Origin of the sequence: Blastococcus sp. KM273128 (assembly GCF_021698975.1) — a bacterium.
GTDB lineage: Bacteria > Actinomycetota > Actinomycetes > Mycobacteriales > Geodermatophilaceae > Blastococcus.
Genome location: NZ_SSXA01000007.1, coordinates 1 through 56675, shown reverse-complemented (window position 1 = coordinate 56675; position 56675 = coordinate 1). Strand labels below are relative to the sequence as shown.

The window sequence follows — 56675 nt, the reverse complement described above, 5'->3', positions numbered from 1 at the left end:
CCCGTGGCCCACCGGCCCGGGCGCGGGCTGCGCCGCCGCCGGCGGCCGGCGGCGCACCGCTGTGACTCGTGGTGCGAGGCGCAGAAATTTCTTCCGTGGTTTTCCCCGTCCACACCCGGTGGGCGGAGTCCGTGCAGGTCAGCCGGGGTGGCCACGGGAGCGGGCGGTGGCTGTCCCCCGACCCGTCCACATGTCGACACGGCTCCGTCCACCGACTTGTCCACAAGTTGTGCAGATCGGCGTGCACACCGGTGGTGGACGCGGCCTGCGGAGGTTCCTAACGTCCACTCCGCCACCGAGCGGACGACGTCCTTGTCGGACCCCTCCGGTAGGCAGGAGCCGAACAGGTGTTCGGCACGGCGCCGTCCGCCGAGCTCGCGTACTTCCCCTGCGCGCGGTGGTGATGCGGGCGCGCCCGCAAGGAGATGGAGGTACCCCCGTGGCGGTGGCCGACGAGTTCAGCCGTCCGTCCGTGACGGCGCCGGAGTACGACCGGCAGCCGCCCCAGGACGTCGCGGCGGAGCAGTCGGTGCTCGGCGGCATGCTGCTGAGCAAGGACGCGATCGCCGACGTCGTGGAGGTCTTGCACGGCAACGACTTCTACCGGCCGGCGCACCAGGTGATCTTCGACTGCATCCTGGACCTCTACGGGCGGGGTGAGCCGGCGGACGCGATCACCGTCGCCGCGGAGCTCAACCGCACCGACCAGCTGTCCAAGATGGGCGGTGCGGTCTACCTGCACACGCTCATCCAGTCCACGCCGACGGCGGCGAACGCCGGCTACTACGCCGCGATCGTGGCCGAGCAGGCGGTGCTGCGGCGGCTGGTGGAGGCCGGCACCCGCGTGGTGCAGCTGGGCTACGGCGCGGCCGGCGGGAAGGGCGACGTCGACGACATCGTCGACCGCGCCCAGCAGGAGATCTACGACGTCACCGAGAAGCGCATGAGCGAGGACTACTCGCGCCTCGAGGACGTGCTCCAGCCGACGATGGACGAGCTCGACGCGATCGCCTCGCGCGGTGGCACCGCTCGCGGCGTCCCGACGGGCATCCGCGACCTCGACGAGCTCACCAACGGCCTGCAGGCCGGGCAGATGGTCGTCATCGCGGCCAGGCCCGGTGTGGGCAAGGCCCTCGCCCTCGACACCCCGATCGGGACGCCGTCCGGCTGGACCACGATGGGCGAGATCCGGGTCGGTGACCGGGTGCTGGGCTCGGACGGCCGGCCGACCACGGTGGTGGCCGCCACCGATGTCCTGACCGACCGTCCCTGCTTCGAGGTCCACTTCTCCGACGGGTCGGTGATCGTGGCCGATGCCCAGCACCAGTGGCTCACGGAGACCCGGGCCAGCCGCCGGTCCGCCCAGCAGGCCCGCACCGGGTACAACGGCTACCGCAACCAGCGCACGTTCGCCGAGGTCCGGACGACCGAGGAGATCGCGCGCACCGTCCGGTGCGCGACCAAGGACGCCCGCCTCAACCACTCGGTGCGCAACTGCCTGCCCCTGGACCTGCCGCCGGCCGACCTGCCCCTCCCGCCGTACGCCCTCGGCGTGTGGCTGGGCGACGGCACCTCCGCGGCAGCGCAGTTCACCAGCGCCGACCCCGAGATCGCCGTCTACATCGAGGCCGAGGGGCTCGTGGCCCAGCCGACCGGGGCGGATCGTCGGTACTCGTTGCGGCTGCCGGCGCAGGTCTCCGCGGAGATGCGGAACTGCCCGATGTGCGGCGAGCTCTTCCTGCCGCGGACGTCGCAGGTGCAGACATGCGGCAAGACGTGCGGTGGCGCGCTGCGCGCCAGCGGCGGCGTCGGTCGCACCGCCACCTGCCCCGACTGCGGTGGCCCCTCGGCCGGTCTGGCGCAGTGCCAGGCATGCCGAAACGACCACGGCACCGTCAAGGCGCTCCTGCGTGGGCTGGGGGTGCTCGACGACAAGCACATCCCTCTCGCGTACCTCCGGGGGTCGGTGGCCCAGCGGCGGGCGCTGCTGGCCGGCCTGCTCGACACCGACGGCACGGTCACGCCGGGTGGAGCCGTGCAGTTCGCCGTGACCAACCGCCGGCTCGCGGAGGACACCCGTGAGCTGATCGCGAGCCTCGGCCACCGGGTGAAGTTGAGCACCAAGCGGGTGCGCGGGCGCACCGAGGCGTCCTCGACCTGCTACACGCTCACCTTCAGCACCGACGACGAGGTCTTCAAGCTGGAGCGAAAGAAGTTGCTCCACAAGGAGCGCGGCGCCCGGACCTTCACCGCTCGCGGCGCCCGGTTCATCACCGACGTCCGGCCGATCGCCAGCGTGCCCGTGCGCTGCATCCAGGTGGACGCGCCGGATTCCCTCTTCCTGGCCGGGCGGAGCTTCATCCCCACCCACAACTCGACGCTGGGCCTGGACATCGCCCGGTCGGCCACGGTGAAGCACCAGCTGCCGGCGGTGATCTTCTCGCTCGAGATGAGCAAGCACGAGATCACCATGCGTCTGCTGTCGGCGGAGGCGAAGGTGCCGCTGCACCACATGCGCGCCGGCACGCTCTCCGACGAGGATTGGGCGAAGCTGGCCCGCCGGATGGGCGAGGTGGCCGACGCCCCGCTCTACATCGACGACTCGCCGAACATGACCATGATGGAGATCCGGGCCAAGGCGCGGCGGCTCAAGCAGCGCAACGACCTCAAGCTCGTGGTCATCGACTACCTCCAGCTGATGACCTCCGGCAAGCGCGTCGAGAGCCGCCAGCAGGAGGTCTCGGAGTTCTCGCGTGCGCTGAAGCTGCTGGCCAAGGAGCTCGAGGTCCCGGTCATCGCGATGTCGCAGCTGAACCGAGGGTCGGAGCAGCGGCAGGACAAGAAGCCGATGCTGTCCGACCTCCGCGAGTCCGGCTCGATCGAGCAGGACGCCGACATGGTGATGATGATCCACCGCGAGGACATGTACGAGAAGGAGTCCCCGCGGGCCGGCGAGGCCGACATCATGCTGGTCAAGCACCGCAACGGCCCGACGGCCAACGTCACCGTCGCCTTCCAGGGCCACTACAGCCGCTTCGTGGACATGGCCAACTGAGCGCACCGCACCGGGAGGGGCCCGGGACCGGATGGTCCCGGGCCCCTCGGCGTGGTCGAACCGCGCCACCCGGTGGGCTGCGAGCACCGTGGACGGACCGGTCCGTGCAGCGCTGCGCCACGACCTGCGGTGATGCAGCAGGCAACCATTGTGGCGCGAGTCACGGGTGGGTTAGGAAAAGGGCCCCTCAGGCATAGGAGACCCCTTGTCCTCACATCCCTGGCGCCGGACGACCGCGTCGGTCATCAGCGCCCTGGCCGCGGCGGTCACCGTCACGGCCACCGCCTCCCCCGCGCTCGCGTCCACGGACCCGGTTCAGCCGGTGTCGGTCTTCCCCAGCAACGACCTGACCGTCCCCGACCGGCAGCAGCTCACCGGCCTGCGGGTCGCCCTGCCGACGGAGGGCTGCGACAACACCGTCGTCTGCGGCCTGATCGAGCGGCTCAACGAGCTCGACGGCTTCGACCTCGACCCGCGCATCGCCGTCCGCTTCGACGCCCCGGTGGACCCCGCCGCGGTCGCCGAGCGGATCACCGTGCGCCAGGAGCGCGGCGGGTGGCGCACCGGCGTCGACCGCGTCGTCTGGGACGCGGCCACCAACACGCTGTACGCCCACCCCGCGGAGCAGCTCGCCCCGGGCACCACGTACCGCATCGACGTGCAGCCCGGCCCCGCCAACTCGGCCACCGGCGAGACGTTCACGACGCTGAGCGCCACCGACGGCCTGCTCGACATCAACCGGCAGATCCAGTCCAACCGCGCGCTCCGCGAGGTCGGCATCGGGCGCCCCGGGCTGGAGATCGACGCCGTCGTCCCGGTGGCCGGCACCACCGTCACGTTCGTCCCCGACCGCCCCGCGCCGGCCGTGCCGGGTGGGACGCCGGCCGGGCCGAGCGTGCAGCCCACCGCCCTGCTGCCCGCCGGCAGCACGCTCGTCTTCGGCTCCTACGAGGCGCCGTCCTGGCTACGCGAGGACGTCACCATCGCGCAGACGCCGACCCGGGACCAGGGCCCGGCGCCGGTCGAGGCCGAGCGGCTGCCGTTCGTCGCCGTCCTCCCGGCCGGCCCGGCACCGGCCGGCGGCTGGCCCACCGCCGCGTTCGGGCACGGCTTCACCGGCTCGACGAGGAGCGTCTTCCTGGCCGCGATCACCAACGCCAAGAGCGGGATCGCGACGATCGGCACCAACGTGGTCGGGCACGGGTACGGCCCGGAGAGCACCTGGCAGATCACGACCGCCGACGGCGGGACCCGGACCATCCCGACCTACGGGCGCGGCGTCGACCAGGACGGGGACGGGCTCTTCGGCAGCACCGAGGGCTCCTCGGCCACCGGCGCGGCCGCGGCGGTGAATTCCCGTGACGCGCTCCGGCAGACGGCGGCCGACATCATGACGCTCGTCCGCTCGGTGGGCGGCACGGACGTGGACGGCGACCGGCGCCCCGACCTCTCCGGTGCCCGCGTGACGTACTTCGGGCAGAGCTTCGGCGGCATCTACGGCACCATGCTCGCCGGCGCCGACCGGACGATCGCCCGGTCGGTGCTCAACGTGCCCGGCGGGCCGATCAACGACATCGCCCGCCTGTCGCCGGCCTTCCGGCCGCTGACCTTCCAGGCGCTCCAGGCGGCCGGGCTGGCGCCCAACAGCCCCGACGCCAGCCGCTGGTTCTTCGAGGAGCAGCTCCCGCTGCGCGGCGAGGCGCCGGTGACCGCCACCGTCCCCGGTGCGCTCGCCATCCAGGAGTACCTGGCGAACGCCACCTGGCTGACCCGGCCGGGCAGCCCGGAGACCTTCTCCCCGCTGATCCGGGAGGACCGCGTCCTGGTCCAGGTGGCCTACGGCGACCAGACGGTGCCGAACCCGACGTCGTACACGCTGGTCGACGCCGGGGACCTCTGGTCGCGGACGAGCCTCTTCCGCAACGACCTGGCCTCCACGGCGGCGCTCAACCCGCACGGCTTCCTGCTCGACGTCGCCCGCTTCCCGGTGGCCGCGATGCAGGCGCAGGGGCAGGTCGCCGCGTTCCTGGGCCGGGGCGAGGTCGTGGACCCGGACGCGGACGGGCCGGTCTGGGAGGTGCCGATCAGCGATCCGGGCCTGCTGCGGTCGCTGAACTTCGCGCCCTGACCACCCGACGAACGCCAGAGGCCCGGAACCGTGACGGTTCCGGGCCTCTGCCGTTCACGGCCCCGCCCGGAGGCTCACCCTGAGCGTGCGAAGGGTGAGAGGGGCGGGGTCCTTTTTCAGGCGGCGGCCTGCTGCTGCAGCGCGCGGCGGACCTTGGGCCCACCGGTCGTCATCTTGTACAGCTTCGCCAGCTGCGCCGGGGCGTTCTTCGGCGTCGTCTCGGCGAGCCAGCCGTTGGGCAGCGACAGCCGGATGACCTTGTGCCACGCGCTCGCGACCTGCTTGTACAGGGGGGCCGTGTGGTAGGTCAGGCCGTACCGGTCGAAGATGTCCTTCACCTTCGGCGCGATCTCGGCGTACCGGTTGCTCGGGATGTCGGGGAAGAGGTGGTGCTCCACCTGGTGGCTCAGGTTGCCGGTCATGATGTGCATGGCCTTGCTGCCCGAGATGTTCGCCGAGCCCAGCATCTGCCGCAGGTACCACTCGCCGCGGGTCTCCCCGTCGATCGAGGTCTTCTCGAAGGTCTCGACGCCCTCGGGGAAATGCCCGCACATGATCACCGAGTGCGACCACAGGTTGCGGACCACGTTGGCGGTGAAGTTGGCGACCAGCGTCGGCAGGAACGACGGACCCGACAGCAGCGGGTGGACGACGTAGTCCTTGGTCATCTGCCTGCGGATCTTCTTCAGCACGTTCTTGGCGTCGGCCCGGAACTTCGGGTTCTGCCGGCGCTTCTTGGTCGCCAGGTTCTTGCCGAGCTCGAGGTCGTAGGCGGCGATGCCGTACTCGAAGAAGCAGGCGTTGATGAAGTTCCAGAGCGGCTGCGCCAGGTACAGCGGGACCCACTTCTGGTCCTCGTCGACGCGCATGATGCCGTAGCCGAGGTCGTTGTCCTTGCCGACGACGTTCGTGTACGTGTGGTGCAGCTCGTTGTGCGAGTGCTTCCACTGCTCCGCCGGGCTGGCCATGTCCCACTCCCACGTCGTGGAGTGGATCTTCGGGTCGCGCATCCAGTCCCACTGGCCGTGCAGGATGTTGTGCCCGATCTCCATGTTCTCGAGGATCTTGGCGACCGACAGCCCCGCGGTGCCGAGCACCCAGGCCGGCGGGAACTTCGAGAACAGCAGGACAGCGCGGCTGCCCAGCTCGAGCTTGCGCTGGACGTCGATGACCGTGCGGATGTACTTGGCGTCGTCCTCGCCGAGGCTGTCGCGCACCTCCTGGCGGATCGTGTCGAGCTCCTTGCCGATGAGCTCGATGTCCTCGGGGGTGAGGTGGTCGATCGGGTTCTCGGGCTTCTTCTGCAGGACGGTCACGTCAGCACTCCTCGGTCGGGGGACGGGGTCAGTGGTCGATGGCGCAGGCGCCGGCGGCGGCGCTGACGCAGGTCTGGATGAGGACGCCGTCGCCGACGTCCTCGGCGGTGGTGATCTCGCCGTTGCGCAGGTCGCGGACGGCGCCTTCGCGCAGGGGCAGCACGCAGCCGTAGCAGATGCCCATCCGGCACCCGCTGGGCATGAGCACGCCCGCCTCCTCGGCGGCGTCGAGGATCGGCGTGGCGCCGTCGGCCTCGAGGGTCGTGCCGTTCTTCGTGAACGAGACCTTGCCGCCCTCGCCGGTGACGAGGATGCGCGGCCGGAAGCGCTCGGTGTACAGCCGGTCGGCGATCCCCACCGACGCCCAGTGCTCCTCGAGCGCCTCGAGCATGCCCACCGGGCCGCACGCCCAGGTGGAGCGCTCGTGCAGGTCGGGCACGAGCTCGGCGATGGACCGGGCGTCGAGCATCCCGGCGCTGTCGGTGTGCTGCTCGACCAGCCGGATGCGGCCCTCGGCGGCCATCTGCCGCAGCTCCTCGCCGAAGACGACGTCGTCGGCGGTGGGCGCTGAGTGCACCAGGACGGTGTCGGCGAGCTGGTCCACGGAGTTGCGCAGGATGCCCATGACCGGCGTGATGCCGGAGCCGGCGGTGACGAACAGCGTCTTCGCGGGCGCCTGATCGGGCAGGCAGAACTCACCCGTGGCCTGGTCGAGCTGGACGATCGTGCCCGGCTGCACGCGGTGCACCAGGTGGTTGCTGACCTTCCCGTCGGGGATCGCCTTGACGGTGATGGTGAAGCACCCGTCGGCGCGGTCGAGCACCGAGGTGATCGAGTAGGCGCGCCACTGGCGGACGCCCTCGATGTCGATGCCGATGCGCACGTACTGCCCGGGGACGTGCGGCAGCCAGTCCCGCCCGGGGCGGATCACGATCGAGGCGGCGTCCCGGGTCTCCCGGTGCACTGCCTCGATGCGGCCGCGCAACGCCGCCCCGGACCGCAGCGGGTCGAACAGGTCGAGGTAGTCGACGGGGAGCAGCGGGGTGGTCACCAGCTCGGCGACCTTGAGCACCCGGTCGCGCAGCGCCCTGCGCGCCGGCGGCCGGGCCGCGGCGGGGCGCGGGGCGGTTGCGGTCATGGTGTTCAGCTTTCCCAGCCGGTTGACCAAATACCTGTGCCCCGGACGTGAATTGGCCGGTAGCTTCTGTTCCCGAAGAACAAAGGAGGCGGGATGACGGCGAACCCGGTGCTGTTCCCGGAGGCCGTGGCGGAGGCGATGCGCGCCGACCTGCCGGCGGTGGCCGAGCGGGCCGTCGACGAGATCATCGTCGGCGTCCCGAGCTACGCCGACGCCTTCCAGGGCCCGATGGGCCGGAAGATCTCCACCGCGGTGGAGCTGGCGCTGCGGGGCTTCCTCCAGGTGGCGGTGGACGGCGGCGGCGTGGACGCCGGCACCCCGGGTGGGCCGGTCGTCGAGGCCGCCTACGCGCTGGGTCGCGGGGAGGCGCGCAGCGGCCGCTCGATGGACGCGCTGCTGGCCGCCTACCGGGTGGGGGCGCGGGTCTCGTGGCGGGACATGAGCGCCACCGCCGTCCGCGCCGGCATGGACCCGATGGCGCTGGCCCGGTTCGCCGAGCTCGTGTTCGCCTACATCGACCGGCTCTCCGCCGCGAGCGTCGCCGGGCACGCCGACGAGCTCGCCTCCAGCAGCCGGGCGCGCCTGCGCCTCCGCGAGCGGCTGGCGCGCGGCCTGCTCACCGGGAGCCCGCACGCCGAGCTCTCCGAGATGGCGCAGCGGGCCGAGTGGGCCCCGCCGCGCACGCTGACCGCCGTGGTGCTCCCCGAGGGGCGGGTGCGCGGGGCGCTGGTCTCGCTGGACCCCCGCACCCTGGTCGCGACCGAGGACCTGCCGGGTCTGGACGCCCCGGGGGAGCTGGCGGCGCTGCTGGTGCCGGACGCCGAGGGCGCCGCCCGGGGTGCGCTGCTGCGCGGGCTGGCGGGCCGGGGTGCCGTGGTCGGCCCCGCCCGGCCCTGGTGGGGCGCGCAGGCCTCGTACGGCCGGGCGCTGCGGGCACTGCGGCTGGACCCCGGCGCGGAGCCCGACGCGCCGCTGGACACCGACGCGCGGTTGGCGGAGCTGGTGCTGCGGGCCGACGAGGAGGCGCTGGCCGACCTGCGGGCCCGGGCGCTGGCCCCGCTGTCGGCGGTGGGGGAGACGGCGCGCGAGAAGCTCACCGAGACGCTGCGCAGCTGGCTGCTCCACCACGGCCGGCGCGACCAGGTGGCCGCGGCGCTCTTCGTGCACCCGCAGACGGTGCGGTACCGGATGACCCAGCTGCGCGAGCTCTACGGACGTGGGCTCGAGGACCCGCAGACGGTGCTGGAGCTGACGATCGCGCTCGGGGTGCCGCCGTCGTCCACGGACCCGGGTGACCACGCCGGTGGCAGGTGACGCCGGTTTCACGGGAAACACCCCGGTCCCGGCGACGGGTGCGGGCCGACCGCGGGGCGGGTCCGCCGGCCGCACGGCAGGCGGCGAGGGAGCTGCCGCACCGCGAGGTCCGAGTTTCCGGGAGGGTGGCGCGGTGACCGTCGACCTCGCCGCCGCCGCCGACTTCCTCGCCACCGCCGGGCGGGTGCTGGACCGCCGTCGTTTCGAGCTGCTCTTCGCGGGCGGGTCGCCCGTGCCGGTGCTCGCGGCCGTCGACGGGTACCGCAACACCGACGGCGGCTACGGGTGGGGCCTGGAGCCCGACCTGCGCTCGGCGACCAGCCAGCCGGGTGGTGCCTTGCACGCGCTGGAGGCCTTCGCCGACGTCGCGCCCGCCACCACGCCGCGAACCCTCGAGCTCTGCGACTGGCTGGCGGCGGTGAGCCTGCCGGACGGCGGGCTGCCGTTCGCCCTGCCGGTGCCCGATCCGGCTGCCTGCGCACCGTTCTGGACGGGGGCGGACCCGACCCGGTCCTCGCTGCAGATCACCGCGGTCGTCGCCGCGACGGCCCACCAGGTCGCCGCGGCGGACCCGGCCGTGGCCGGGCACCCCTGGCTGGAGGGGGCGACCGCTTACTGCCTGGACGCCGTCGGCCGGCTCGACGGGAACACGCACGCCATGGAGCTGGCGTTCGCGGTGCGGTTCCTCGACGCCGCCGTCGGGGCGCACCCGGAGGCCGTGGAGCTGCTCGACCGGCTGCGGTCGCACGTGCCGGCGGACGGGCTGCTGCACGTGGCCGGGGGTGCGCCCGACGAGCACATGCGCCCGCTGGACTTCGCCCCGCTGCCCGGGGGCCCGGCCCGGTCGCTGTTCGCCCCTGGGGTCGTGGAGGCCGAGCTGGACCGGCTGGCGGCGGGCCAGCAGGACGACGGCGGGTGGGCGGTCGACTTCGAGAGCTGGTCCCCCGCCGCCGCCCTCGAGTGGCGCGGCCACCGGACGGTGCAGGCGCTCCTCCTGCTGCGGGCCGACGGCCGCATCTGAGCACCGCCGGCGGCCGGCGCGCCCGGACCGGTGGTCAGACGGGGCGGAGCACCGCGACCAGGAAGTCGGAGTCGGGCGCGAACGGCCGCAGGTCCCAGGTCGACAGCAGCAGGTCGGGGGCCCAGCCGGCCGCCCGCGCGTCGTCCAGGAACTCGTCGAAGGCGTAGCCGCGGCCGGCGCCGAAGCCGAGGACCGCTCGGCCGTCCGCCGCGATGTGGGCGCGCAGCCGGCGGAGCACCGCACCACGGGTCGACGGCGCGAGGAACGCCATCACGTTGCCGGCGCTGACGATCGCGTCGAAGGGCTCGTCGATGCCCTGCGCCGGCAGGTCCAGCTCGGCCAGGTCGCCGACCAGCCACCGCGGCCCGGGGTGGTCCTCCTCGGCCGCGGCGATCAGCACCGGGTCGACGTCGACCCCCACCACCCGGTGGCCGACCTCGTGCAGGTGCGCGCCCACCCGGCCCGGCCCGCAGCCGGCGTCCAGCACCCGGGAGCCGCGCGGCAGCATCGCGTCGACCAGCCGCGCCTCCCCGACCAGGTCCATCCCCTGCTCGGCCAGCGTGCGGAACCGCTGCACGTAGGCCGCCGAGTGGGAGGGGTCCTCCTGCGTCATGCGGGTCCAGGCGCTCGGTTCGGGGCGATCGGGCATGCAGTCGTTCTACAGGGCGGCCGCCCCGGCGCGCTCAGCGGCCGGAGCGCAGCTCGTCCAGCAGCACGCCGGGGTTGAGCACCCCGGCCGGGTCGAGCGCGGACTTGGCCGCCCGCAGCGCCAGGCCGAACGGCTCCGGGCGCTGCCGGTCGTACCCGGGGCGGTGGTCGCGGCCGACGGCGTGGTGGTGGGTGATCGTCGCGCCCAGCCGGCCCAGCACCTCCGAGGCCGCCGTCTTCACCTCGTCCCACATCGCCACCTCGTCCCCGGGCCGCCCGGCGGCGAGGACGGTGAAGTAGGGCGCGGCGCCGTCGGGGTAGACGTGGGTGAGCCGGCAGTTGAGCAGGCCGGGCGCGCCGGTGACCTGCTCGACGGCGGCCCCCACCTCGGCGCGCACCGTCGCGTAGAGCTCCTCGACGCGGTCCCAGGTGCACGCCGTCTCGAAGGTCTCCACGAGCGCGCTCATCCGGGCCAGCCCGTCGCGGACGTACGGCATGCGCAGGAAGTTGCTCCGCCAGGCATCCGCGGCCGTGTCGCCTCCCGCTGCCGGGTCGGCCACCCGGCCCCCGTGCGCCCGCGCCAGGTCGGTCAGCTCGCTCAGGCGCCCCTCCACGGGGTGCGCGGCGGACTCCACGCCGAGCACCAGCACCCACTCCCCCGACGCCGCGCCCGCCAGCGCGGCCTCGCCCGGGTCGAGCAGCCGGCAGTTCGCCGGGTGCAGCCCGGCCTGCGCGATCGCCCGGACGGCGCTGAACGCAGCCGTGGCGCCGGGGAACGTCGCCGACGCCGAGGCCTTCCACCGGGGCCGGTCCTGCAGCCGCATCCACGCCTCGGTGATGACGCCGAGGATGCCCTCCGAGCCGAGGAAGAGCCGGTCGGGTGAGGGGCCCGCGCCCGACCCGGGCAGCCGCCACGACTCGCTGACCCCCACCGGCGTCACGACCCGCAGCGACTCCACCAGGTCGTGGACGTGGGTGTGCAGGGTGGCGTAGTGCCCGCCGGCGCGGGTGGCCAGCCAGCCGCCGAGCGTGGAGAACTCGAAGCTCTGCGGGAAGTGCCGCAGCGTCAGGCCGTGCGGGCGCAGCTGGGCCTCGAGCACCGGGCCCAGAGCCCCGCCCTGGATGCGCGCGGCCCGGCTCACCGGGTCGACCTCCAGGACGCGGTCCAGCCCGGTGAGCTCCACCGCCAGCCATGGCCGCTCGCCGCGGTACTCCACCCCGCCGACCACCGAGCTGCCGCCGCCCACGGGCACCACGACGACGTCCGAGGCGGCGGCCCAGTCCAGCAGGTCGACGACCTCGGCCTCGGCGCCGGGCCGGGCGACGGCGTCCGGTGCGCCCGCGAGGTCCCCGGACAGCGCCCGGACGACGTCGCGGTAGGCCTTGCCGTACGCCCGGGCAGCGCGTGCCGCCGGGTCGGTGGTCACCGGCAGGGTCGACGGCGGGGTGATCCGCGACGGCGGCAGCGCGAGGTCGCCGACGTCGGGGACCGGGCGCGGGCGGGCGGGCAGCCCCGGGAGCAGCCCGGCGAGCGCGGCGCACTCGTCGTCGGGCAGCGCCTGGTCCGTCGTCCCCCAGCCCCACCAGGACCGGGCGGCTGTCATCGGCCCTCCTGCAGGGGCCCGCCGCGAGCTTGCGAGTGGTGGGGGGCAGGAGGGTCCTTCAACCAGTCGGGCGGGTCGGCCGGCTGCAGCGCCGGGTCGTCGGCGGCCAGCGTGCGCACCGGGCCGGGCGGCGTCAACGGGCCCTCGAAGCGCACGGTCACCCGGCCGAGCCCCCGGCCCCACACCCAGCCCGCCCCGTGCTCCTCGTGCCGCACGTCCTGCCCCGGCCACCAGCGCTTCTCCACCGGCAGCGGCGGCTCCTCGGCCGCCTCCCGCTCGGGCGCCTCGGCCTCGTCCGGCTCCTCCTCGTCTGCGGCGAAGAGGTCGCCCTGCGCGTAGAGCGACAGCCCCGAGACCCCGACCCCGAGCAGCCGCAGCCCGCCGCTCGTGCCGGCCTCGGTGAGCAGCCGGCGGGCCGTGGTCGCGATGACCCGGGCGTCGTCGGTGGGCTGCGGCAGCGTCTGCGAGCGGGTGATCGTCGTGAAGTCGTAGCGCCGCAGCTTCAGCGTGACCGTGCGGCCCGAGTACGCGGCGGCCCGCAGCCGGCTCCCCACCCGGGCCGCCATCGAGTCGATCTCCCGGTTCAGCACGGCGAGGTCGGTGAGGTCCCGCTCGAACGTCTCCTCGTGCGACACCGACTTCACCTCGCGGTCGGGGACGACGGCGCGGTCGTCCTCGGCGCGGGCCAGGGCGTGCAGCCCGGCGCCGTGCGCGCGGCCGGCCAGCGCCACCAAGTCGGGCAGCGACTTGGCAGCGAGGTCACCGACGGTGCGCACCCCGACCTGGTGCAGCCGCTCCGCGGTCGCCGGCCCCACCCCGCCGAGCCGGGTGACCGGCAAGGGGTGCAGGACGTCGAGCTCACCGCCCGGCGGGACGACGACGAGGCCGTCCGGCTTCTGCAGGTCGGAGGCGATCTTCGCCATGAGCTTCGAGCTGCCGATGCCGACCGACCCGGTGACCCCGCCGGTGGCGTCCGCGATGCGCTCCTTGAGACCCGCGGCCAGTTCCGTCACACCGGAAACCGAGAGGTCGGCAGCGGGGCCGGCGGCGAGGTCGACGTACGCCTCGTCGATCGAGACCGGCTCGACGAGCGGGGAGAGCTCGCGCAGCAGGTCCATGACGACGTCGGAGGTGCGGCGGTAGGCGGCGAAGCGGCCGCCGAGGAACGCCGTCCCCGGCGGGCAGCGCCGGCGGGCCTCCGCGGTGGACATCGCCGACCGCGCGCCGTAGGCCCGCGCCTCGTAGGACGCCGTCGCGACGACGCCGCGGCCGCCCACGCCGCCGACGACGACCGGCCGGCCGCGCAGCGAGGGCTTGTCGCGCTGCTCGACCGCGGCGAAGAAGGCGTCGAGGTCCAGGTGCAGGATGCTCGCCTCCCGCCTCATGGCACCGATGATCGCCCGGCCGGCGGAGCCGTCGGCAGCCGCCCCCGGTCAGACCGGGACGGTCCAGCGCTCACGGGCGTGGGCGGCGCGCCAGAACTCCAGCTCGTACCGGGTGGCGACGGCGAACGCGGTGAGCATGGCGGCCTCCTGGTCGGGGGCCGAGTGCGCCGCGGCGTCGGTCAGCCGCCGGGCGGTGGCCGTGGCCTCCTGGAAGGGAGCGGCGTCGTAGGTGGCGACCCACCGGCGGTAGGGGTGCTCGGCCGCCGCCCGGGCCAGCGGGGCCAGGCGGGCGCCGACGTCGGCGTACACCCAGTAGCAGGGCAGGACGGCCGCGGCGGCGACCGGGTAGGGCGCGGTCGCCGCCGTCGCCACCAGGTAGGAGGTGTAGGCGAGGCAGGTCGGCGACGCCGTCGGGGCGCCGCCCAGCAGGTCGGTGCCCAGCAGGTCGGTGGCCAGCAGGTCCTCGTGCAGCTGCGTCTCCACCGCCCCGCAGGTCTGCGCCGAGCCCGCCCAGAAGGCCGCCGCCCCGGTATCGGGGGCGCGGGCCGCCAGCAGCGCGAGCGCCCGCGCGTAGCTGCCCAGGTAGAGCGCGTCCTGCTCCAGGTAGTGGCGGAAGACCGCCGGGGCGAGGCTGCCGTCGGCCAGCTCGGCGAGGAAGGGCAGCTCGTCGATCGCCCGGCGGAGGTCCGCCGTCGCCGCCCAGGCGCGGTCGCTGAAGCCGGTCACGCCGGCCAGATCCCGGCGAAGTGGTGCACCGGGCCGTGGCCGGCGCCGATCCGCAGCGCGCCCCCCGCGGCGAGCGCCCGCTGCAGGTAGTCGCGGGCGGGTTCGACCAGGGCCGGCCAGTCGGGGGTGCCGCCGGCGCGGGCGGCGAGCGCGGCCAGCGCCGAGGAGAGCGTGCACCCGGTGCCGTGGGTGGCCGTCGTGTCGATCCTGGGGCGCCGGCTCTCCGTGGTGCCGGCGGCGGTGGCGAGGACGTCGACGCTCTCGGGGCCGCCGAGGTGGCCGCCCTTGAGCAGCACCGCGCGCGGCCCCAGGGCCAGCAGCGCCCGCGCCTGCTCGTGCAGCCCCTCGACGTCGGTCGCGGGTTCCGTGCCCAGCAAGGCCGCGGCCTCCGGCACGTTGGGGGTGATGAGATCGGCCAGCGGCAGCAGCTCGGTGCGGACCGCCGCGACGGCGTCGTCGTCGATGAGCCGGTGGCCGCTCGTCGCCACCATCACCGGGTCGCAGACCACCGGGCCGGGGCGCCGCTCGGCCAGCACCGCGGCGACCGCGCGCACCACGTCGGCGCTGCCGAGCATCCCGAGCTTGGTGGCGTGCACCTCGACGTCGTCGAGCAGCGTGTGCAGCTGCTGGGCCACGAACTCCGCCGGGACAGGGTGCACGGCGGTGACGCCGCGGGTGCTCTGCGCGGTGAGGGCGGTGAGCACCGCCGTCCCGTACGTGGCCAGGGCGCTGAACGTCTTCAGGTCGGCCTGGATCCCGGCGCCGCCGCTGGGGTCGCTGCCGGCCACGGTGAGCGCGGTCGGCGTCATCGCGCGCCCACCGGGGCCAGCTCGGCGCGCAGCGCCGCCGCCGCGGCCCGCGGGTCTGCCGCCGCGCAGATCGCCGAGACCACGCAGATGCCCTGCACGCCCGTGGCCGCGGCCGCGGCCGCCCGGGTGGCGTCGATGCCGCCGATCGCCACGGCGGTCAGCCCCGCGGCCCGCGCGGTGGCGGCCAGCTCCCGGACGGCGGCCAGGCCCAGACCCGGACCGGCCTCGGGCTTGGTCGGTGTCGCCCACACCGGGCTCAGGCCGACGAGGTCGAGCGTGCCCTCCGGCAGGTGGAGCGCGGCGGCGAGGTCCGCGCCGCTGCCCACGGAGAGGCCGACCAGCCGGTCGGGCCCGAGCGCCGCCCGCACCTCGGTCACCGGCAGGTCCTCCTGGCCGACGTGCACGCCCGAGGCGCCGGCGAGCAGGGCGACGTCGAGGGCGTCGTTCACCACCACCGCGACGTCCGGCCGGTCGGCGAGGGCGGCCTGCACCGAGCGGGTCAGCGCGAGGAGCTCCCGGCGGGAGGCCTCCTTGTCGCGCACCTGGACGGCGGTGACGCCACCGGCGACCGCGGCGCGGACGACGTCGGCCACCGGTCGCGGTCGGCACAGCTGCGTGTCGGTGACCAGGTACAGGGTCGGGTCGAACGCCGGGCGCATCAGGCGCTCCGCACGTCCGCGCGGGCGAGTTCGTCGGGGCCGACGGCGTCCAGCGCGTCCAGCCACGCCGCCGCGAACGTGCCGGGCCCGGCCGCGCCCGCCGCGGCCCGCTCGGCGGCGAGGGCGACGTGCGCGTGCGCGGCGACCGCACCGGTGAAGGGGTCGCTGGTCGCGGCGACGTACGCGGCGACCAGCGCGCCGAGCGCGCACCCGGCGCCGGTGGTGCGGGTCAGCAGCGCCGAGCCCCCGCCGACACGGAGGGTGCGCGCGCCGTCGGTGATCAGGTCCACCTCGCCGCTGACGGCGACCACGCCGCCGGTGCGCCCGGCGAGCGCCGCGGCGGCGGAGGCGGCGTCGTCGGAGCCCGCGGTGCTGTCCACGCCGCGCCCGCCGGAGCCCGCCCCGGCCAGCGCCATGACCTCCGAGGGGTTGCCCCGGACGACGGCGGGGGCGAGCGCCGCCAGCTCCCCGGCGAGCGTCGTCCGGAAGGCGAGGCCACCGACGGCGACCGGGTCGAGCACCCACGGGGTGCCCGCCGCCCGGGCCGACCCGGCGGCCAGCCGCATCGCCTCCGCGGTGCGGGCGTTGACCGTGCCGACGTTGACCAGGACGGCGGAGGCGACGGCGGCGAAGTCGCCCGCCTCCTCGGGGGCGTCGACCATCGCCGGGGCGGCGCCGACCGCGAGCAGGGCGTTGGCGGTCAGCGTCTGCACGACCGTGTTGGTCAGGCAGTGGACCAGCGGCGTGGTCTCGCGCAGCGCCGTGCGGGCAGCGCGCAGGTCGACGACTTCCACGGCATCGGACATGCCGGTGACATCCCTTCGCCAGTGCGAACTGGAGCAGGTTCGGCGGGTGTGATCTCAGTCCCGGGCGGGACACCCCGTGCCACGTACGGCTCCGAACCTAGCGCAGCCCGCGACCGCTGTCCCGCAGGTGGGTGCCTGCGGTGACCGGGCGATGACTTCCGCGGCCGGCGGCTGTCTCATCCCGTGCGGCCGGGTGGAGGGAGACGGGATGACCGGGAACGGGCACGGCGGCGGTGGTGGCGACGTCGGGCGGTGGGTGGCGGCGACGTACGGCGGCCTGGCCGACCTGCCGGACGCCGAGCAGGACGCGTGGGACCGGCCGACGCTGTGCGCCGGGTGGCTGACCCGGCACGTCGTGGCGCACGTGACCATGCCGGTGCGGCTGACGCCGGAGCGGTTCGGCGCCGAGCTGGCGGCCGCGGGTGGGGACTTCGGCCGGCTCTCCGACGCGGTGGCGGACCGGGACGCCTCCCTCCCGGCCGCCGAGCTGCTGGGCGGGCTGCGCTCCCCGGCGCTGCACCGCTGGGAGCCGCCGGGTGGTGGCGCGACGGGCGCGCTGACCCACGCCGTCGTCCACTCCCTCGACGTGACCGTGGCCCTCGACCGGCCGCCGGTCGCGCCGGCCGACGCGGTGCTCGCCGTCCTGGACCACCTCGTCGCGGCGGGCGGCGCGGTCTTCGGCGTCGACCTGTCCGGTGCGCGGCTCGAGGCCACCGACACCGCTCGGACCTGGGGCGAGGGCGCGGTCGTCCGGGCGGACGCCGGCCGGCTCGTCGCGCTGCTGGCCGGGCGCACGCTGCCGGACGACCGCACGCTCCCCCGGTGCTGACCCGGCCCGGCACCCGGCCGGGAATCAGCCCTCGGTGAGCGCGGCCGCGGGTAGCCAGTCGGCGTCGAGCAGCTCGGCGATCTCCTGCAGCGACGAGGTGTCCGCCCCGGCCGTCGAGCCGCTGACCGCCAGCCGCTCGACCATGACCCGCGCGACCTGCTCCTCCACCGTGTCGGCCGCGAACGCCACCCGCCACGGCGAACTGCGCCCGTCCCGGTGGGTGCGCCCGGTGACCTGCCGGGCCTGGATGCCGGAGAAGCGCGGCTGGTGGAACAGCCCCACCCGCGGGGTCTCCGACGCCGTGGACCCGCCGGGCAGCAGCTCGCCGGCGTGCAGGCTGATCGAGGCGGTGACGGTGAAGACGCAGACAGCGGCCTCGCCGCGCTGGAACCGCAGCCGCTCGGCCTCGACGTCGAACCGGTCGCGGCCGTAGATCGAGGCCACCGGGATGCCGGCGTCGAGCAGCGCCTCGCGGATCGGGTCGGCCGCCGTCTCCACGAACTCGACCGACACCGCCACCTGGCGCTCGGCCTCCACCTGGGCTCGCACCCAGTCGACCGTCGCCTGGACCCGGATCAGCCCGGCCTTCTGGCGGAACCGCAGCAGCGCCGCCCGGCCGCGGGCGGTCTGCCGGCCGCGCCGGGCCAGCTGCATCTCCGCCCGGAACTCCGACCACTCGGCCTCGTACTGCGCCCGCTCGGCCGGGGTGAGCAGCACCGGCGTCCCGGTCACCGACACCGGCCCCCAGGGCGCCGCGCGGTGCAGCGTGGCGGGCGGGTCGGCGTCGGCGAGCCAGGACTGCAGGCGGGCCAGGTCCGCGCGGCGCTCGTCGGCGTCCTCGGTCCACTGCCAGCCGTAGCGGCCACGTTCCACGTGGAACGTGTGCCGCTCGAGCGCCTTCGGGAGGTCGGCCCACTCCTTGATGGGCTCCCCGTGCCGGGCGGCGAACTCCGGCGCCAGGTAGGGCAGCTCCAGCGGCGTGTGCGCCGGGGTCGCGGTCGCGGCGAGCACGTACGGGGTGTCCTTGACCCGCGCGGCACCGGAGACGGCCTTCCAGTGCTTCCACCGCTGCGTCGTCGTGTGCCGCACCATGTGCGCCTCGTCGGCCACGACGACGTCGAAGTGCAGCTTCGCCACCTTGCCCAGCCGGTCCCACGTGGTGACGCACCAACGCAGGCCGCCGTCGCCGAAGCCGGCGATCGAGCGGGCCCAGTGCGGGATGGTGATCGCGGCCGGCCGGTCGGCGATGACCAGCACGGTGCGCACCGGCCGCTGCGCGGCGATCTCGTGCACCGCGAGGATCGCCGTCCCGGTCTTGCCGACTCCCGGGTCGTCGCCGAGCAGGAACACCCGGCCGCCTGCGGCGGCGTGCGCGGCGACGACCGCGGCGCCCTCCTCCTGCTGGGGGCGCGGCACCAGGGCAGGGGTCGCCGGCAGCGGGCGCGGCGCCTCGTTGAGCTCGTCCTCGAGGAAGCGCTCCAGGCTGTAGGCGGGCGGGTCGTAGGGCGCGAGCTCCGGCGGCAGCACCGCGCCCACCCACACGTGCGCCTGCAGCCCGGCGTGCCAGACGGCGCCCGGGGCGGGGGCGCGGAACGGCACGGCGAGCACCCACACCCGCTCGCCCGGGCGGGCGGTGGGCAGCTCGGGTGCGGCCTTCCTCGGGGCGGGCTTCCGCGCGGTCGCCTTCCGCGGGCTCGCCGTGCGCGTCGCCGCCGCCGTCGTCCGTCGGGTGCGCGCGCTCGCGCTCCGGCGCCGTCCTGGCATGTGCATCCCCCTGTCGACCTCCCGGCACGGTAGAGGCCGGGGGCGACGGTCCCGGGCAGGAGGCGGGCGCGCCGCTTCTCGGATCGCCACGAGATCGACATGCCACGGGGCGGCCCCGGTGCGGTAGACCGGTCGGCGACAGCAACCGGCGCGCTCGGCCCCCGCCGTCCGCCGGCCCCCGGATGCGACGCGCGGGCACCGCTGCCCGCGCCGGAGGACCTCATGACCCGAGCCCTGCGCCTCCTGCTCGTCACGCTCGTCGCGGTGGCGGCGGTCGTCCTGCAACCCGCCGGCGCGTCCGCCGCGGAGCGCACGGTGACCTACACGGTGTCCACGCGGGGCGCGGTCTCCGGCGATCTCGGGCACTTCACCGACGTCGCACGCGACGCGCTCACCGATCCCCGCGGGTGGAGTCTCGGCGGCACCGTGGCGTTCCAGCAGGTCGCCTCGGGCAGCGACTTCGACCTCGTCCTGGCCGCGCCGTCGGTGATCGCCGCGGCGTCACCGGGGTGCAGCGCCCAGTGGAGCTGCCGGGTGGGGCGCTCGGTCTACATCAACGACGAGCGCTGGCGGTTGGGCACGGCGTCGTGGCCGCACGGGATCGACACCTACCAGCGCTACGTCATCAACCACGAGGTCGGGCACTGGGTCGGCATCGGGCACACCGACTGCCCCTCCGCCGGCCGGACCGCGTGGGTGATGCAGCAGCAGTCGATCTCGCTGCAGGGGTGCCACGCCAACGTGTGGCCGGTCATCGCCGAGCGGGAGCAGGCCGGGCGGCTCCTGGGCGTCTCCGTCGCCTGGTCGGCGGTCGAGCAGCGGTACCGCGCCCTGGGTCAGGAGGGCGGGATCCTCGGCGCACCGGTGGACTGGGAGCGGCGCTCGCCCGACGGTGTCGGGGCATACCAGAACTTCGCCCGGCCGGCGACGATCTACGCCAGCCCGGCGACGGGGGCCCACGAGATCTACGGGGCCATCCGTGGGCACTACGGGGCGCTGGGCTACGAGCTGGGACTGCTGGGCTACCCGACGACCGGGGAGCGCGGTTCCCCGGACGGGGTGGGCCGCTACCAGAACTTCGCGCGCCCGGGGACGATCTACTTCACGCCGGCGACGGGGGCGCACGAGATCTACGGGGCCATCCACGGGCACTACGCGGCGCTGTCCTACGAACTCGGCCCGCTGGGCTACCCGATCACCGGTGAGCGCGGTTCCCCGGACGGGGTGGGCCGCTACCAGAACTTCTCCCGGAGCGACGGGGCGTCCATCTACTTCACGCCGAGGACGGGCGCGCACGAGGTCTACGGGCCCATCTGGTCGCGCTGGGGCGGGACCGGCTGGGAGCTCGGCCCGCTCGGCTACCCGGTGAGCGGGGTGTACGACGCCGCGGGCGGCAGCCGGACGGACTTCGAGGGCGGGTACATCACGCTGGACGCGGCCACCGGCGAGACGGAGGTCGTCCTGGAGTGACCGCGGGGCCGCGCGGCACCGCCGGCTCTGGTGGAATCGCCCGGTGACGGAGAACGCCGAGGAAGCCCTGCACGCCCGGACGCTGGGTGAGGTCGGCCCGCGCGTGGTCTTCGTGCACGGCCTGTTCGGCCGGGGGAAGAACTGGACGACGATCGCCAAGGGCCTGGCCGACGACCACCGGGTGACGCTGCTGGACCTGCCCAACCACGGCCACTCCCCGTGGACCGACCGGGTCGACTACGTGGACATGGCCGAGCTGGTCGCCGCGGAGCTCGAGTCCTATGGCGAGCCGGCCACGCTGGTCGGCCACTCCATGGGCGGCAAGGTCGCGATGCAGCTGGCGCTGCGCCGGCCGGAGCTGCTGCGCGCGCTCGTCGTCGTCGACATCGCCCCGGTCGAGTACCCGCTGAAGGGCGGCCGCACCGAGGACCCCGACGAGGAGGCCTCCCCGTTCGCCGCGTTCATCGCCGCGATGCGGGCGATCGACCTCGAGGCGCTGGAGTCCCGGTCCGACGCCGACGCCGCCCTGCGCACCGCCGTCCCCAGCCGGATGGTCCGCAGCTTCCTGCTGCAGAGCCTCAGCCGGCAGGAGGAGGGCGACGGCTGGCACTGGCGGCTGAACCTGGAGCTCCTGGAGCGGGACCTCGGGGAGCTGCGCGGCTTCCCCGAGCCCCCGGCGGGCGCGGCGTTCGACGGGCCGGTGCTGTGGATCGCGGGCGCCAACTCGCACTACGTGCTGCCCGAGGACCGGCCGCGCATGGACGCGCTCTTCCCCGCCACGCGGCTGGTGAAGGTGAAGAACGCCGGGCACTGGGTGCACTCGGAGCAGCCCGAGGTCTTCCTGGAGACGCTGCGCCGGTTCCTCGACGGAGTCGAGAAGAGGTCGCAGGGCCTGGACGCGGTGGAGGGGTGACCGTCACCCGGTCGCTGCTCCTCTTCGCCCTGGCGGCGCTGGCCGAGATCGGGGGCGCCTGGCTGGTCTGGCAGGGGGTGCGCGAGCACCGCGGCTGGGCGTGGATAGGGGCCGGGGTGGTCGCGCTGGGGCTGTACGGCTTCGTGGCCACGCTGCAGCCCGATGCGAACTTCGGCCGGATCCTCGCCGCGTACGGCGGCGTCTTCGTCGCGGGGTCCCTGGCGTGGGGCATGGCCGTCGACGGGTTCCGGCCCGACCGGTACGACGTCGCCGGCGCGCTGATCTGCCTCGTCGGCGTCGCGGTGATCATGTACGCCCCGCGCGGCGCGTAGCGGACGGCGGCGGTGCCGCTGGCGGGTCAGGGACCGGCGCGGCTGAGGATCTCGGTCCCGTCGGGGCGGTGGGTATGCCAGCGGCCGGTGCCGGGGTCGCGGCGGATGGTGAACCCGCCTTCGTGGACGGACGTGTGGTGCCGTTCGCAGAGCAGTGCGCCGTTGTCGCAGCTGGTCGGCCCGCCGTGGGCCCAGTGCACGACGTGGTGCACGTCGCACCACTCCGGCGGTGCATCGCAGCCGGTGAAGACGCAGTGGGCGTCGCGGATCTCGATGGCCCGGCGGATCGCCGCCGAGGAGGTCCGCTGGGCGCGGCCGACGTCCAGGGGCAGCCCGTCCGGCCCGGTGATGACGCGGGCGACGCCGGCGTCGCAGGCCAGCCGGCGGGCGGTCTCGGGGTTGATCGGCCCGGCCCAGCCCAGCGAGCCGCCGGCCACGCCAGGGGCGCCGCGGGCGGCGCACAGGGCGAACCAGTCGATCGTCACGCGCACGTGCGGGCGTTCCGCGCGCACGGCCGGCAGCGCCCCGCCGTCCAGGGCGCCGCGGGCCAGCGCCACCAGGGCGTCGGCCTGCCGCTCGGCATGGCAGCGGAGATCGCCGGCGGGGCGGTCGCCGTTCATGAGCGCGGCCAGCGCGGTGTGCACGTACTCCCCGCCGACGGCGTCCAGTTCGCCGCGCAGGTGCACCCGCCCGTCCAGGCCGGGGGCCATGGTGAACCGGCGGCGCACGTCGGCGGCGTCGTCCAGGGTGCCGTCGGGGTCCACCCCGGCGACCCACTCCTTGACCCCGCGGGCGGTGTCGTGCGGGCCGGTGGCCCGTGCCAGGTCGGCCAGGATGGCGTCGGTCTCGGCCAGGTCGATGCCCAGCTCGGCGGCCTTCGCGATCCGGCGCGGGGTCATGGCCTTGGTGATCACCCGGGCGTGGGTGGCGCTGATCGTCCCGGCGGCGAACGCCGCCGCCGTCTCCGGCAGTTGTTCGAGCCGCCGGCCGGTGGACACCGTCGCGGACGCCAGCTCCGGTGCCATCCGGCACGAGCCGCGCAGCCACGCCTGCATGGACACCGCGCCGTCGCGGCGGTAGGCCTCCCGCCGGTCCGAGGCCCGCACCGCCGTGGTCAGCGCCGCGGTGATCCGGTTGACCGTGGTGCTCAGCTCGCCGACCAGGTCGAGCAAGGTGCCGTCGGACAGCTCGCCCAGGTCGATCGACGCCAACTCGTCGAGGGCCGACCGCAGCTCGGACACGTGCGCGCTCCCTCCTGCGAGGACCTCGACCGACACCCGGACAGTAGGGGTGGGGTATGACAGAAATCGCAGGTCAGAACGTTGATGGCGACGCGCCCGTCACGGCGCCGATCGAGACGTGTGACGGCGCCGGCGGGTGCAGGGTCCCGTAGCTCTGCCGGCTCCCCCGTCGGGGTGGCCGGTGCCGCGCGGCGCGTCCGTCCGATCCCCGACGACCGTCACGATGGTGCGAACGCCGGGGACGTGCTCCCGGCGCCCCAGCCCAGGAGCGAGCAGATGACGTACCCCGATCCGCACCACCCCGGCGCCGACGACCCGTACCGGCCGGCACCGGCGGCCTGGGGTCAGCAGCCGGCGCCCTACGGCGCTCCGGCTCAGCCCGGCGGCTCCCAGGGCCCGCCCCAGCCCGTGCCCTACGGGCAGCCCTACCCCGGTCCCTACGGCCAGCCGTACGGCGGCTACCCGTACGCACCGCCGCAGCGCACCAACGGCATGGCCATCGCCTCGCTGGTGCTGGGCATCCTCTGGCTGTACTGGATCGGCAGCATCCTGGCGCTGGTCTTCGGCTACACCGCCCAGCGGCAGATCCGGGAGAGAGGCGAGTCCGGCGGCGGCATGGCGACGGCGGGGATCGTGCTCGGCTGGATCGGGGTCGGGTTCTTCGCCCTGTTCCTCCTCTTCGGGGTCGCCTCCTTCACCGGCTACTGAGCACGGCGGACGAGGCCGAGCCAGGCACGAAGGCACCGTCGAGACGCCCCACCGACTGTTGAGCCGCACCAGGGCACGGCTCGACGGTCGGTGGCGCGGCTCGACCCGCGTGGCAACGGGACGCGCCCCGCTGGGACCGCATCGACCGCTCTGGAGCCCTGAGCCGGCCGCTGCCATCCTGGCCGGGTGCGGCAGGAGTCGGTGGTGCACCGCCCGCACCCGGCGCTGCGCCCGCACGTCGCGGCCGCGCTGGGCTACCGGCACGAGGGCTTCCCGCCCGGCGAGCACCTGGGCCTCCCCTCCCCCTGGCTGACCGTCGTCCTCACCCTCGACGAGCCGCTGGAGATGGCCGCGCACCCGGACCCGGCGCAGTCCCCCGGCCGCTTCGACGCCCTGGTCGGCGGGCTGCACACCCGCCCGGCGCGGATCGTCCACCCCGGCCGGCAGGCCGGCATCCAGCTCTCCCTCACGCCGCTGGGTGCCCGGGCGCTGCTCGGCCTGCCCGCCGGAGTACTGGCCTCGGTGGACGTCGCGCTGGCCGACCTGCTCGGCCCGCCGGCCGAGGAGCTTCTCGCGCGGCTCCGCGCCGCCGACGGCTGGCCGGCCCGGTTCGCCGCGCTCGACCGGGCGCTGCTGCGCCGGCTGCGCGGCACCGACGGCGTCCCGGCGGAGGTGGCCGAGGCCTGGCGGCTGACGACGGCGGGCGGCGGCCGGCTCCGCGTCGCCGAGGTGGCCGCCCGGGTCGGCTGGTCCACCCGGTACCTGGAGCGGCGGTTCCGCGCCGAGACCGGGCTGAACCCGAAGGAGGCGGCGCGCGTGGTGCGGTTCGACCGGGCCCGCCGCGCCCTGGCCGGCCGCGTCGCGCGCGGTCTGCCGCCCGACCTCGCCGCGCTCGCCGTCGCCGCGGGGTTCAGCGACCAGGCGCACCTGACCCGGGAGTGGACGGCGTTCGCCGGCCTGGCGCCGACCCGCTGGCTGGCCGCGGAGTTCGGATACGTGCAAGACACCTCCGCCCTGGACGCGGCACTGTCGGGGGCATGACGAACCCGACGACCACCGCCCAGGCACCCGCCGCGGGTCAGGCCCCGCCGCCGCAGGTGTGGCCCGCCTTCCGCGCCCGCGACGCCCGCGGGCTCATCCGCTTCCTCGTCGACGCCTTCGGCTTCGAGGAGACCGTCACCTACGGCGAGGGCGACCGCGTCGACCACGCCCAGATCGACTGGCCCGAGGGCGGCGGCGTCATGCTCGGCTCGGTGCGCGACGACGGCGGGCAGTGGCCGGTGCAGGCCACCGGCTGCTACGTCGTCACCGCCGACCCGGACGCCGTGCACGCCCGCGCCGTCGCCGCCGGTGCCGAGATCGTCCGGCCGCCCTACGAGACCGACCACGGCTCCCGGGACTTCGCCGCCCGCGACCCCGAGGGCAACCTCTGGCAGTTCGGCACCTACCGGGGCGAGCCCCGCCGGGGCGGCTGAGCTCGCGCGGGACCGGCGCGGACGCCAAGATCAACGGCATGAGCGACGCCCGCGCCGGACAGCCCGCCCAGCCCGCCGACCTGATCGACGTGGCATCGCTGGTCAGCGCGTACTACACCGTCGAACCGGATCCGGCCGAGCCCGCCCAGCAGGTGGTGTTCGGCACCTCCGGCCACCGCGGGTCGTCGTTCGACGCGGCGTTCAACGAGGCGCACATCCTCGCGACCACGCAGGCGATCTGCGAGTACCGGGCCGAGCAGGGCTTCGACGGGCCGCTCTTCCTCGGCCGGGACACCCACGCGCTCTCCGAGCCCGCCTGGGCGACGGCGCTGGAGGTGCTGGCCGCCAATGACGTGACCGTGCTGGTCGACGCCGCAGGCCGCTACACCCCCACGCCGGCGATCAGCCACGCGATCCTGCGGGCCAACCAGGGCAAGCAGCAGGGCCTGGCCGACGGCATCGTCGTCACCCCCTCGCACAACCCGCCGCGCGACGGCGGGTTCAAGTACAACCCGCCCAGCGGCGGGCCGGCCGACACCGACGCCACGGGGTGGATCGCCGGTCGCGCCAACGACCTGCTGCGCGCCGGGCTCAGCGGCGTCCGCCGGGTGCCGGTGGAGCAGGCGCGCGCCGCCGCGGAGACCTACGACTTCCTGGGCACCTACGTCGACGACCTGCCCCAGGTCGTCGACCTGGACGCCATCCGCGACGCGGGCGTCCGGATCGGTGCCGACCCGCTGGGCGGCGCCAGCGTCGACTACTGGGCCGCGATCGCCGAGCGGCACCGCCTCGACCTCACCGTGGTCAACCCGCTGGTCGACCCCACCTGGCGGTTCATGACGCTGGACTGGGACGGCAAGATCCGGATGGACTGCTCGTCCCCGCACGCGATGGCGTCCCTGGTCCAGCGCCGGCACGAGTTCCAGATCGCCACGGGCAACGACGCCGACGCGGACCGGCACGGCATCGTCACCCCCGACGGCGGGCTGATGAACCCCAACCACTTCCTCGCCGTCGCGATCGCCTACCTGCTCAGCCACCGCCCCGGCTGGGCGAAGGAGGTCGCCGTCGGCAAGACCCTGGTGTCCAGCTCGCTGATCGACCGCGTGGTCGCCGACCTGGACCGGACGCTGGTCGAGGTGCCCGTCGGCTTCAAGTGGTTCGTCCCGGGCCTGCTCGACGGCTCGGTGGCCTTCGGCGGCGAGGAGTCCGCCGGTGCCTCGTTCCTGCGCCGCGACGGCGGCGTCTGGACGACGGACAAGGACGGCATCCTGCTCGCGCTGCTGGCCGCGGAGGTCCAGGCCGTCACCGGACGGTCCCCCTCCACGCTGCACAAGCAGCTCACCGACCACTTCGGCGAGTCCGCGTACGCCCGCATCGACGCCCCGGCGTCCCGCGCGGAGAAGGCGGCGCTGGGCAAGCTCTCCCCCGAGGACGTCGCCGCCACCGAGCTGGCCGGCGAGCCGATCACCGCCAAGCTGACCCGCGCACCCGGCAACGACGCCCCGATCGGCGGCCTCAAGGTGACCACCGAGAACGCCTGGTTCGCCGCCCGCCCCTCGGGCACCGAGGACGTCTACAAGATCTACGCCGAGTCCTTCCGCGGGCCCGAGCACCTCGCGCAGGTGCAGGAGGAGGCCCGCGCCGTCGTCGCCACCGCGCTCGGCGGCTGACGCCGTCGCTCGCGGCTGACGCCGTCGCTCGCGGCTGACGCCGTGGCCGTCAGCGGCTGAGCAGGCCGCCGACCACGGTCATGGCGAGCAGCAGCACCGGGAGGCCGGCCAGGAGGGCCACCTGCTTCCGGGTGAAAGGCACCATGTCGGCGCCGGTGCGGGGGTCGAGGACCGGGTCGGCGTCGTCCCCCCGCCGCGCCGCGAGCACGAAGCGCGCGGTGCAGGCGGCCAGGACGAGGGCACCGGCCGCGGCGACCGCCCAGGCGGGCAGGCCGAACAGCGAGCGGTCGCCGGCGGCGAGCGACCACAGCCCCTCGGCCGTGGCGAACCCGCCGAGGCCGGTGAGCACGGCCACGAGCAGGTCCCGGACGCCGAGCGACCCGCGGACCCACGCCCACGTGCCCACGGGGCGGATGCCCAGGGCGTCGGCCACCTGGTCGGCGTACTCCCGCGGCGGGCCGAACGCCTCCCGCGGGTGCTCGCCGGTCTCGGCGACGTGGCTCTCCACCTCGGCGAGCACCTCGCCGATCCGCGTGCCCGGCACGTCACGCAGGCGCAGGCGCAGCAGCAGGTCGTCGCACCAGGCCTGCTCGGTGCTGTTCAGGACCTTCCCCATGGCGGGCTCCTCAGGCGGGGACGGACGGGGACGCGAGCAGGCCGGCGGCCCGCTCCGTGAACACGCGCCACTGGGCGGCGCGCTCGTGCAGGGCCTGCCCACCGGCGGCGGTCAGGGTGAAGAACTTGCGGCCGGGGCCGGCCTCGCCCGCCGCCCAGGACGACGAGACCAGCCCCTCGGCCTCCAGCCGGGTGAGGATCGGGTACAGCGTGCCGCCCTTGACCGACCCGAGGCCTGCCTCGGCGAGCCGTGCGGCGATCGCGTAGCCGTACGTCGGCCCGTCGGCGACGACACGCAGCACGCACAGCGAGAGCACACCGCGCATCCACTCGCCGGGCCAGCGCTCCTCCGTCACGCGCTGGACAGTACGGCTGACTAGTCAGTTACGCAAGCTAGTCGGCTCAGCTGACGTCCTCGTCGACCCAGTCCAGCGACTTGGTGACCGCCTTCTGCCAGTTGCGGTAGTTGCGCTCCCGCTCCTCGGCCGCCATCTGCGGCTCCCAGCGCTTGTCCTCGGCCCACTTGGCGGTCAGCTCGTCGAGGTCGGACCAGAAGCCCACCGCGAGGCCGGCCGCGTAGGCGGCGCCCAGCGCCGTCGTCTCGGCGATCTTCGGGCGGATCACCGGGACGTCGAGCAGGTCGGCCTGGAACTGCATGAGCAGCTCGTTGCCGACCATCCCGCCGTCCACCCGGAGCTCGGTCAGGTCGACGCCGGAGTCGGCGTTCATGGCGTCCAGCACCTCGCGGGTCTGGTAGGCCGTCGCCTCCAGCACCGCCCGGGCGAGGTGGCCCTTGTTCACGTACCGGGTCAGGCCGACGACGGCGCCGCGGGCGTCGGACCGCCAGTGCGGGGCGAACAGCCCGGAGAACGCCGGGACGAAGTAGGAGCCGCCGTTGTCCTCCACCGAGCGCGCCAGGTCCTCGATCTCCGGGGCGCTCCCGATCATCCCGAGGTTGTCGCGCACCCACTGCACCAGCGAACCGGTGACGGCGATGGAGCCCTCCAGCGCGTACACCGGCTTGGCGTCGCCGAGCTGGTAGCACAGCGTCGTGAGCAGGCCGTTCTGCGAGGGGACGGCCTCCTCGCCGGTGTTCAGCAGCATGAAGTTGCCGGTGCCGTAGGTGTTCTTGGCCATCCCGCGCTCGAAGCAGACCTGCCCGAACGTCGCCGCCTGCTGGTCCCCCAGCGACCCCGCGATCGGCACCCCGGCGAGGAAGCCGGCCTTCCGGCCCCGCCCGTACTCCTCGGAGTTGGACCGGATCTCCGGCAGCATCGACACCGGGATGCCCATCTCCTCGGCGATGGACTCGTCCCAGGCGAGCGTCCGGTAGTCCATGAGCATCGTGCGCGAGGCGTTGGAGACGTCGGTGAGGTGCTGGCCGCCGTCGGCACCGCCGGTCATGTTCCACATCAGCCAGGAGTCGATGGTGCCCATGAGCAGCTCACCGCGCTCGGCCCGCTCGCGGGCGCCCTCGACGTTGTCGAGGATCCAGCGGACCTTGGGCCCGGCGAAGTAGGTGGCCAGCGGCAGCCCGACCCGGTCCTTGTACCGGTCGGCCCCGCCGCCCAGCGCACCGAGGTCCTCGATGATCTTCGTGGTGCGGGTGTCCTGCCAGACGATGGCGTTGTAGACCGGCTCCCCCGTCGCCCGGTCCCAGACGACGGCGGTCTCCCGCTGGTTGGTGATGCCGACGGCGACGATGTCGGCGGGCCCGGCGTCGCTGCGGGCGATGGCCTGGCCGACCACCTCGCGGGTGTTGCGCCAGATCTCCAGGGCGTCGTGCTCCACCCACCCGGCCCTCGGGAAGATCTGCTCGTGCTCCTTCTGCCCGACCGACACCACGGCGCCGTCGTGGTCGAAGAGCATGCAGCGGGTGCTCGTGGTGCCCTGGTCGATGGCTGCGACGTACTGCGGCATGGCTGTTCCTCTCGGTGGGGCGGTCAGAACGGGACGTGCGACAGGCCGCCCGCGAGGACGGCGCCGACGATCGGGCCCACGATCGGGACCCACGCGTACCCCCAGTTGCTGCCGCCCTTGCCCCGGATGGGCAGGACGGCGTGGGCGAGGCGCGGCCCGAGGTCGCGGGCGGGGTTGATGGCGTAGCCGGTGGGCCCCCCGAGGGAGGCGCCGATGCCGACCACCAGCAGGGCGACGGCCAGCGGGCCGAGCTGGGTGGGCGTGTCGCCGAACCGCAGGATGATGTAGACGAGGACGAACGTGCCGATGACCTCGCTGATCACGTTGTCCTTGATCGTGCCGGTCGCCGGCCCGGTGGCGAAGGTGCCCAGCTGGGTCCCGGCGGCCTCCGGGTCGTTGTAGTGCCCGTAGTAGGCCAGGTAGGCGAGCACCGCGCCGACGAAGGCCCCGACCAGCTGGCCGGCGAAGTAGACCAGCGTGCTGGCCACGGTGACGGGGACGCCCTCGGTGTAGGTGTCGGTGCCGCTCACCAGCAGGCCGACCGTGACGGCCGGGTTGATGTGCGCCCCGGACGACGCGCCCGCGAAGACGCCGGCGAAGACGGCCAGCCCCCAGCCGAAGATGATGACGATCCAGCCCCCGCCGTTGCCGAAGGTCTTGGGCAGCGCGACGTTGGCGACCACCCCGACACCCAGCAGGAGCAGGATGCCGGTGCCGAGCACTTCGCTGCCGAAGACCGTCCAGAGGCTCGTGGTGTCCACGTGTGGGTGCTCCTCCCGGTGGGCCCGCGACGCCGCGGACGGTGGATGTCCACGGGCCCGGGGCGATCCCCAGCGGACCCGTCCCGCGGACCGTAGGAGCCCGGCTGTGACCTGGACAACAGCGCGGGTTCGACATCATCGGACAGCTCGGTCAGGGCGCCCCCCACGCGATGCTGAGCTGCACCGCCCGCTCCCACCGCGGGTACTCCGCGGCCAGCGCCCGGGCCGCCTCGGCCGAGGGCGTCCACTGCGCCGCCCGGTGCCAGTTGCGGCGCAGCGCCTCGACGTCGGACCAGACACCGACCGCCAGCCCGGCGGCGTACGCGGCCCCGAGCGACACCGTCTCCCCCACCATCGGGCGGACCACCGGGGTGTCGAGCACGTCGGCGATGAACTGCATCAGCAGGTTGTTGGTGGTCATCCCGCCGTCCACCCGGAGCGCGGGGAGCGACAGCCCGGAGTCGGCGGCCATCGCCCGGACGACGTCGCGGGTCTGCCAGCCGGTGGCCTCCAGCACCGCCCGGGCCAGGTGGCCCTTGCCGACGTAGGAGGTCAGCCCGGCCACCAGCCCGCGCGCCTCGCCCCGCCAGTGCGGGGCCAGCAGGCCGGAGAACGCGGGCACGACGTAGCAGCCGCCGTTGTCCTCCACCGTGCGGGCGAGGGTCTCGACCTCAGGGGCGGTGGCGATCAGCCCGAGCCCGTCGCGCAGCCACTGCACCAGGGCGCCGGCCACGGCGACGGAGCCCTCCAGCGCGTACCGCACCGGCTCGCCCGCCAGCTGGTAGGCGACCGTGCTGATCGACCCGGAGCGGGTGCGCACCAGCTCGGTGCCGGTGTTCTGCAGCAGGAAGCTCCCGGTGCCGTAGGTGCACTTCGCCTCGCCCGGCGCGAAGCACGCCTGCCCGAAGAGCGCGGCCTGCTGGTCGCCGAGCGCGCCGGTGATCGGCAGCGGGCGGGCGAGCGCGGTCGCCGTGCCGAGCATGCCCACCGAGGGCCGGATCTCCGGCAGCATCGCTGCGGGGATGCCGAAGAAGGCCAGCAGCTCGGGGTCCCACCGGCAGGTGCGCACGTCCATGAGCAGGGTGCGGCTGGCGTTCGTCACGTCGGTGACGTGCCGGCCGCCCTCCGGGCCACCGGTGAGGTTCCAGATCAGCCAGGTCTCCATCGTGCCGAACAGCAGCTCCCCGCGTTCGGCCCGCTCCCGGGCGCGGGGCACGTGCTCGAGGATCCAGCGCAGCCGCGGCCCGGAGAAGTAGCCGGCGATGGCCATGCCGCTGCGCTCGCGGACGAGCTCGGCGTCCGGGCGCGCGCAGAGCTCCGCGACCAGCTCCGCGGTGCGCGTGTCCTGCCAGACCAGCGCGCGCAGCACGGGCCGGCCCGTCGCCCGGTCCCAGACGACCGTGGTCTCGCGCTGGTTCGCGATGCCCAGCGCGACGACCGAGCCCGCCGCGCCGACGTCGGCCAGCACCTCGTCGGCCGTCCACCGGGTGTTCGCCCAGATCTCCATCGGGTCGTGCTCGACCCAGCCCGGCCGGGGGAAGTGCTGGCGGTGCTCGCGCTGGCGGACGGCGACCATGCGGCCACCGCGGTCGAACACGAGCGACCGGGTCGACGTCGTCCCCTGGTCGACGGCGAGCACGTAGCGGTCAGGCACCGCCGTACCCCAGCTCGCGGGAGACGGCGGCGGCCGCGTCGGTGACCATGCCCAGCAGCAGACCGCGGGGGGCGCCGCGCCCGTCGAACAGCGAGGTCACCGGCCCGCTCACCCCGAGCGCGGCGACCACCGGGCCGCCGGGGCCGCGGACGGGCGCGGCGATGCACCCGCGCCCGGGCTCGTGCTCGCCCCGCTCGGCGGCCCAGCCGCGGGCCCGCACCTCGGCCAGCTCGGCGGCCCGCCCACCGTGCCCGTTCCGCGCCGTCCGGGGGTCGGGCGCGTGCGCCAGCAGGACCTTGCCCAGCCCGGTGGTCCGGGCGGGCAGCGTGACCCCGACCTCCAGCTCCTGCGCCGAGTCGTCGGGCCGGAAGACGTGGTGGACGACGACCACCTCCTCCTCGCCGGCGAGGGTGGCCAGCCGCACCGTGTGCCCGCTGCGGGCGGCCAGCGCGTCGGCCCAGTTCGAGGCGCGCGACCGCACCTCGTTGACGTCGAGCGGCGTGCCCAGCCGGCGCAGGCCGGAGCCGACGGTGTACCGGCCGGTCTCCCGGTCCTGCTCCACGAACCCGACGTGCAGCAGGGTGCGCAGCAGGCCGTGGGTGGTGGTCTTGGCCAGCCCGACGGCCTCGGCGATGTCGGTGACGCCGAGCGCGCCGCGCGCCGCCGCCACGACGTGGAGGATCGCCGCCGCTCGTTCGACGGACTGCACGGTGCCCGGCATGGCGCGACGCTAGGGCATCCGGGGTGCCGCGTCCCCTCCCGCCGGTACGACGATGTCGGACGTGCTGCGTCGACGCCGCGCCGGGGCCGACCTACCGTGGGCCCAGCCGGTCGCGGGACGGCGCGCCCGCCCCGCGGCCGAGGGCAGTGACACCGAGGCGCGCCGCTCCGGCGCCCTCACCAGCGCGTCCCGCCCGGTGGGCGGGCATCCCCGGGGAGTGCAGATGACGGCAGTACGCCCGCTCGGGCCGGAGCAGCGCGCCAAGGCCTGGGCCGAGCTCGCCGAGGGGGGCTTCGAGGTCCTCGTCGTCGGCGGCGGTGTGACCGGGGCCGGGGTCGCGCTGGACGCCGCGACCCGCGGTCTGCGCACGGCCCTCGTCGAGGCGCGGGACTTCGCCAGCGGGACCTCCTCCCGGTCCTCCAAGCTCTTCCACGGCGGGCTGCGCTACCTGGAGCAGTTCGACTTCGGGCTGGTCCGCGAGGCGCTGCACGAGCGCGACCTCTCCGTGAACCGGCTCGCCCCGCACCTGGTCAAGCCGGTGCCCTTCCTCTACCCGCTCACCCACCGCGGCTGGGAGCGGCCCTACGTGACCGCCGGCCTCGCGCTCTACGACGGGCTGGCCCGGCTCGGCGCGCTCTCCGAGCCGATGCCCGCGCAGAAGCACCTGACCCGCACCGGGGCGCGCCGGATGTTCCCCGCGCTCCGGCCGGACGCGCTCGTCGGCGCCGTCCGCTACTACGACGCCCAGGCCGACGACGCGCGGCACACCCTGACCGTCGCCCGCACCGCCGCGACCTACGGGGCCACCGTCCTCAACTCGGCCGAGGTCGTCGCCTTCGAGCACGCCGGCGGGCGGGTGGTGGGCGCCCGGGTCCGCGACGTGGAGACCGGGGAGGAGGTCGACGTCCGCAGCGAGGTGGTCGTCAACGCCACCGGGGTCTGGACCGACGACATCCAGACGCTGGTCGGCGGGCGTGGCCGGTTCCACGTGCGGGCCAGCAAGGGCGTGCACATCGTCGTCCCCCGGGACCGGATCAACGGCGAGGCCGGGCTGATCCTGCGCACCGAGAAGTCGGTGCTCTTCGTCATCCCGTGGGGCAGCCACTGGATCGTCGGCACCACGGACACCGACTGGGAGCTGGACAAGGCGCACCCGGCGGCCAGCCGCGCCGACATCGACTACATCCTCGAGCACGTCAACGAGGTGCTGTCGGTGCCGCTGACCCACGACGACATCACCGGGGTGTACGCCGGGCTGCGCCCGCTGCTGTCCGGGGAAAGCGAGTCGACCAGCCAGCTGTCCCGGGAGCACGCCGTCGCCCGGCCGATGCCGGGGGTCGTCGCCGTGGCGGGCGGCAAGTACACGACCTACCGCCCCATGGCCGCGGACGCGGTGGACGCCGTCGCGCAGGACGTCAGCCGGCGGGTGCCCCCGAGCGTCACGGAGAACATCCCGCTGGTGGGCGCCGAGGGCTACGCGGCGATGGTGAACTCCCTCGACGGCCTCTCCCGGCGCTGGGGCATCCCGCGGTTCCGCGCCGAGCACCTGCTGAACCGCTTCGGCTCGCTCACCCCGGACGTCCTGGCGCTCGCCGAGGACCGGCCGGAGCTGCTGGAGCCGGTCCCCGGGGCCGAGGAGTACCTCATGGCGGAGATGGTGTGGGCCGCCGGGCACGAGGCCGCGCTGCACCTGGACGACCTGCTGGCCCGGCGCACCCGCATCTCCATCGAGACGCCGCACCGCGGGGTGGAGTCCGCGGAGCCGGTCGCGCGGGTGGTCGCCGACGTCCTGGGCTGGGACGAGCAGCGCATCGCCAACGAGGTGGCCAGCTACACCGCGCGGGTGGAGGCCGAGCGCCGCTCGCAGACCGAGCTCGGCGACCAGGAGGCCGACGCCGCCCGGGTGGCCGCGCCGGACACCCGGGCGGTCGCGGTCGGCCGCGCGCTCGGCTAGCGGCGGCGGCCGGCCCGACGCCGGCGCGCCTTGTCGGCGTACATGTCGTCGTCGGCGGCCCGCACGACCCGTTCGTAGACTTCCTCGGGCTGCTCGCCGCCCCGCACCGTGCCGATGCCGATGCTGATCCCCACCGGCACCCGGGTGCCGCCGAGCTCGAGCGGCTCGGTGACCGTCGTGCGCAGCCGGTCGGCGAGGGCCTGGGCGTCGGCCTGCTCGGTGTTCTCGCAGACGATGCTGAACTCGTCCCCGCCCAGCCGGGCCGCGGTGTCGCTGGCACGCAGCACCGAGCGCAGCCGCTCGGCGAAGGAGACGAGCACCAGGTCGCCCATCGGGTGGCCCAGCTCGTCGTTGATCGCCTTGAACCCGTCCAGGTCGATGATCAGCACGCAGGTCGGGGTGTCCTCGCGCCGGCCCCGGTCGAGCGCGTGCCGCAGCCGGTCGTGGAACAGCAGCCGGTTGGGCAGCCCGGTCAGCGGGTCGTGCAGCGAGCGGTGCACCAGCTGCGCCTCGAGCGCCTTGCGCTCGGTGATGTCCTCGACGATCAGGACGAGGTGGGCGGCCAGCCCCTCCTCGCTCTCGGCGACCCACGAGGCGGTGATCTGCACCGGGAGGTCGGCGCCGTCCGGCCGCCGCAGGCGGGTCTCGTGCCGCATCGGGCGGTCGGGGTGGGCGGTCAGGGTGGCGTGCGCCTGCTGCGCGGCGAGGACCCCCTCCGGGTGGACGAGGTCGATGACCGAGCGACCGTGCAGCTCCTCGGCGGAGCGGCCGGCCATCTCCGCGAGCGCGGGGTTGACGTCGACGAGCAGACCCCCGGGCGTCGTCAACGCGATCCCCATCGGCGCGTTGGCGAAGACGCTCCGCCGATCCGCCGGGGGCAGCGCGCCCGCCACCTCGATCACCCTCCACCTCCTGTGCCGGGTCCCATCTTGCTCGACGCGGACGACGACCCGCCGTCCGGACCACCCGGCACGGTCCCGGGGCGCCCGATCGGGGGAACCCGGCGCGGGGAGGGGAGGATGCGGGGAGGAACCGACGCCGGCGCCGAGGAGACGCAGATGAACGAGTTCGACCTGGTGCTGCCCAGCTCGGTCGACGTCCGCGAGGTGGGGATGCGCGACGGCCTGCAGCTGGAGGCCCCCGTCCCGCTGGAGGGCAAGCTCGCCATGCTGGAGGCGCTGGTGGCCACCGGCGTCCGCCGGATCGAGGCGACGTCGTTCGTCTCGCCCAGGGCCGTGCCCGCGCTCGCCGACGCCGACCAGCTCGCCGCCAAGCTGCAGCGGTGGCCGGGGGTGCACTGGTCCGCACTGGTCGCCAACCCGCGGGGCGCCGTCCGCGCCGTCGACTGCGGGATCGCCGAACTGGAGTACGTCGTCTCCGCCTCCGACGGCCACAGCCGCGCCAACGCCGGGCGTAGCACCGCCGAGGCCGTGGCCGCGGTGGGCGAGATCGCCGGGCTCGCCCACGGCGCCGGCGGCTCCCTGGAGGTCATCATCGCCACCGCCTGGGACTGCCCCTTCGACGGGCGCACCCCGGTGGCGCGGACCGTCGACGTGGCGCGGGCGGCGGTCACGGCCGGCGCCGACCAGCTCTGCCTCGGCGACACCATCGGGACGACGACGCCGCTGCGCGTGGTCACCCTGGTGGACGCAGTCCGCCGCGCCTGCCCCGGCGTCGCCGTGGGCGTGCACTTCCACGACACCCGGGGCACCGGCCAGGCGAACGCGCTGGCCGCCGTGCAGGCCGGCGTCACCCAGCTCGACGCCTCCGTCGGCGGGCTGGGCGGCTGCCCGTTCGCCCCGGGCGCGAGCGGCAACATCGCCACCGAGGAGCTGGTCTACATGCTGGAGGAGTCCGGGGTGCGCACCGGGCTGGACCTGGACGCACTGCTGGCGGCGGCCCGGGTGACCGAGCAGGCGGTCGGGCACGAGCTGCCCAGCTCGCTCTACCGCGCCGGCGGCCGGTCGGTCCCCCGCTCCGCGGACGCGCGCTGATGGGCGTCCCCGAGCCGCCGCGGCTGGTCGACCCACGGCTGATGCGCGACGTCCTCGGCCACTTCGCCTCCGGGGTCACCGTCGTCACCGCCGACACCCCCGAGGGCCCGATCGGCTTCACCTGCCAGTCGTTCAGCTCCCTGTCGCTGGACCCGCCGCTGGTCGCGCTGGCCCCCGCCCGGACGTCGCGCACCTGGGCCCGGCTGCGGGAGATCGGCCGGTTCTGCGTCAACGTCCTCGCCGAGGGGCAGGACGCCGTCTCGCAGAACTTCGCCCGGTCCGGCACCGACAAGTTCGCCGGTGTCCCGTGGCGCCCCAGCCCGCACGGCTCCCCGGTGCTCGACGACGTCGTCGCCTGGATCGACGGCGAGCTGTGGGCCGAGTACGACGGCGGGGACCACACCATCGTCGTCGCCCGGGTGCTCGACCTGGGGGCGGTCCCCGACCGGCGCCCGCTGCTGTTCCACCGGGGCAGCTACGGCCTGCTGCGTGACGGCGAGGACTGAGGGGTGAGGGCGGTTCCCGCTCCCGGGCGCGGGGCACCCACCGGGGCACACGTCCGGCGACGCGAGGAGGAACCGTGGGACTGCTCGACCGGCTCTTCGGCCGCAGGCGGCAGCACGAGGACCGCGGCTACGCGGGGTACGGCGGCTACGGCGCACCGGGTGGCCGCGGCGCCCCGCCGGGGCGGCCGTACGGCGGCCCGCAGCCGACCGCCGACGAGCAGGCGATCGAGCGCTACCGCTATCTGCTGCGCACGGCGCCGCCCGACCAGATCGAGCAGGCGCACGCCGAGGCGTTCGCCCAGCTGACCCCGGAGCAGCGCGCCCAGGTGCTCGGCCGGCTGAGCGAGTCGGTGCCCGCCGGCGAGCGGCCGGCCGGTGACGACCCGCGGACGCTCGCCCGGGCCGCCACGCGCGCCGAGCTGCGCCAGCCCGGTTTCATGGAGCGCACCTTCAGCGGGCCCGGACCCGGGTACGGCCCGGGGCGCGGCTACGGCGGCCCCGGCATGGGCGGCATCATCGGCGGCAGCATGCTGGGCACCATCGGCGGGCTCGTCGTCGGCACGGCGGTCGCCGACGCGCTGTTCGACACCGGCATGGGCGACGGCGGGCTCTTCGGCGGCGGTGACGAAGAGGCCTACGCCGCGGGCTACGAGGACGGCGCCGGCGGCTACGAGGACCCCGGGGCCGGCTACGGCGGTGACTTCGGGGGCGGCGACTTCGGAGGCGGGGACTTCGGTGGTGACTTCGGGGGCGGCGACTTCTAGCTAGTCGCCGCGCCGGCGGGAGAGCAGCAGCAGGCCGAGCACCGGGAGCACCAGCGGCACGTACCCGTAGCCGCGGCCGTACGCCGACCACACGGTCTCGTCCGGGAACGCCGCCGGATCGGCCAGCGACAGCGTGCCGACGACGAGCACCCCGGCCAGCTCGACCAGGATGGCGGCGAGCGCCGTCCGCCGGCCCCCGCTCCCCCCGTGGGCCAGGGCCACCGTGGCCACCACGTAGACCGCCGCCGCGAACGCCGAGAGCAGGTAGGCCAGGGGGGCCTCGTCGAAGCGGGTGGCCAGCTGCACCCCGGCGCGGGCGCCCGCCGCCAGCGCGAAGATGCCGTAGAGCAGCACCAGCACGCGCGCGGGCCCGGCCGAGCCCGGCGCCGCCGCCTCGGCGGGGCGCCCGAGCCCGCGGTCACGCACCGGTGGCCTCCCACAGCTGCAGCAGGCGCCAGACCATGACGCCGACGGCGGCGGCCGCGACCGCCAGGACCGTCCCGGCCCAGCGGGTCCGCTCCGCCTGCGCCCACAGCACCCCGGCGACCGGGATGAGCAGCACGCCGAACAGGTAGCCCAGGAACGTGGGGGTGTCGGCGGGCGTGCCGTCGCCCATCCGCGCGAGCGCCAGCACCGCCTGCAGCACGAGGAGGGCCTCCAGCAGGCCGGCGCCGGCGAGGTGCACCAGCCCCGTGCGGCGCCGCGCGACCGTGGACGCCAGCCCCGCGAGGACCACGAGGGCCGCCACGGCGGTGATCGCGACGACGAGGACGAGGCTCACCGGCGCGGGGCCGGCGGGACGGGGGCGGGCACGCCCCCATCCTCCCGCCCGGGGGCCGGCCGGAGGTCGCGGGGTCACCGGCGCGGGCGCACCCGCAGCGCCTCCGGGGACCCGGTCTGGTCCGCCCGGAACCGGTGTGGTTGGTTAGGCGTGCCTTAGTTAGGTCATCCTTGCCTCAGTCCCCGACAGGAGCACCATGCGCACCGCCGCCCGGCCGCTCGCGGCCCTCGCCCTCCCGCTCACCGCCGTCCTGGCGCTCTCCGCGTGCGGCGGTGACGCCGACGCGGAGACCGCTGCCGGCACCGAGGCCGAGACCGTCTCCTTCACCTGGGACCGGAACGTCGCCGGCGAGGACGAGGACCCGCAGTACGAGGAGACGACCGTCGAGGTCCCGAAGAACCCCGAGAAGATCGTCACCTTCGACATCGCCAGCCTCGACACCATCGGCGCGCTCGGCGGCGAGATCGCGGGGGCCCCGCTCGAGAACGTGCCGGACTACCTCCAGCAGTACCTGGCCGACGACGCCTTCAACGCGGGCACCCTGTTCGAGGCCGACCTCGTCGAGATCGAGGCCCAGCAGCCCGACCTGATCGTCGTGGCCAACCGCTCCGCGGCGCTGTGGGAGGACCTCAACGAGATCGCGCCCACCGTCGACCTGAGCCTGCGCGGTTCGTACACGGAGAACCTGGAGCGCAGCGCCACCTTCCTGGGCGAGGTGCTCGGCGCCGAGGAGGAGGCCGCCGCCGCGCTGGAGGAGATCGACGCCGGCATCGAGGAGGCGCGCGCCGCGACCGCCGACGCCGGCCCGGGTCTGGGACTCATGGTCTCCGGCGGACAGCTCAGCGCGCTGGCCCCCGCCGGTCCGGACGCCGTCGGCCCCGCCGTCCGCGGCGGGCTGATCTACGACGTGTTCGGCGTCGAGCCCGCCGTGGAGGACGTCGAGGCCGCCACCCACGGCGAGCACGTCTCCTTCGAGTTCCTGCTCGAGACGAACCCGGACACCCTCTGGGTCGTCGACCGCGACGCCGCGACGGGCGAGGCGGGCTCCCAGGCGGCCGAGGCGGTGCTCGACAACGAGATCGTCGCGCAGACCACCGCCGCCCAGGAGGACCAGATCGTCTACCTGGACCCGATGGCCTGGTACATCGTGTTCGGCGGTCTGGACTCGACGCGGATCATGATCGACGACGTCCTCCAGATCGCGGAGTGACCGTCCGGCACCTGGCCGCACGGCGGTCCCCGCGTCACCCGTGACCACGCTCACCGCGACCCCGGCGAGCACCCCCACCCGCGTGCGGTCCCGCCGCACCTGGGTGGGGGTGCTCCTCGGCGTCCTCCTCGTGGGCCTCGGCGTCACCAGCCTGTTCGTCGGGGTCTCCGACGTCACCCCGGCGTCGCTGCTGGCCGGCGGCGCCGAGAGCGACGCGGCCTTCCTGCTGGCGGCCAGCCGCATCCCCCGGACGGTCGCCGTCGTCCTCGTCGGCGCCTCCCTCGGCATCGCCGGGCTGATCCTGCAGATGCTCGTGCGCAACAAGTTCGTGGAGCCCAGCACCACGGGGGTCACCGAGTTCGCGACCCTCGGCACGCTCGTCACGATGATCTTCTTCCCGGGCATGGCCGTCGTCGGGAAGATGGGCGTCGCCGCGGTCTTCGGGCTGATCGGGACCTGGGTGTTCCTCCGGGTGGTCCGCTTCGTGCCCGTGCGCCAGCTGGTGCTCGTCCCGCTGGTCGGGCTGATGCTCGGCGGCGTCGTCGCGTCCGTCACGACCTTCTTCGCCTACCGGCTGGACCTGCTGCAGTCGCTGCAGCAGTGGTCGCTGGGCAGCTTCGCCAGCGTCGTGCAGGGCCGCTACGAGCTCGTCTGGGTGGCGGGGCTCATGGTGGTCGTCGCCTGGATCGCCGCCGACCGGTTCAGCGTGATCGGGCTGGGCGAGGAGTTCGCCACCAACCTGGGCCTGGACTACCGACGGGTGGTGGCGATCGGGATGGTCGTCGTCGCGGTCATCACGGCGGCGGTGCTGGTCACCGCGGGCATGATCCCCTTCCTCGGGCTCGTCGTCCCCAACGTGGTGAGCCTGATCATCGGCGACAACGTCCGCCGCGCGGTCCCCTGGGTGGCCGGGCTGGGCGCGGTCTTTGTCGTCGCCTGCGACATCCTGGCGCGGGTCGTGCGCTTCCCCTACGAGATCCCGCTGTCGCTCGTCGTCGGCGTCATCGGCGCCGCGCTGTTCCTCTGGCTGCTCCTGAGGAAGAAGAGCCGTGCTCACTGACCCCGTCCCGCAGACCGCCCCCGCCCGGACGTCCGCGCACGTCCGCGAGCGGTGGGCGCAGCCGCCCGTGCGGCTGGCGGTGCTCGCCGCCGTCGTGCTGGCGCTCGCCGTCGTCTACCTGTTCACCGACGTCCCCGGCTCGCTGCTCTTCGCGCTGGAGATCCGCAGCCTCGCCGTCGGTGCGATGGCGGTCGTCGCGGTGGCGGTCGGCGTCTCGACCGTCGTGTTCCACACGATCACGCAGAACCGCATCCTCACCCCGTCGATCATGGGGTTCGACGCGTTCTACCGGCTGATCAGCACCGTGATCGTGTTCCTGTCCGGCTCCGCGTCGTTCCTCGCCTTCGACGCGCTCACCCTGTGGCTGGTCCAGGTGGTCGTCATGGTGGCCTTCAGCGTGCTGCTGTTCACCTGGCTGTTCGGCGGCAAGCGGCGCTCGCTGCACCTGATGCTGCTGGTGGGCATCGTGCTCGGCACCTTCTTCCGCGCGGTCACCGAGTGGATGCAGCGGATGCTCGACCCGCTGGACTTCCAGGTGCTGTCGGACTCCCTGTTCGCGTCGCTCACCCGGCCCGACGAGCTGCTGCTGGGCCTCACCGCGGGGCTGGTCGCCCTCGGCTGCGCCGCCGTCGTCCCGCTGCTGCGCACCCTCGACGTGCTGACCCTGGGCGCGCCGGCGGCGGTGGGGCTGGGGGTCGAGCACCGGCGGGTCGTGATGGTGCTGTTCACGATCGTGTCGGTGATGGTGGCCGCCTCGACCGCGCTGGTCGGGCCGATCCTGTTCTTCGGGCTCATCGTCGCCAACCTGGCGTACTCGTACGCGGGGTCGTTCCGGCACGTGTGGACGCTGCCGACGGCGGTGCTCCTCGGGATGGTCTGCCTGCTGGGCGGTCAGCTCGTCCTCGACCGCGCGCTGGACTTCGGGGGCACCCTCTCGGTGGTCATCGAGTTCGCCGGCGGCCTGTTCTTCCTCTACCTCGTGCTTCGGAAGGGGGCGCGGTGATCACGCTCGAGGGCGTCACCAAGCGCTACGGCGGCCAGGCGGTCGTCGACGACGTCTCGATCACCTTCGGCTCGGAGGGCGTCACCTCGCTCATCGGGCCGAACGGCGCGGGCAAGTCGACGCTCTTCGGCCTGGTGGGCCGGCTGATCACGCCCGATGCCGGGCGCCTGGCGGTCGACGGCATGGACGTGGCGACGACGCCGTCCGCCCAGCTGGCGACGGTGCTCGCCGTGCTGCGGCAGGACAACCAGGTCGCCGCCCGCCTGACCGTCCAGGACCTGGTCGAGTTCGGCCGCTTCCCGCACTCGCGGGGCCGGCTGACGGTGGTGGACCGCGAGCACGTCGAGCGGGCGATCAGCTACCTGGACCTGGGCCCGTTCCGGCAGCGGTTCCTCGACGAGCTCTCCGGCGGCCAGCGCCAGCGTGCCTTCATCGCGATGGTGCTCGCGCAGGACACCAAGTACGTGCTGCTCGACGAGCCGCTGAACAACCTGGACCTGCGGCACATGACCGAGATCATGCGGCTGGTCCGGCAGATGGCCGACGACCTGGGCAAGCGGGTGGTCACGGTGCTGCACGACATCAACTTCGCGGCGACCTGGTCCGACCGCATCGTGGCGATGCGCGACGGCGCGGTCGTGGCGGACGCGGCCGCGCGCGACATCATGCGGCCCGAGGTGCTCGCGGCGGTCTACGACACCTCGGTGGACGTCCGGGAGATCGACGGCCGCCCGGTGGCGCTCTACTACGGCTGACGCCGCGCCCTCGGCGATGATCAGGGAACCTGATCATCGGGCGTCCTCCCTCGCGGTGCGCGGTGAGGGAGGACGCGCCGCGGTGAGGGAGGACGGGGCCGCGACCCGGCCCGGACAGGTTGGCGTAACTCGGGAGCAACCCCTATGGCGCCGGCTCGTTGTCCGGGCACGTCCACCGGATTCCCGAGGAGCGCCATGAGCCCGTCGTCCCGTCGTCTGCTCGGGGTGGTGTCCGGTGCCGTGGTCGCCGGTGCCCTCCTCGCCGCGCCCGCGCAGGCGGCCCCGCCCGCACCCGTCCAGGACTTCCTGGCCGACCGGCTCGCCGGCCTCGGCGCCGCCGTCCCGACGACGGTGATGGTGCACGGCAGCGACATCGCCGCCGCCCGTGCCGCCGTGGCCGCGACGGGCATGCGCACCGTCACCGAGTACGAGCGGATCGGGGTGGTCGTCGCCTCCGGCACCGCCGGGCAGGTGGAGGCCGCGCGCACCGAGCCCGGCGTCACCTACCTCGAGGGCAACACCCCGATCGAGTTCGCCCAGGAGACGTCGAACCTCGCCACCCGCGGCGCCGAGGCCGCGGCCACCCTGACCGGCGCGAACGGCCTGCCGCTCGACGGCAGCGGGGTCTCGGTCGCGGTGATCGACTCCGGGATCGACCCGAACCACCCGTCCTTCCGCGAGCCCGGCGGCGGCAGCGCCGTCGTCGCCAACCTGAAGAGCGTCTGCCTCCTCGAGACCACGACGACGCCGGACTGCGTCGTCCGGGTGCCGTCGGTGGTCGACACCGACACCCTCTCCGCCGGCGGCCACGGCACGCACGTGAGCGGCATCGTCGCCGGCCGGCCGACCACGCTGGCCGACGGCGGGCGCGTGCAGGGCGCCGCGCCGGGCGCGAGCCTGGTCTCGATCTCGACGGGGGCCGTGCTGCTGATCGTGGGGGCGGACTCGGCGCTGAACTGGGTCCTGGAGAACCACGAGGCGCCGTGCGGTGCGGGGGTGCCTGCCGACGTCTGCCCGCCGATCAAGGTGACCAACAACAGCTACGGCCCGTCCGGCGGCGGGCAGTTCGACCCTAACTCGGCCACGGTGAAGCTGCAGCGGGCGCTGGCCGCCGAGGGTGTCGTCACCGTGTGGGCCGCCGGGAACGACGGCGGTGACGGGTCGGCCCCGCTCACCAACCCGCCGGGTCAGGACCCGACCGGCGGCATCCTGTCGGTGGCCTCCTACTCCGACCAGGACACCGGCACCCGCGACGGCGTCGTCAGCGGGTTCTCCTCGCGCGGCGCGGCGGCCGACCCCTCGACCTGGCCGGACCTCTCGGCGCCGGGCGAGAGCATCACGGCGGCGTGCCGGCCCTACCTGCCGATCTGCGCCACGGGGCTGGACTTCCGCAACGGGCCCGGGCTGCTCGACCTCGGCACCTTCAACACCATCAGCGGGACGTCGATGGCCGCGCCGCACGTGGCCGGCGTCGTCGCCCAGCTGTTCCAGGCCGACCCGACGGCGACCCCGGCCGAGATCGAGGCGGCGCTGAAGGGGACCGCGCACCGCTTCACCGACGGGGCGGCCTACGAGACCGTGGGCGGGTACGCGACGTCGTTCGACAAGGGCGCCGGCCTGGTCGACGCCGTCGCCGCGGTGGAGGCCCTCACCGCCGGCTGACCCGCGCCGAGGAACCGTTGGTGATCAGGTGACCTGATTACCCGGGGCCCTGGCTCACGGTCGACGGTGAGCCAGGACCCTGAGCGGTGAGCCAGGACGCCCTCCCCGGCCCGGAGCGGCCGCCCCGCGTTCCACGTGGAACAAGCGTGAGGTGGGCCACGATCGGCCCCTGAGGGGTGACCCCGGTCTGCGGGCGCGCGGCCACAGGAGTTAGATCGTTGTGCATGTGCGGCCTCTGCGGCGAGATCACGTTCGACGGGACCACGGCCGACACGACCGCGGTCGCCCGCATGGTCGAGGCCCTGGTCCCCCGCGGCCCGGACGGGCAGGGATCCTGGAGCAACGGGCGGGTCGCCTTCGGGCACCGCCGGCTCTCGGTGATCGACCTGTCCACCTGCGGGTCCCAGCCGATGGTGGACAACGAGCTCGGCCTGACCGCGGTCTTCAACGGCTGCATCTACGACTACCAGGAGCTCCGGGCCGAGCTGGAGGGCCACGGGTACCGCTTCTTCTCGCACAGCGACACCGAGGTGATCCTCAAGGGCTACCACCACTGGGGCACCGACGTCGTCTCGCACCTGCACGGCATGTTCGCCTTCGTCATCGCCGAGCGGGACACCGGCCGGGTGGTCATGGCCCGGGACCGGCTGGGCATCAAGCCCCTCTACCTCTCCGAGACGCCGGGCAAGCGGCTGCGCTTCGCCTCCACGCTGCCGGCCCTGCTGCGCGCCGGCGACGTCGACACCTCCATCGACCCCGTCGCGCTGCACCACTACCTGACCTGGCACGCCGTCGTCCCGGCCCCGCGCACGATCCTCAACGGCGTCCGCAAGCTCCCGCCGGCCACCGTCCGCGTCATCGAGGCCGACGGCACGAGCACCGAGCAGCGGTACTGGGAGGCGCGCTACGAGCGACGCCCCGAGCACGCCGGCTGGAGCGCCCGCGACTGGGAGGACGCGATCGAGGAGGCGCTGCGGGTCGCCGTCCGCCGCCGGCTGGTCGCCGACACCCCGGTCGGGGTGCTGCTCTCCGGCGGACTGGACTCCAGCCTCATCGTCGGCCTGCTGGCGCAGGAGGGGCAGACCGGCCTGGCGACGTACTCCATCGGCTTCGAGTCCGTCGGCGGCCGGGAGGGCGACGAGTTCGCCTACTCCGACGTCATCGCCGAGCGGTTCGGCACGAACCACCACCGCATCCGGGTGGCCTCCGACGAGCTCGTCGGCGCGCTCGGGCACGCGGTCGGTGCCATGGCCGAGCCGATGGTGAGCCACGACGTCGTCGCCTTCGACCTGCTGTCCGAGCGGGTGTCCCAGTCGATCAAGGTGGTGCAGTCCGGGCAGGGCGCCGACGAGGTGTTCGCCGGCTACCACTGGTACCCGCCGCTGGCCGGCGTCGGCCGCGAGGAGGCGGTGCGCACCTACGCGCGCGCCTTCTTCGACCGCGACCACGCCCAGATGCGCTCGGTGGTCTCCGACCGCTACGCCCTCCCGGAGGACCCGAGCCTGGAGTTCGTCCGCCGGCACATGTCCGCGGCGGGCGCGGAGACGGCGGTCGACGCCGCGCTGCGCCTGGACAGCGAGGTCATGCTGGTCGACGACCCGGTCAAGCGGGTGGACAACATGTCCATGGCGTGGGGCCTGGAGGCCCGCGTGCCGTTCCTGGACCACGACCTCGTGGAGCTCGCGGCGATGTGCCCGCCGGAGCTGAAGCTCGCCGACGGCGGAAAGGGCGTGCTCAAGGCGATCGGGCGCCGGATCATCCCGCCGGAGGTGATCGACCGGCCCAAGGGCTACTTCCCGGTGCCGGCGATCACCCACCTGCAGGGCAAGGTGCTCGACCTGGTCAAGGACGCCCTCTCCAGCGAGGCCGCCGCCGACCGCGGCCTGTTCCGCCCGGAGTACGTCCGCGAGCTCCTCGCCGACCCCAACGGCGAACTGACCCCGCTGCGCGGCAACAAGCTCTGGCAGCTGGGGCTGCTCGAGCTGTGGCTCCAGACCAACGCGGTCTGAGGCGGTGGCGATGGCACCCCGGCTCGCCGGTCACCGCCGCCGCACGCCGGTGACCACCACCCCGGCGATCACCAGCCGGTCGTGGAAGAAGCCGTCGGAGCACCAGCTGCGCGGCATGGCCACCGACGTCGTGCTCGACCTGGGGTGGGGGCGGCTGGTCTTCGGCCAGACCTTCGCCGACCTGCGCGGCATCGTCCACGCGCTCCGCGCGGAGGAGACCGGCGAGCGGGACATCTGCATCTACCCGCGCGACCCGCACGTGCTGGTGGGCCTGGCGCCCGACGAGCTGTTCATCGACCCCAGCTACACCTACCGGCTCGACCTGCACCGCTACCGGCCGCGCCACGACCTCATCCGCGGCGTCTTCGTCCGCACCGTCACCTCCCGGGCGGAGATGGAGGCGATCAACGACATCTACGCCCTCAACGGGATGGTCGTCGGGGACGCCGACGTCATGTGGGACAACCACCGCACCCGCTGCTTCACCTACCTCGTCGTCGAGGACACCCGCACCGGGAAGATCGTCGGCACGGTGACCGGCGTGGACCACGGGCTGGCCTTCGACGACCCCGAGGGCGGCACCAGCCTCTGGTGCCTGGCCGTGCACAACCAGGACGCCCCGCCCGGCACCGGCGAGGCGCTGGTCCGGGTGCTCGCCGAGCGCTACGTCGGCCGCGGGCGCGCCTACCTCGACCTCTCGGTGATGCACGACAACGAGGGCGCCATCCGGCTGTACCGCAAGCTGGGCTTCAGCCGGGTCTCGGCGGTCTGCGTGAAGCGGAAGAACCCGATCAACACCCCGCTGTTCGCCGCCCGCCCGCCCGGCCTGGAGGAGCTGAACCCGTACGCGCGGATCATCGCCGAGGAGGCGCTGCGCCGCGGGGTCCGCGTCGAGGTCACCGACGCCTCCTGGGGCGAGATGCGGCTGTCGCTCGGCGGCCGATCGGTGGTCACCCGTGAGTCGCTGTCGGAGTTCACCACGTCCGTGGCGATGAGCCGCTGCGACGACAAGCGGGTCACCCGCCGGATCATGGAGCGGGCCGGCGTCCGCGTGGCCCGCGGCGCGCTGGCCTGCGAGGGCGAGCTCGACGAGGCCGCGGCGCTGCTGCGCGAGGTCGGCCAGGTGGTCGTGAAGCCGGCCCGCGGCGAGCAGGGGCGCGGCATCACCGTCGGCGTGCGCGACGAGGACGGGCTGGCCCGCGCGGTCGACCACGCGCTCCAGTTCTGCCCCGACGTGCTCGTGGAGGAGCTCGTGCCGGGCCAGGACCTGCGGGTGGTGGTCATCGACCGGTCGGTCGTCGCCGCCGCGGTGCGCCGGCCGGCGGAGGTGGTCGGCGACGGCCGGAACTCCGTCACCGACCTGGTGCGCTCCACCAGCCGCCGCCGGGAGCGGGCCACCGGCGGGGAGTCCCGCATCCCGCTCGACGGCACCACGGCCGAGGTCGTCGCCGACGCCGGCTACGCGATGGACGACGTCCCGCCCAACGGCGAGCGGATCCAGGTGCGCCGGACGGCGAACCTGCACACCGGCGGCACGATCGAGGACGTCACCGACCGGCTGCACCCGGAGATCGCCGATGCCGCGGTGCGGGCCGCCACGGCGCTGGACATCCCGGTGACCGGGATCGACTTCCTCGTGCCCGACGTCGAGGGGCCGGAGTACGTGTTCATCGAGGCCAACGAGCGGCCGGGGCTGGCCAACCACGAGCCCCAGCCGACCGCCCAGCGCTTCGTCGACCTGCTCTTCCCCGAGACGCGCCGGCGCACCTGACGCCGGTCAGGGCCGACGCCCCACCCGCTCGGCGGTGAGCGCGAGGGTGGGGCCGGGGTCGCGGGGGTCCCAGACGCTGGTGACCGCGCCGGGGAACCAGCGCAGCACCGAGGCGCAGTCGGTGAGCACGCCGCCGCGGCGCTCGACGGTGGCCCGGCGGAGGTCGCCCGCCGTCCAGAGGTAGCGCACGCCGGTGGCGCCGTCGGGCAGGGGCGGCAGGGGCAGCCCGAGCGCCTGGCGCGCCCAGGCGTCCGGGAGGTTCGGGCCGGCGGCGGAGGCGAGGGCCAGGGAGCCGTAGAACCGCCCGTTGAGGTCGATGAGCCGCAGCCCGCCGTCGTCGTCGCGCAGGAACTGCAGCTGCACCAGCCCCGACCAGCCCAGGCCCGCGAGCAGCCGGGTGGCGGCCCCGGCCAGCTCCTCGTCCACCGGGACGGTGACCGCCCGGCTGGTGACCCCGCTCGGTGTCGGCCACAGCCGGAGGGCGCGCTGCTGCACCCGGCCCAGCAGCCGGCCGTCGTGCACCAGCCCGACGAGGGCCTCCATCTCGCCGTCGACCGGTTCCTGGAGGACGGCCTCGAGACCGGCCTCCTCGAGCAGCCGCACCCGTGCGCGGGCGCGGTCCGCGTCGGGGTAGCGGCGGGCCTCGATGCGCAGCTGCCGGCGCAGGCCCGGCTGCCAGTGGGCGCGGCACTTCACGACGACGGGGCCGGCCCAGCCGTCCAGCGCCTCCGGGGTGGCCAGGCTGGTGCTCGGGACCGGCAGCCCGGCGTCGGCGGCGCGCCGGGTGAGCCCGGCCTTGTCGAGGGCGGCGAGGGCGACGTCGGCGGGCGGGTGGGCCACCACGGCGGGTACTGCCTCGGCGCAGTGCGCCAGGGCCGCCATCCAGTCGTCGCCGCTGCCGAAGACGACGTCGTAGCCGCCGCGGGTGACCGCTTCCTGCACCGCCGCGACGAAGTCGCCGAGGTGGCCGCGCGGGCGGGGGACGTCGTGGGTCTCCCGGCAGGAGCGGGAGGCGGCGACCATGCCGTCGGCGTCCGGTGATCCGACGCCCACGTGCCAGCCCGCGCGGTCCAGCGCCCGGACGGCCGCGAGTGCACCGCGGTCGCGGCTCGAGGTGAGCACGAGCGCGCGTCCGGGAGAAGGCATCGGGCAACCTTATGGCGTGCACGACGGAATGCGGCACCCGCCGGTGCCCGTCTGCCCGGAAAGGGTTGGTCAGCGTGCCCCGCGGCGCACCCCGCGCCGGACCAGCCCCCGCAGGTCGGCCAGTTCCGGACCGCGCAGCGCGGCGAGGACGGCGAGGTAGACGACGGCCCCCACGGACGCGCCGGCCGCGATCTGCGCCGCGGCGGTGAGCGTGCCGGTCGCCCCGCTCCCCCAGCCCCAGACCAGGACCGCGGCGGCGACGAGCCCCCCGGCGACCGCCGCGACGGAGCCGCGCGCGGTCGTGGCCAGCAGCGCCCGCGGGGTGACGGCGGCGTGCCGGCGCCCCAGCAGCGCCACCGCCAGTGCCGCGGCCAGCACCAGGGAGAGGCTGGTCGAGGCGGCGAGCCCGGGGATGCCGTAGGCGACGCCCAGCGTGAGGTCACCGGCCACGTTGACGACCATCGCGGCCAGCGCCACGAGGGTGGGGGTGCGGGTGTCACCGACCGCCAGGCTCGCCCGCGAGGTGGTGGACCGCAGCGCGATGCCGAGCACCGCCGCGGCCGAGAAGGCGACCGCGGTGGCGGTGGCGGAGACCGCGGCCTGGTCGAAGTCCCCCCGCCCGTAGAGGAACTGGACGATCGGGCGGGCCAGGACGACCAGCGCGGCGACCACGGGGAGCAGCAGCGCGACGAGCAGCCGGGACGTGCGGTCGACCAGGGCCCGGAGGTCGGCGCGCCGGTCGGGGGCGCCGACGGCGCTGAAGGCCGGGTACAGCGCGGCGACGACCGTCGCGACCAGCAGCGCGTCGACGAGGTGGATGACGCGGAAGCCGAGGCTCAGCGCGGTGATGACGCCCTCGCCCTGCGCCGACCCGACGGCGCGGTCGACCAGCGTGTTGACGTTGAGCACCGCGCTGCCGACGAGCAGCGGCGGGGTGAGCCGGAGGACCTCGCGGACGTCGGGGTCGCGCAGCGCCAGCCGCGGCCGCAGCCGCATGCCGGCGGCCCGGACGGCGGGGAGCTGGACGAGCATGCGCACCGCGGACCCGACGACGAAGCCGGCGGCCAGCGCCTCGATGCCGAAGCGCTCACCGGCCCAGAGCGCGGCGCCGATCATGACGAGGTTGAACGGGACGCCCTGCAACCCGGATGCGAAGAACCGGCCGTGCGCCTGGCAGGCGGCCGCCAGGATGTCGGTGGCTGCGATGAAGAGCGCCGCGACGAGCACGATCCGGGTCAGCCGGACGGTGAGCTCGGCCGTCTGCTCGTCGAAGCCGGGGGCGAGCACCGCGACGACCTGCTCGGCGGCGAGGAACGCCAGCACCGAGCCCGCGACCAGCACCAGCGTGCCGAGGGTCAGCACCGTGCGCACCGTGCGGTCGGCGCGCCGACCCTCCCCCGCGGCCACCGCCCGGCTGACCGGGGGCACCACGGCCCGGGCCAGCGCCGTGGCGACCAGCGCCAGCACCAGGTTCATCACGCCCTGGGCGACGAGGTAGGCGTCCAGCTCCGCGCCGGCCCCGAACACGGCCGCGATGACGGCGTCCCGGACGAACCCGAGCAGCTGGCTGACGGCGGTGAGCGAGATCAGCAGCGTGGCGGCGCGGGCCACCCCGCCGCGCAGCGGACCACGGCGGGTGGCCGGAGATGTCCCGTCACGCGTCACGGGGACCGATGATGACGGGTGCCCGGGCCGCCGCGGACCCGGACCCGCCGCCGCCCCGCGCCACGTTGTGCCCGTCCTCCGTCGCCTCCACCAGCGACCAGACCGGCGCCACGCAGGCGTCGGTGCCCTCGAAGACCTGCCACCACTCCGCCCGGGTGCGGGAGGCGAAGACGGCCGCGAACCGTTCCCGCAGCGCCGGCCACTGGCGCGGGTCCTCCCGGCGGGGCAGCGTCTCGTCGCCGGTCAGGCCCAGGCCCTCCAGCAGCGCCGCGTAGAACTGCTCCTCCAGCGCGCCGACGGCGAGGAACTGCCCGTCCCCGCAGCGGTAGACGTCGTAGAACGGCGCACCCGTGTCGAGCAGGTTGCGGCCGCGCCGGTCGGTCCAAGCCCCGGCGTCGAGCATCCCGTGGATCATCGTGGTGAGGACGGCGGTGCCGTCGACGATCGCCGCGTCCACCACCTGCCCCTCCCCCGTGGCCCGCGCGCGGATCAGCGCCGCCAGCGCACCGAGGGCCAGGAACACCCCGCCGCCGCCGAAGTCGCCGAGCAGGTTCATCGGCGGGGCGGGCACCTCGTCGGGCCGCCCGCTGGCGCCCAGCGCGCCGGTCAGCGCGATGTACCCGATGTCGTGGCCGGCGCTGTGCGCGAGCGGTCCGGTCTGCCCCCAGCCGGTCATCCGGCCGTAGACCAGCGCCGGGTTCTCCCCCAGCAGGTCGTCCGGCCCGAGCCCGAGCCGCTCCATCACCCCCGGCCGGAACCCCTCCAGCAGCACGTCGGCCCGGCGGGCGAGCGCCCGCACCACCTCGAGGTCGGCGGGGTCCTTCAGGTCCAGGGCGATCGAGCGCTTGCCGCGGTCCAGGAGGGACGTCGCGCCCAGGGAGCCCAGCAGCCCGCCCCGGCTCCCCCGGCGGTCGATGCGGACGACGTCGGCGCCGAGGTCGGCCAGGAGCATCCCGCAGAACGGGCCCGGCCCCAGCCCGGCGAACTCGACGACCCGCACGCCCTCCAGCGGTCCCACGGCGTCCTCCCCTGCTCCGGGCCGCGCGCGTGCGACCCTCCCGGGGGCATGCTGCCCGACGTCCGATCCCGGAGGAGAGCCAGGTCACATGGCCTACCTGCTGGCCGCGCTCGGCGGGGCGCTGGGGGCGCTCGCACGCTGGGGGCTGGCCGAGGCGATCCCGCACTCCCCCACCGGGCTGCCGTGGGCGACGCTGGCCGTGAACCTGACCGGCTGCCTGGTGCTCGGCGTGCTGACGGCGGTGCTCGTGGCCCGGGCACCCTTCTCCCCGTGGGCCCGGCCGTTCCTCGGCGTAGGCGTGCTCGGTGGCTTCACCACGTACTCGACCTTCGCCGTCGAGGTGGTGCAGCTGGCCGACGCCGGCGCCGCGGGCACCGCCGCCGGGTACGTCCTGGTCTCGGTGCTCGGGGGCATCGCGGCCGCCGCGGTCGGGACCGTGGCCGGCCGCGCGCTCGCCGGGAGCCCCCGGTGACGCCCTGGCTCGTGGTCGCCGGCGCGCTGGTCGGGGCGCCGTTGCGCCTGCTCGCCGAGCGGATCGCGGTGGCCCGGCGCGGCCAGGGCAGCGTCGCGGGCACGCTGACGGTCAACGTGGCCGGCAGCGCGGTGCTCGGCCTGCTGCTGGGCTCGGCCGCCGTCCCGGTCTGGGTCACGGCCCTCGTGGGGGTCGGCTTCTGCGGCACCCTCACCACGTTCTCGACGTTCGGCACCGAGGTGGTCCGGCTCGTCGAGGGGCGCGCCCGCGGCCGCGCGGTGGCCTACGTCGTCGCCACGGTGCTCCTGGGGCTGGCGGCCGCGGCGGGCGGGTACCTGCTCGGCCGGGTGATCTGAACCGGCCCCGTCCAGCGGAGCGGCGGGGGGCTGGATAGGGTCGGGGGCGGTATGGCCGACAACGAGGAGCAGAGGGTCGGGGCGGACAGCCCCGTCGTCGTCGTCGCCAACCGGCTGCCCGTCGACCAGGTCACCGACCCCGACGGCAGCACCCGGTGGCAGCGCAGCCCGGGCGGGCTGGTCACCGCGCTCGAGCCGTTCGTCGCCGGGCGCGGCGGGGCCTGGGTGGGCTGGTCGGGGTCGGCCGGGGAGGCGCCCGAGCCGTTCGAGTCCGGGGGCATGTCGCTGATCCCGGTCGAGCTCAGCGAGGACGAGGTCGACCGCTACTACGAGGGCATGTCCAACGCCTCGCTGTGGCCGCTGTACCACGACGTGGTCGAGAAGCCGGAGTACCACCGCGCCTGGTGGGACACCTACGTGCAGGTCAACAAGCGGTTCGCCGAGCGCGCCGCCGCCGTGGCCGCCGAGGGTGCCATCGTCTGGGTGCACGACTACCAGCTGCAGCTGGTGCCGGCGATGCTCCGCCAGCAGCGCCCCGACCTCACGATCGGCTTCTTCCTGCACATCCCCTTCCCGCCCTACGAGCTGTTCACCCAGCTCCCGTGGCGGTCGGCGATCGTGGAGGGGCTGCTCGGCGCGGACCTGGTCGGCTTCCAGCGGCCGTCCGCGGCGGTGAACTTCGTCCAGCTCTCCCGCCGGCTGCACGACCTGCACTGCCGGCGCGACCAGATCGAGTACGACGGCCGCACGGTGGTGGCCAAGGCGTTCCCGATCTCCATCGACGTGCGGGCCTTCGACGAGCTCGCCTCCTCCCCCGCCGTGCGGGCCCGGGCGCAGGAGATCCGCGCTGAGCTGGGCAACCCGGCGAAGATCATCCTGGGTGTCGACCGGCTCGACTACACCAAGGGCATCAGCGTCCGGCTCAACGCCTTCCAGGAGCTGCTCGAGGACGGCGCCGTCGAGGCCCCGGACACCGTGCTGGTGCAGGTGGCGACGCCCAGCCGGGAGCGCGTGGAGCACTACGTGCACATGCGGGAGACGATCGAGCAGCAGGTCGGCCACATCAACGGCGTCTACGGCTCCATCGCCGGTCCCGCCGTCCACTACTTCAACCAGTCGATGCCCCGCGAGGAGCTCGCCGCGCTCTACCGGGCCGCCGACGTCATGCTCGTGACGCCCTACCGCGACGGCATGAACCTGGTGGCCAAGGAGTACGTCGCCGCGCGCGGTGACCTCGGCGGGGCGCTGGTGCTGTCGGAGTTCGCCGGTGCCGCGGCCGAGCTGCGGCAGGCCTTCCTGGTCAACCCGCACGACATCACCAACGTGAAGAACCAGCTGGTGCGGGCGCTGCGCATCGAGCCGGGCGAGGCGGCCAAGCGGATGCGCACCATGCGCCGGCACCTGTTCCGCAACGACCTCGACCACTGGGCCAGCTCGTTCTTCGAGGCGCTGCGGGGCCAGGCGTGAGCTCCGCCGGGCTCGACGAGGCGCTGGCGGCGTTCGCCGCGCGCCGACCGCTCCTGGTGGCCAGCGACTACGACGGCGTCCTCGCCCCGCTCGTCGACGACCCCTCCGCCGCGGTGCCCTCGCCGGGGATCGCCGAGGTGCTGGCCCGGGTGGCGGCCGCCGACGGCGTCACCGTCGCGCTGGTCAGCGGCCGGGGCCTCGAGGACCTCCGCCGCACCAGCGGGCTGTCCGGGGACTTCCGGTGGATCGGCAGCCACGGGGCGGAGTTCGACGGCCCGCTCGCCGGCGCCGACGCCGGGCGGCGGGACGAGCTGGCCGGTGCGCTGGCGCCGCTGGTCGAGGGCACGCCCGGCGCCCGCCTGGAGGTCAAGCCCGCCAGCGTCGCCGTCCACGTGCGGCAGGTCGCCGACCGCGCCCGCGCCGCCGAGCTGCTGGAGCAGGCCCGCCGGGCGGTCGATCCGTCACTGACGCTGAAGCCAGGCAAGGACGTCCTCGAGGTTGCGGTGACCGACGCGCACAAGGGCGCTGCCCTGCAGCGGCTCGCCGGCGAGCTGGGCGTCGCGGCGACGCTCTACCTCGGGGACGACGTCACCGACGAGGACGCCTTCCGGGTGCTCGGGCCGGACGACCTGACCGTGAAGGTGGGCGAGGGCGAGACGGTGGCCCGGCACCGCGTGGCCGGGCCGGAGGACGTCGTCGGACTGCTCGGGGCGCTCGCCGACCGGCTCGGCTGACTGTGAGGCTGGCCGGGTCGACTCATCGGTGATGGGCTGACGGCCGGCAGCGGCGAGCGTGACCCTTCGTCTGACTGGCTTCGTGCCTTTGACCGGACTTGTCCGCTCGTTGTTGCCGGCACCGGCCCGGCCGGAGACGTTGGCCTGATCAGGAGCTTGACCGCCAGTGGCTGCTGGCGTGTCTCATCACAGTCCTGCCATCTCCGCACCGGACCGGGACCTGCTGCGTCCCATCTGGTGAGGAGAGAACGCATGACCATGCTGGCAGAACTGGTCGAGGTCGTCATCGGCGTAGACACCCACAGCCAGACCCACACCGCCGCGGTGCTCGATGCCCGCACCGGCGGCGTGCTGGCCCGCGCGACGGTGCCCGCCGACCCGGACGGCTACGCCGAACTGCTCGCCCTGGCCGAGGAGCACGCCGGGCTGCGGGCCTGGGCGATGGAGGGCACCGGCGGCTACGGCGCCGGCCTGGCCCGCCACCTCGCTGACCGCGAGGAACTCGTCGTCGAGCTGGACCGACCGAAGCGGCCGGCACGGAAGGCGGGGGCAAAGTCCGATCCGATCGATGCCGAACGTGCCGCCCGTGACGCGCTGGCCCGCACCCAGCTGGCCCAGCCCAAGACCGGGGCTGAGCGGGCGGCGCTGCAGATGCGGCTGACCGCCCGCCGCGCCGCGGTCGAGGCCGCCACCGCCGCGCAGCGGCAGCTGCTGGCCATGGTCATCACCGCCCCCGAGTCGGTGCGAGGCCGGTTCCGCGGCCAGACCACCCGGGCCATGATCAGTACCGCCGCCGCGCTGCGGCCTGGCGCCAGCAAGGCCGATGTCGAGACAGTCACCGCGCTGACCGTGCTGCACGACCTCGCTCGCCGGATCCGCTTTCTCGAAGCCGAAGCCCTCGGCCACGAGAAGGCCATCCGCACCATCGTGCGGTCCTGGCGCCCGGACCTGCTCGACCTGACCGGCGTGGGCCCGATCGTCGCGGCCACCGTGCTCACCGCCTGGTCCCACCCCGGCCGCTGCCGCAACGACGCCGCATTCGCGATGCTCGCCGGCACCGCCCCGATCCCGGCGTCCTCGGGCAAGACCGTGCGCTACCGGCTCAACCGCTCCGGTGACCGCCAGCTCAACCGGGCACTGCACACCGTCGCCCTCACCCGCCTCCAACGCGACGAACGCACCCGCGCCTACGCCGACCGCCGCCGCGCACAAGGCAAGACCGACCGCGAGATCAAACGCTGCCTCAAGCGCTACATCGCCCGCGAGCTCTACCGACGCCTCGAATCACCACCGGTGGCGGCTTGACGCGTCATAGGAGCGTCCTCCTCCTCCCCCGGCCGCGTGTCGCTCCACGGCCGGGCTGACCGGACCGCCGCGCGCCGGTCACCCCCCGCTGCGCTGTCGACAACTCGGCGAAATGTGCACAAAACGCACGTGGCGAGCGGTGGTGAGCGGCCGGCGGTATCGCTTTGTCGCCTTTCTCGAGTCGCTGGTGGAATGGTCGCTTAACGATCGCGGATCCGATGTTGGGAATGGAGCCGGCTAGGTTTGTGGAGTCGCCACACTGAGCCTCGATCCACCGTCGATCTTGGTCGGCTCGGTCGGCCTCTGATCTGATCTTGGTCAGCCGGTGCGGGCGTGAAGCAGCCGCCGGTCTGTCCGG

The 56675-nt window shown here is 74.8% G+C and carries 51 protein-coding genes and 1 riboswitch; of the genes, 28 read left to right on the top strand and 23 right to left on the bottom strand.

What is annotated here, in order from left to right:
- Positions 1 to 439: 439 nt before the first annotated feature.
- Together dnaB and E9529_RS03800 are read left to right on the top strand one after the other, a co-directional pair.
- Positions 440 to 3055, top strand: coding sequence for a replicative DNA helicase (gene dnaB / locus E9529_RS03805; protein WP_236829775.1), 2616 nt, complete (start codon positions 440 to 442; stop codon positions 3053 to 3055).
- A gap of 205 nt (positions 3056 to 3260) precedes the next feature.
- Positions 3261 to 5183 carry an Ig-like domain-containing protein gene (locus E9529_RS03800; RefSeq protein ID WP_236829774.1) on the top strand — a complete coding sequence of 641 codons (1923 nt, stop codon included), beginning with the start codon at positions 3261 to 3263 and terminating at the stop codon, positions 5181 to 5183.
- A gap of 116 nt (positions 5184 to 5299) precedes the next feature.
- On the opposite strand, the gene E9529_RS03795 is transcribed toward E9529_RS03800, so the two are convergent.
- Both E9529_RS03795 and E9529_RS03790 read right to left on the bottom strand, forming a co-directional pair.
- Entirely contained in the window at positions 5300 to 6499 is a 1200-nt protein-coding gene (locus E9529_RS03795; protein WP_236829773.1) for an acyl-CoA desaturase, read from the bottom strand.
- A gap of 28 nt (positions 6500 to 6527) precedes the next feature.
- Positions 6528 to 7637: a ferredoxin reductase gene (locus tag E9529_RS03790; RefSeq protein WP_236829772.1), complete on the bottom strand. Its 1110-nt coding sequence runs from the start codon at positions 7635 to 7637 to the stop codon at positions 6528 to 6530.
- Between the two features lie 93 nt (positions 7638 to 7730).
- Between E9529_RS03790 and E9529_RS03785 the strand changes: the two genes are divergently transcribed.
- Both E9529_RS03785 and E9529_RS03780 read left to right on the top strand, forming a co-directional pair.
- Positions 7731 to 8951: a CdaR family transcriptional regulator gene (locus E9529_RS03785; RefSeq protein WP_236829771.1), complete on the top strand. Its 1221-nt coding sequence runs from the start codon at positions 7731 to 7733 to the stop codon at positions 8949 to 8951.
- Between the two features lie 133 nt (positions 8952 to 9084).
- Positions 9085 to 9972 (top strand): hypothetical protein, encoded by an 888-nt coding sequence (locus E9529_RS03780; protein ID WP_236829770.1) that lies wholly within the window; start codon positions 9085 to 9087, stop codon positions 9970 to 9972.
- A gap of 34 nt (positions 9973 to 10006) precedes the next feature.
- Here E9529_RS03780 and E9529_RS03775 read toward each other — a convergent pair whose 3' ends face one another.
- The 7 genes from E9529_RS03775 to thiM form a co-directional block, all read right to left on the bottom strand.
- Positions 10007 to 10621 (bottom strand): bifunctional 2-polyprenyl-6-hydroxyphenol methylase/3-demethylubiquinol 3-O-methyltransferase UbiG, encoded by a 615-nt coding sequence (locus tag E9529_RS03775; RefSeq protein ID WP_236829769.1) that lies wholly within the window; start codon positions 10619 to 10621, stop codon positions 10007 to 10009.
- A 34-nt stretch (positions 10622 to 10655) separates the two neighbouring features.
- Entirely contained in the window at positions 10656 to 12224 is a 1569-nt protein-coding gene (locus E9529_RS03770; RefSeq protein WP_236829768.1) for an FAD-binding oxidoreductase, read from the bottom strand.
- Positions 12221 to 13609 (bottom strand): DNA polymerase IV, encoded by a 1389-nt coding sequence (locus E9529_RS03765; protein WP_236829767.1) that lies wholly within the window; start codon positions 13607 to 13609, stop codon positions 12221 to 12223. Before E9529_RS03765 ends, E9529_RS03770 begins: the two co-directional genes overlap by 4 nt.
- A gap of 48 nt (positions 13610 to 13657) precedes the next feature.
- Positions 13658 to 14335 (bottom strand): TenA family protein, encoded by a 678-nt coding sequence (locus E9529_RS03760; protein ID WP_236829766.1) that lies wholly within the window; start codon positions 14333 to 14335, stop codon positions 13658 to 13660.
- The gene (gene thiD, locus E9529_RS03755; protein WP_236829765.1) at positions 14332 to 15144 is read right to left on the bottom strand and encodes a bifunctional hydroxymethylpyrimidine kinase/phosphomethylpyrimidine kinase; all 813 of its coding nucleotides are present in this window, start codon (positions 15142 to 15144) and stop codon (positions 14332 to 14334) included. Before thiD ends, E9529_RS03760 begins: the two co-directional genes overlap by 4 nt.
- On the bottom strand, positions 15141 to 15803 hold the full coding sequence (gene thiE / locus E9529_RS03750) for a thiamine phosphate synthase (RefSeq protein ID WP_236829764.1): 663 nt from the start codon (positions 15801 to 15803) through the stop codon (positions 15141 to 15143). Before thiE ends, thiD begins: the two co-directional genes overlap by 4 nt.
- The gene (thiM, locus tag E9529_RS03745; RefSeq protein WP_236829763.1) at positions 15803 to 16609 is read right to left on the bottom strand and encodes a hydroxyethylthiazole kinase; all 807 of its coding nucleotides are present in this window, start codon (positions 16607 to 16609) and stop codon (positions 15803 to 15805) included. Before thiM ends, thiE begins: the two co-directional genes overlap by 1 nt.
- A riboswitch (TPP riboswitch) is annotated at positions 16603 to 16696 on the bottom strand. Its footprint overlaps the gene before it by 7 nt.
- Positions 16697 to 16817: 121 nt before the next feature.
- Between thiM and E9529_RS03740 the strand changes: the two genes are divergently transcribed.
- Positions 16818 to 17438 carry a maleylpyruvate isomerase family mycothiol-dependent enzyme gene (locus E9529_RS03740; RefSeq protein WP_236829762.1) on the top strand — a complete coding sequence of 207 codons (621 nt, stop codon included), beginning with the start codon at positions 16818 to 16820 and terminating at the stop codon, positions 17436 to 17438.
- A gap of 24 nt (positions 17439 to 17462) precedes the next feature.
- Here the strand turns inward: E9529_RS03740 and E9529_RS03735 are convergent, their stop codons facing one another.
- Positions 17463 to 19202, bottom strand: a complete 1740-nt coding sequence (locus tag E9529_RS03735) for a helicase (RefSeq protein WP_236829761.1) — start codon at positions 19200 to 19202, stop codon at positions 17463 to 17465.
- Between the two features lie 222 nt (positions 19203 to 19424).
- Between E9529_RS03735 and E9529_RS03730 the strand changes: the two genes are divergently transcribed.
- From E9529_RS03730 to E9529_RS03720, 3 genes are read left to right on the top strand one after another with little or no spacing between them, the layout of a single operon-like run.
- On the top strand, positions 19425 to 20672 hold the full coding sequence (locus E9529_RS03730; protein ID WP_236829760.1) for a DUF3152 domain-containing protein: 1248 nt from the start codon (positions 19425 to 19427) through the stop codon (positions 20670 to 20672).
- A 43-nt stretch (positions 20673 to 20715) separates the two neighbouring features.
- On the top strand, positions 20716 to 21585 hold the full coding sequence (locus tag E9529_RS03725) for an alpha/beta fold hydrolase (RefSeq protein ID WP_236829759.1): 870 nt from the start codon (positions 20716 to 20718) through the stop codon (positions 21583 to 21585).
- Positions 21582 to 21917 (top strand): YnfA family protein, encoded by a 336-nt coding sequence (locus tag E9529_RS03720; RefSeq protein ID WP_236829758.1) that lies wholly within the window; start codon positions 21582 to 21584, stop codon positions 21915 to 21917. Before E9529_RS03725 ends, E9529_RS03720 begins: the two co-directional genes overlap by 4 nt.
- Before the next feature lie 26 nt (positions 21918 to 21943).
- On the opposite strand, the gene E9529_RS03715 is transcribed toward E9529_RS03720, so the two are convergent.
- Entirely contained in the window at positions 21944 to 23158 is a 1215-nt protein-coding gene (locus E9529_RS03715) for an HNH endonuclease signature motif containing protein (RefSeq protein WP_236829757.1), read from the bottom strand.
- A 276-nt stretch (positions 23159 to 23434) separates the two neighbouring features.
- On the opposite strand from E9529_RS03715, the gene E9529_RS03710 reads away from it, so the two are divergent.
- The 4 genes from E9529_RS03710 (at position 23435) to pgm (ending at position 27014) form a co-directional block, all read left to right on the top strand.
- The gene (locus E9529_RS03710; RefSeq protein ID WP_236829756.1) at positions 23435 to 23866 is read left to right on the top strand and encodes a DUF4190 domain-containing protein; all 432 of its coding nucleotides are present in this window, start codon (positions 23435 to 23437) and stop codon (positions 23864 to 23866) included.
- Between the two features lie 186 nt (positions 23867 to 24052).
- Positions 24053 to 24907, top strand: a complete 855-nt coding sequence (locus E9529_RS03705) for a helix-turn-helix domain-containing protein (protein ID WP_236829755.1) — start codon at positions 24053 to 24055, stop codon at positions 24905 to 24907.
- Positions 24904 to 25341 carry a VOC family protein gene (locus E9529_RS03700; RefSeq protein WP_236829754.1) on the top strand — a complete coding sequence of 146 codons (438 nt, stop codon included), beginning with the start codon at positions 24904 to 24906 and terminating at the stop codon, positions 25339 to 25341. The genes E9529_RS03705 and E9529_RS03700 overlap by 4 nt, the downstream gene beginning before the upstream one ends.
- A 38-nt stretch (positions 25342 to 25379) precedes the next feature.
- Complete coding sequence (gene pgm / locus E9529_RS03695) at positions 25380 to 27014, top strand: phosphoglucomutase (alpha-D-glucose-1,6-bisphosphate-dependent) (RefSeq protein WP_236829753.1); 1635 nt, start codon at positions 25380 to 25382, stop codon at positions 27012 to 27014.
- Positions 27015 to 27063: 49 nt separating this feature from the next.
- Here the strand turns inward: pgm and E9529_RS03690 are convergent, their stop codons facing one another.
- The 6 genes from E9529_RS03690 to E9529_RS03665 form a co-directional block, all read right to left on the bottom strand.
- Positions 27064 to 27630, bottom strand: a complete 567-nt coding sequence (locus E9529_RS03690) for a hypothetical protein (RefSeq protein ID WP_236829752.1) — start codon at positions 27628 to 27630, stop codon at positions 27064 to 27066.
- Positions 27631 to 27640: 10 nt separating this feature from the next.
- Positions 27641 to 27985: a PadR family transcriptional regulator gene (locus tag E9529_RS03685; RefSeq protein ID WP_236829751.1), complete on the bottom strand. Its 345-nt coding sequence runs from the start codon at positions 27983 to 27985 to the stop codon at positions 27641 to 27643.
- Positions 27986 to 28031: 46 nt separating this feature from the next.
- A complete protein-coding gene (gene glpK / locus E9529_RS03680) occupies positions 28032 to 29549 on the bottom strand; it encodes a glycerol kinase GlpK (protein WP_236829750.1) in 1518 nt (505 codons plus the stop codon).
- Positions 29550 to 29572: 23 nt separating this feature from the next.
- A complete protein-coding gene (locus E9529_RS03675; protein ID WP_236829749.1) occupies positions 29573 to 30310 on the bottom strand; it encodes an MIP/aquaporin family protein in 738 nt (245 codons plus the stop codon).
- A 151-nt stretch (positions 30311 to 30461) separates the two neighbouring features.
- Positions 30462 to 31964, bottom strand: coding sequence for a glycerol kinase GlpK (glpK, locus tag E9529_RS03670; RefSeq protein WP_236829748.1), 1503 nt, complete (start codon positions 31962 to 31964; stop codon positions 30462 to 30464).
- A complete protein-coding gene (locus E9529_RS03665) occupies positions 31957 to 32685 on the bottom strand; it encodes an IclR family transcriptional regulator (protein ID WP_236829747.1) in 729 nt (242 codons plus the stop codon). The genes glpK (E9529_RS03670) and E9529_RS03665 overlap by 8 nt, the downstream gene beginning before the upstream one ends.
- Before the next feature lie 223 nt (positions 32686 to 32908).
- Here E9529_RS03665 and E9529_RS03660 point away from each other — a divergent pair, with 223 nt between their 5' ends.
- The gene (locus tag E9529_RS03660) at positions 32909 to 34639 is read left to right on the top strand and encodes a glycerol-3-phosphate dehydrogenase/oxidase (RefSeq protein WP_236829746.1); all 1731 of its coding nucleotides are present in this window, start codon (positions 32909 to 32911) and stop codon (positions 34637 to 34639) included.
- Here E9529_RS03660 and E9529_RS03655 read toward each other — a convergent pair.
- On the bottom strand, positions 34636 to 35541 hold the full coding sequence (locus tag E9529_RS03655; protein ID WP_236829745.1) for a sensor domain-containing diguanylate cyclase: 906 nt from the start codon (positions 35539 to 35541) through the stop codon (positions 34636 to 34638). The two genes, E9529_RS03660 and E9529_RS03655, sit on opposite strands and share 4 nt — an antisense overlap.
- A 117-nt stretch (positions 35542 to 35658) precedes the next feature.
- On the opposite strand from E9529_RS03655, the gene E9529_RS03650 reads away from it, so the two are divergent.
- From E9529_RS03650 to E9529_RS03640, 3 genes are all read left to right on the top strand, one after another.
- A complete protein-coding gene (locus E9529_RS03650) occupies positions 35659 to 36633 on the top strand; it encodes a hydroxymethylglutaryl-CoA lyase (protein ID WP_236829744.1) in 975 nt (324 codons plus the stop codon).
- Positions 36633 to 37139 carry a flavin reductase family protein gene (locus tag E9529_RS03645; protein ID WP_236829743.1) on the top strand — a complete coding sequence of 169 codons (507 nt, stop codon included), beginning with the start codon at positions 36633 to 36635 and terminating at the stop codon, positions 37137 to 37139. Before E9529_RS03650 ends, E9529_RS03645 begins: the two co-directional genes overlap by 1 nt.
- A gap of 74 nt (positions 37140 to 37213) precedes the next feature.
- Positions 37214 to 37903 (top strand): hypothetical protein, encoded by a 690-nt coding sequence (locus E9529_RS03640; protein ID WP_236829742.1) that lies wholly within the window; start codon positions 37214 to 37216, stop codon positions 37901 to 37903.
- Here the strand turns inward: E9529_RS03640 and E9529_RS03635 are convergent, their stop codons facing one another.
- Together E9529_RS03635 and E9529_RS03630 are read right to left on the bottom strand one after the other, a co-directional pair.
- Positions 37904 to 38329 carry a hypothetical protein gene (locus E9529_RS03635; RefSeq protein WP_236829741.1) on the bottom strand — a complete coding sequence of 142 codons (426 nt, stop codon included), beginning with the start codon at positions 38327 to 38329 and terminating at the stop codon, positions 37904 to 37906. It abuts the gene before it with no gap.
- A complete protein-coding gene (locus E9529_RS03630) occupies positions 38322 to 38684 on the bottom strand; it encodes a hypothetical protein (RefSeq protein ID WP_236829740.1) in 363 nt (120 codons plus the stop codon). Before E9529_RS03630 ends, E9529_RS03635 begins: the two co-directional genes overlap by 8 nt.
- A gap of 196 nt (positions 38685 to 38880) precedes the next feature.
- On the opposite strand from E9529_RS03630, the gene E9529_RS03625 reads away from it, so the two are divergent.
- From E9529_RS03625 to ngg, 7 genes are all read left to right on the top strand, one after another.
- Positions 38881 to 39894 carry a siderophore ABC transporter substrate-binding protein gene (locus tag E9529_RS03625; protein WP_236829739.1) on the top strand — a complete coding sequence of 338 codons (1014 nt, stop codon included), beginning with the start codon at positions 38881 to 38883 and terminating at the stop codon, positions 39892 to 39894.
- Between the two features lie 40 nt (positions 39895 to 39934).
- Positions 39935 to 40954 (top strand): ABC transporter permease, encoded by a 1020-nt coding sequence (locus tag E9529_RS03620; protein WP_236829738.1) that lies wholly within the window; start codon positions 39935 to 39937, stop codon positions 40952 to 40954.
- Complete coding sequence (locus tag E9529_RS03615; RefSeq protein WP_236829737.1) at positions 40944 to 41957, top strand: iron chelate uptake ABC transporter family permease subunit; 1014 nt, start codon at positions 40944 to 40946, stop codon at positions 41955 to 41957. The genes E9529_RS03620 and E9529_RS03615 overlap by 11 nt, the downstream gene beginning before the upstream one ends.
- Complete coding sequence (locus E9529_RS03610; RefSeq protein WP_236829736.1) at positions 41954 to 42712, top strand: ABC transporter ATP-binding protein; 759 nt, start codon at positions 41954 to 41956, stop codon at positions 42710 to 42712. The genes E9529_RS03615 and E9529_RS03610 overlap by 4 nt, the downstream gene beginning before the upstream one ends.
- 195 nt (positions 42713 to 42907) lie before the next feature.
- Positions 42908 to 44374, top strand: a complete 1467-nt coding sequence (locus E9529_RS03605; protein WP_236829735.1) for a S8 family serine peptidase — start codon at positions 42908 to 42910, stop codon at positions 44372 to 44374.
- A 224-nt stretch (positions 44375 to 44598) separates the two neighbouring features.
- Entirely contained in the window at positions 44599 to 46383 is a 1785-nt protein-coding gene (locus E9529_RS03600; RefSeq protein WP_236829734.1) for an N-acetylglutaminylglutamine amidotransferase, read from the top strand.
- Between the two features lie 10 nt (positions 46384 to 46393).
- The gene (ngg, locus tag E9529_RS03595; protein WP_236829733.1) at positions 46394 to 48154 is read left to right on the top strand and encodes an N-acetylglutaminylglutamine synthetase; all 1761 of its coding nucleotides are present in this window, start codon (positions 46394 to 46396) and stop codon (positions 48152 to 48154) included.
- A gap of 6 nt (positions 48155 to 48160) precedes the next feature.
- On the opposite strand, the gene E9529_RS03590 is transcribed toward ngg, so the two are convergent.
- The 3 genes from E9529_RS03590 to E9529_RS03580 form a co-directional block, all read right to left on the bottom strand.
- On the bottom strand, positions 48161 to 49300 hold the full coding sequence (locus E9529_RS03590; RefSeq protein WP_236829732.1) for an ATP-grasp domain-containing protein: 1140 nt from the start codon (positions 49298 to 49300) through the stop codon (positions 48161 to 48163).
- A gap of 69 nt (positions 49301 to 49369) precedes the next feature.
- Entirely contained in the window at positions 49370 to 50965 is a 1596-nt protein-coding gene (gene murJ / locus E9529_RS03585; protein WP_236829731.1) for a murein biosynthesis integral membrane protein MurJ, read from the bottom strand.
- Positions 50955 to 51983 (bottom strand): CaiB/BaiF CoA-transferase family protein, encoded by a 1029-nt coding sequence (locus tag E9529_RS03580; RefSeq protein WP_236829730.1) that lies wholly within the window; start codon positions 51981 to 51983, stop codon positions 50955 to 50957. The genes murJ and E9529_RS03580 overlap by 11 nt, the downstream gene beginning before the upstream one ends.
- 88 nt (positions 51984 to 52071) lie before the next feature.
- On the opposite strand from E9529_RS03580, the gene crcB reads away from it, so the two are divergent.
- The 5 genes from crcB to E9529_RS03555 all read left to right on the top strand — a co-directional run bounded on the left by crcB (position 52072) and on the right by E9529_RS03555 (position 56317).
- Entirely contained in the window at positions 52072 to 52455 is a 384-nt protein-coding gene (crcB, locus tag E9529_RS03575; protein ID WP_236829729.1) for a fluoride efflux transporter CrcB, read from the top strand.
- Complete coding sequence (locus tag E9529_RS03570; protein WP_236829728.1) at positions 52452 to 52811, top strand: CrcB family protein; 360 nt, start codon at positions 52452 to 52454, stop codon at positions 52809 to 52811. The genes crcB and E9529_RS03570 overlap by 4 nt, the downstream gene beginning before the upstream one ends.
- Positions 52812 to 52862: 51 nt before the next feature.
- A complete protein-coding gene (locus E9529_RS03565) occupies positions 52863 to 54278 on the top strand; it encodes a trehalose-6-phosphate synthase (protein WP_236829727.1) in 1416 nt (471 codons plus the stop codon).
- A complete protein-coding gene (otsB, locus tag E9529_RS03560; protein ID WP_236829726.1) occupies positions 54275 to 55012 on the top strand; it encodes a trehalose-phosphatase in 738 nt (245 codons plus the stop codon). The genes E9529_RS03565 and otsB overlap by 4 nt, the downstream gene beginning before the upstream one ends.
- A gap of 252 nt (positions 55013 to 55264) precedes the next feature.
- Entirely contained in the window at positions 55265 to 56317 is a 1053-nt protein-coding gene (locus E9529_RS03555; RefSeq protein ID WP_236829725.1) for an IS110 family transposase, read from the top strand.
- The last annotated feature ends 358 nt before the right edge of the window (positions 56318 to 56675 follow it).

Bases quoted from the DNA above. Each gene is read 5' to 3' on its own strand.
- E9529_RS03735 (WP_236829761.1), bottom strand. From the start codon at position 19,202: ATGCCAGGACGGCGCCGGAGCGCGAGCGCGCGCACCCGACGGACGACG.
- pgm (WP_236829753.1), top strand. From the start codon at position 25,380: ATGAGCGACGCCCGCGCCGGACAGCCCGCCCAGCCCGCCGACCTGATC.
- thiD (WP_236829765.1), bottom strand. From the start codon at position 15,144: ATGACGCCGACCGCGCTCACCGTGGCCGGCAGCGACCCCAGCGGCGGC.
- E9529_RS03740 (WP_236829762.1), top strand. From the start codon at position 16,818: ATGACCGGGAACGGGCACGGCGGCGGTGGTGGCGACGTCGGGCGGTGG.
- glpK (WP_236829750.1), bottom strand. From the start codon at position 29,549: ATGCCGCAGTACGTCGCAGCCATCGACCAGGGCACCACGAGCACCCGC.
- E9529_RS03785 (WP_236829771.1), top strand. From the start codon at position 7,731: ATGACGGCGAACCCGGTGCTGTTCCCGGAGGCCGTGGCGGAGGCGATG.
- E9529_RS03625 (WP_236829739.1), top strand. From the start codon at position 38,881: ATGCGCACCGCCGCCCGGCCGCTCGCGGCCCTCGCCCTCCCGCTCACC.
- E9529_RS03765 (WP_236829767.1), bottom strand. From the start codon at position 13,609: ATGAGGCGGGAGGCGAGCATCCTGCACCTGGACCTCGACGCCTTCTTC.
- thiM (WP_236829763.1), bottom strand. From the start codon at position 16,609: ATGTCCGATGCCGTGGAAGTCGTCGACCTGCGCGCTGCCCGCACGGCG.
- E9529_RS03770 (WP_236829768.1), bottom strand. From the start codon at position 12,224: ATGACAGCCGCCCGGTCCTGGTGGGGCTGGGGGACGACGGACCAGGCG.
- E9529_RS03690 (WP_236829752.1), bottom strand. From the start codon at position 27,630: ATGGGGAAGGTCCTGAACAGCACCGAGCAGGCCTGGTGCGACGACCTG.
- crcB (WP_236829729.1), top strand. From the start codon at position 52,072: ATGGCCTACCTGCTGGCCGCGCTCGGCGGGGCGCTGGGGGCGCTCGCA.
- E9529_RS03555 (WP_236829725.1), top strand. From the start codon at position 55,265: ATGACCATGCTGGCAGAACTGGTCGAGGTCGTCATCGGCGTAGACACC.
- E9529_RS03700 (WP_236829754.1), top strand. From the start codon at position 24,904: ATGACGAACCCGACGACCACCGCCCAGGCACCCGCCGCGGGTCAGGCC.
- E9529_RS03730 (WP_236829760.1), top strand. From the start codon at position 19,425: ATGACCCGAGCCCTGCGCCTCCTGCTCGTCACGCTCGTCGCGGTGGCG.
- E9529_RS03590 (WP_236829732.1), bottom strand. From the start codon at position 49,300: ATGCCTTCTCCCGGACGCGCGCTCGTGCTCACCTCGAGCCGCGACCGC.
- E9529_RS03775 (WP_236829769.1), bottom strand. From the start codon at position 10,621: ATGCCCGATCGCCCCGAACCGAGCGCCTGGACCCGCATGACGCAGGAG.
- E9529_RS03790 (WP_236829772.1), bottom strand. From the start codon at position 7,637: ATGACCGCAACCGCCCCGCGCCCCGCCGCGGCCCGGCCGCCGGCGCGC.
- E9529_RS03650 (WP_236829744.1), top strand. From the start codon at position 35,659: ATGCGGGGAGGAACCGACGCCGGCGCCGAGGAGACGCAGATGAACGAG.
- ngg (WP_236829733.1), top strand. From the start codon at position 46,394: ATGGCACCCCGGCTCGCCGGTCACCGCCGCCGCACGCCGGTGACCACC.
- E9529_RS03600 (WP_236829734.1), top strand. From the start codon at position 44,599: ATGTGCGGCCTCTGCGGCGAGATCACGTTCGACGGGACCACGGCCGAC.
- E9529_RS03660 (WP_236829746.1), top strand. From the start codon at position 32,909: ATGACGGCAGTACGCCCGCTCGGGCCGGAGCAGCGCGCCAAGGCCTGG.
- E9529_RS03665 (WP_236829747.1), bottom strand. From the start codon at position 32,685: ATGCCGGGCACCGTGCAGTCCGTCGAACGAGCGGCGGCGATCCTCCAC.
- E9529_RS03565 (WP_236829727.1), top strand. From the start codon at position 52,863: ATGGCCGACAACGAGGAGCAGAGGGTCGGGGCGGACAGCCCCGTCGTC.
- thiE (WP_236829764.1), bottom strand. From the start codon at position 15,803: ATGCGCCCGGCGTTCGACCCGACCCTGTACCTGGTCACCGACACGCAG.
- E9529_RS03710 (WP_236829756.1), top strand. From the start codon at position 23,435: ATGACGTACCCCGATCCGCACCACCCCGGCGCCGACGACCCGTACCGG.
- E9529_RS03645 (WP_236829743.1), top strand. From the start codon at position 36,633: ATGGGCGTCCCCGAGCCGCCGCGGCTGGTCGACCCACGGCTGATGCGC.
- E9529_RS03605 (WP_236829735.1), top strand. From the start codon at position 42,908: ATGAGCCCGTCGTCCCGTCGTCTGCTCGGGGTGGTGTCCGGTGCCGTG.